This window comes from Tunturiibacter gelidiferens, from assembly GCF_013410115.1.
GTDB lineage: Bacteria > Acidobacteriota > Terriglobia > Terriglobales > Acidobacteriaceae > Edaphobacter > Edaphobacter gelidiferens.
The window spans coordinates 57,099-114,769 of the sequence record NZ_JACCCV010000002.1 but is presented as its reverse complement, the minus strand read 5'-3'; the positions used below and the strand labels follow the sequence as shown (position 1 = coordinate 114,769).

Here is a 57,671-nt window from a genome sequence, read left to right as displayed (position 1 = left end):
TTGCGGGACGGTGACGTGGGATTCGTCGATGAAGAGGAGATAGTCCTGGGGGAAGTAGTCGAGGAGCGTGGGTGGCGGCTCGCCGGGGAGACGGGCGGAGAAGTGGCGGGAGTAGTTCTCGATGCCGTGGCAGAAGCCGACGGATTTGATCATCTCGAGATCGAAGCGGGTGCGCTGGTGGATGCGCTGGGATTCGACCAAGCGGCCTTGATTCTCCAATTCTTTTTCCCACCACTCCATCTCTTCGATGATGGAGTTGACGGCGGTGGTCTTGCGCTCGGGTTGAACGACGTAGTGGGACTTGGGATAGATGGGGAGGCGGGAGTATTTTTGTTTGACGGTGCCGAAGAGGGGATCGATCTGGGAGAGTGAATCGATTTCGTCGCCGAAGAGCTCTATACGGTATGCGTTTTCGTCATAGGTTGGGTAGACCTCGATGATGTCGCCGCGGACGCGGAAGGTGCCTCGGCGGAAGTCTACGTCGTTGCGCTCGTAGAGGATTTCGACGAGGCGGCGGGTGATGTCTTCGCGTTTTATCTTCTGGCCCTTTTCGAGGAGCATCAACATGCCGTAGTAGGCCTCCGGCGAGCCGAGGCCGTAGATGCAGGAGACGGAGGAGACGATGATGGCGTCGCGGCGTTCGAAGAGGCTGCGGGTGGCAGCGAGACGAAGTTTATCCAACTCTTCATTGATGGTTGATTCTTTTTCAATGAAGAGATCGCCGGCGGGGATGTAGGCTTCGGGTTGGTAGTAGTCGTAGTAGGAGACGAAGTATTCGACGGCGTTGTTGGGGAAGAAGGTTTTGAACTCATGGTAGAGCTGGGCGGCGAGGGTTTTGTTGTGTGCAAGGATGAGGGCTGGGCGCTGCAGCTCTTCGATGACCTTGGCCATGGTGAAGGTTTTGCCGGAGCCGGTGACGCCGAGAAGGACTTGATCTTTTTCACCGGCGTGGATGCCGGAGATGAGCTCGGCGATGGCGCGGGGCTGGTCGCCCTGGGGCTTGTAGGTGGTCGAGAGCTGGAAGTCCATCTCTATAGGATAGTTTATTTAGAACGGAGGATGCGATGAGTGTGGGAACTGAATTGTGGCTGGTGCGGCATGGCGAGACGGAGTGGAGTTTGAGTGGGGCGCATACGAGCCGGACGGATATTCCGTTGACCGACCATGGACGCAAGCGGGCAGAGGAGCTGCGGGATTATTTGAAGGGTACAAAATTTGACGCGGTGTTTGAGAGCCCGATGCAGCGCGCGAAGGAGACCTGCGCGATTGCCGGGTTTGGCGACCAGGCTGTGGTGGAGAACGGTTTGAAGGAGTGGGACTACGGCGTGTACGAAGGGAAGACGACCAAGGAGATTCAGGCGGAGATTCCTGGGTGGTCGGTGTGGAAGAACGAGATTATCGGCGGCGAGACGGTAGGGCATGTTGGGGAGCGTGCGGATGGAGTGATTGCTCGAGCGCTGGCGGCTGCTCCGCAGGGCGGAAAGGTGGCGCTGTTTGCGCATGCTCATATCCTGCGGATTCTGGCGGCGCGGTGGATCGGATTGCCTGCCACGGGCGGGAGTTTGCTGGCGCTGGGGACAGGCAGTGTGAGTGTGATGGGGTGGGAGCGGGAGACGCGTGTGATTTCGAGCTGGAATCGTGGGTTCGAGTAGAGCTAGAAGTTTTTGATGTGCTGGGGTTGTAGTCCCACTCCAACGAAGCGGGCTGGGAGATTTTGGAAGCCGGGGATGCTGGTGAGGATGCGGAGCGCGAGAGGTGGGTGGATGGGTCCGGGGTTGCGGAGGACTCGGTTGAGTATGCGGTGAGCGAAGACTTGCACGCGCTGAGTGTTGCGAACTGCGTTTGCGCGATAGTGCTGCACCTGGGCCAGATTGTGCGGGCTGAGGGTGTTGGAGAGTAGAGCTTCGGTGAGGAGGTTGGCTGCGGCGACGGCGTCCTGGATGGCGATGTTGATGCCGATGCCTCCGACGGGAGACATGGCGTGAGCCGCGTCACCGATGCAGAGGAGGCCGGGGGAGGACCACTCGAGGAGGCGGTTGACCTGGATGGTAAGCAGCTTGACCTTGTCCCAGGAGTCGATCTCGGCGGTGCGGCCGGCGAGGAAGGGCACGATGCGTTCGATGCTTTGTTGGAAGGCGGGTAGACCTTCCTGCTGGATGGCGGGGAAGGTGCCTTTGGCGATGATGTAGCCGACCTGGAAGTAGTCGTTGCGGTTGATGAGGATGATCAGTCGGCCGTAGTTGATGTAACCGAGTGCGTTTTCGGGGTCGGAGGGTTGGCGTGCGATCTTGAGCCAGAGGACGTCGACTGGGACGCCGACATCCTGGAGCTGCAGCTGGCCGGCATCGCGGGAGATGGCGTGGCGGCCGTCGCAGCCGACGGTGAGCGTGGCTGGAATTTCGGCTGGGCCGTCGGGTGTGTTGGCGTGGACACCGATGGTGGCGCCGTTTTGCTGGATGAGGCCGGTGGCTTCCCAGCCCATGCGCAGAGTGAAGGCGGGAAGGTGGCTGGCTTGACTTGCGAGGAAGTCGAGAAAGTCCCACTGCGGCATAAGGGCGATGAACTTGCAGTGCGTGGGGACGTGAGAGAAGTCGGCTATTGGAAAGCGCTGGCCGCCGATGGTGGCGGAGAGCGCTGCGACCTGTGAGTGTGGGATGGTCAGGAACTTTTCGAGCAGGCCGAGTTCGTGTAGAAGGTCGAGCGTGGAGGGGTGGATGGTGTCTCCGCGGAAGTCGCGGAAGAAGTCCTTGTGTTTTTCGAGGACTGTGACCTGCACGCCGGCGCGGGCTAGGAGAAAGCCCAGCATGATGCCTGCGGGACCACCGCCGATGATGCAGCAGGTGGTGGCGAGCGGGTTGGGCGTAGCGGCCATGCGTGGTGTTGAGGGTAGCAAGCCGCGGGGAGGGCGTCAAAAGGTTTGCTAAGAATTTGCGAGGACGAAGGAGAGCCAGTCGGCGGGGGCGTGCGCGAGGTGATCGGGCGGGGCATCTTCGAGGGAGTGGGGCTTGAGGCCGAAGGTGCAGCCGATGCTGCGGGCGCCACAGTTGCGGGCGGTGAGGACGTCGATGTCGGTGTCGCCGACCATGATGGTTTCGGCGGGGGTGATGGTGTGGCCGGAGAGGGTGGAGGCTTCGGAGATGAGGGCTTCGAGGCCGTGGGGGTCGGGCTTCTTGGTGTGGAAGCTGTTGCCGCCGTAGTTCTGGAAGAAGAAGCGGGAGAGGCCGAAGTGATCGCAGATGTCGCGGGAGGGATGGACGGGTTTGTTAGTGAGGACAGCCATGAGGATTTCGGGGTGTGTGGCGCGTATGGCTTCGAGGGCTTCGCGGACGCCGGGGTAGACGTAGGTGTAGTCGAGTTTGTGGATGCGGTAGTAGTCGAGGAAGAATGTTAGCGCTTTGGTTACATATTGGTCGTCGGTAATGTCGCCTTCGGGGTCGCCGATGGCGCGGCGAACGAGCATTGAGGCTCCGTCGCCGATGTAGCCGGAGATGACGGCCTCGGGGAGGGTGGGCTTGCCGAGGTGGGCCAGGGTGGCGTTGACGGAGTTGCAAAGATCGACGCGGGAGTCGATGAGGGTGCCGTCGAGATCGAAGACGATGAGGCGGGGAGGGGCTGCGAGAGGCATGGTTAAGGGTAAACGATGGCACGACTGCTTTAAATGAGAAGACGGCGGCTGCGATTTTTGTTCGCGCCGCCGTCTTATGCTTTTTGGGGAGGACTACTTGATCTGAATGTCGCCGGAGCCGGTGCCGATGCGGAGTGTCGGGCCACCGCCGCCTACGACCGCGCTGACGTGGTGGCGGTTGAGGCTGCCCTGCATCGTCATAGGCTGAGCGACGCTGATGTTTCCGGAGCCGGTGTCGGCGTCGAGGTTGAAGTGGGCGTTGCCGACGGTGAGATGGACGTTGCCGCTGCCGGTGGAGAGCTTCCAGTCGCTGGTGGGCTGGCCTTCGGCGGTGATGTCGCCGGAGCCGGTGCTGGCTTTGAGTGCTCCGGAGAGGCCGTGGAGCTGGATGTTGCCAGAGCCGGTCTCGGCCTTGACGTCGCCGGGGCCGGTCTGTTGAAGTTCGATGTCGCCGGAGCCGGTGCCGAGAGTGGTCATGCCCTGAACGCCGTGGACGTGGACGTTGCCGGAGCCGCTTTGTGCTTTGACGGAGGCTCCCACGTCCTGAATATCGACATCGCCGGATCCGGTGGTGGAGTTGATGGTGGAGGCGCGCGGGAGGGTGATGTCGTAGTCGATGGAGATGTTACGGAAGAGGTCGTTGTTGTGGCGCTCGCCGATGGTGATGTCGTTGCCGCTTTGGACGATAGGCGGGTTGCTGATGATCTGCTGAATGCGGCTGTCGGTGTCGGAACCTCCGCTCATCCAGCCGTGGCTGGAGTGGAGATGGGCGACGATGTGGACCTGATCTCCAGAGCCGGGATGGAGACGGATCTGGCCGGAGCCAGTGGAGACTGAGACGTTGGGAGAGCTGCCGGCGCTGAGGGTACGCTCGAAGTTGCCGTCGGCGGCGAATGCGGTCGCTGCGGCGAGAGTGAGCATTGCGGCGGTGGAGGCGAAGACTGTGATCTTCATGGCGTTCCTTTTTTCGACTTTTCGACTCTGGGTAACTGCGGTTTAGATGTTAGCTCGTCGGGTTGCGATCTTTGTGCGCTCGATCTGGCGGACTTTATTGTTGCCACTGGCCTAGCAGGTTATTGCTGAAGGATGACGGTGTCGCCGGGGTTGAGGCCGGCGAGGATCTCGGTTTTGGTGCCGTTGGAGATGCCGGCCTTGATGTCGATCTTTCTGCGGCCGGTCTTCTGTTTGGGGTCAGGGACTTCGACGGAGGCGTTGCGGTCTTTGTCGTAGAGAACGGCCTGCTCGGGTACAGTGAGGACGTTTTTGTGCTCTTCGAGGAGGATCTCGGCGTTCGCAGTCATGTTGGCTTTGAGTTCGCCGCCGGGGTTGTCGATGGAGACGCGGACCTCGAAGGTAGTGACGTTATCTTTTTCGACGCCGAGGGGCGCGATCTTGGTGACTTTGCCTAGAAAGGTCTTGTCTTTGAAGGACTCGACTTTGATGCGGGCCGCCTGACCCATGTAGACCTTGCCGATGTCGGACTCGTCGACCTTGCCCTGGACGTAGACCTGGTTGGTGTCGCCGATGGTCATGACGAGAGTGGCGGTAGAACCGAGAACGAGGATGGAGCTTACGGCATCGCCGATCTCGACGTCGCGGGAGAGGATGGTGCCGTCCATCGGAGAGATAACGGTGGTGTAGCCGAGTTGCTCTTCGAGTTGCTTGAGAGACGCTTTGTTCTGGGCCACCTGTGCTTCTGCCTGACGGAGTTTTGAGGCATCTACTGTGATTTGAGAGACGGCCTTGTCGCGGGTGTTGGCTGCAGAGAGGTACTTCTGCTGGGCGTCGTCGAGAGCCTGCTGGGAGACCACGCCTTCCTTGGACATCTGCAGGTTGCGATCGTAGGTGTGCTTGTACATGGGGAGGTCGGGCGCTTCGGCGTTGACCTTGTCGTACTGGATGGAGGCTTCGGCGGCACGGGCGTTTGATTCCGCTGCGGCGAGCTGGGCTTTTTGGGCGGCTACCTGGTCGAGAATCTCCTGCTGGTCGAGTTGGGCGAGGACCTGGCCCTGGTGGACGTGGGCGTTGATATCGGTGTCGAGGCGAGTGACGATGCCTGAGGCTTTAGATTTGACCTCGACTTTGGTGATGGGTTGGACCTTGCCGGTGGCTACGACGGACCGGGCAATGTCTCCGCGCTCTGCTTTGGCTAGTTGCGAGGGCTCGAACTTGGTGGTGTTGCCGCGGGCAGCTGCGACAACTCCGAGAACGACGGCTAGGACGAGGACGCTGAGGCCAGCCCAAAGCCATGTTTTCCGTTTGTTTTTACGCTGCGTAGCCAATTGCTTGCTCCCGTTAGTGCTGCGGATATGAGTCTTCGGAAGGTGGTTACGCAGGAATACGCTGCGCGGTTCCGTCGACTGCGAAAAAGTTTACGTGAAGGTGCGGCGATGTTGCAGAGTCGACGTTTAGACGGGGGGAGTTGGGAGGGAGGAAGCAGTGAGGCAGGAGCGAGTCTGTGAATTTATGCGTACTTTCGGAGTACGCCGAGAACCTTGCCCTGGATGCTGACATTCGCGGCCGGGGCGTAGATGGGAGACATCTCGGTATTGGAGGGTTGGAGGCGGATCATGCTGCCTTCCCGGTAGAAGCGCTTGAGGGTTGCGTCGGAGCCGTCGATGAGAGCGACGATGATCTCGCCCTCGCGTGCGGTGCGGGTGCGCTCGACGAGAACATAGTCGCCGGAGACGATGTGCTCATCGCGCATGGAGTCGCCTCGTACCTCGAGGGCGAAGACTTCGCGATTGCCAATGATGTCCGAGAGGGAGATGCTCTCTGCGCTCTCGATTGCTTCGACGGGCTTGCCGGCGGCGATGCGGCCGAGCAGAGGCAGACGGTCTGAGCCCTTTCTGCCGCTTCGAACGGGGAGCACGTCAATGGAGCGGCTGCGGTTGTGTGCGCGCTGGAGGAGGCCTTTGTTCTGGAGATTGGTGATGTGTTTGTGGACGGTGGCGAGAGAGCTGAGACCCAGGCCGCTGGCGATCTCCTCGTAGGAGGGCGAGTAGCCATTCTTCTGAGTGAAGCTGGAGAGGAAGTCGATGACCTCTTTTTGTCGCCGTGTAATTGCCATGCCGATGATTGTAGCGAATAAAAAGCGAATTGCAAGGTGGTTTAGAGATTTATTTCCGGGAGGTATTCGAAGCGGTCGCACGCGGCTTGGGGCAAGAGCGAGAGATATGCTGATTTCATGAAGATTAAGGAAGGTTGGATTCGGATCTTTGGGTTGGCGATGGTGTGGGCGCTGATGGTCTCGGTGGGGCGGGCGCAGGAGCGTGCGCAGAAGATCGCGGAGCTGGGTAGTTGTCCTTTGGAGAGCGGGAAGGTGGTGCTGGATTGCCAGGTTGGGTACCGCACCTTCGGTGCGATGAATGCTGATGGGTCAAATGTCGTGGTGATGCCGTCCTGGCTGAATGGACGAAGTGAAGATCTGATTCCTTACTTCGGCGGGAAAAACACAGGACATCGGCTGGTGGATACGTCGCGATTCTTTGGGGTGGCGTTCGATGCTTTCGGGGATGGGGTTTCTTCGTCGCCGTCCAATAGCAAGAGACAGCATGGGACGGAGTTTCCGGTCTTCACGATGGAGGATATGGCGCGGGCGCAGTATCGCGTGTTGACGGAGGTGCTGCATGTGCATCATGTGCACGCCGCAGTTGGGCTATCGATGGGCGGAGAGCAGGTGTTTGCGTGGGCGGTTCTGTTTCCTAAGTTTATTGATCGTGCAGTGCCGATTGTGGGGACGCCGCAGGTGACGAGTTTTGATCTGCTGTCGAAGCAGATTGTGATCGACGCCATTGAGGCGGACCCGGAGTATATGCATGGGCGGTATGTGACGGAGCCACAGTTGAAGCTTGCTAACGCGATTGGGACACTGATGGTGAGCGCACCGCAGTATAGAAATGCCGAGGTGCCGAGGGGGCGGTTTGCTGAGTGGATAAAGATGGTGGAGTCGCCGCAACGACAAGATGCGAATGACAGGGTGTGGCAGGCGAAGGCGATTATGCATCATGATGTGCTGCATGGAAGAACGATCGACGAGGTTGCGCGGGGAGTGCCGGTCAAGTTTCTGGTGATTGTGGCGGCGGAGGATCGAATGGTCACTCCGCAGCCTGCGCTGGAGTGGGCGAAGGCTGTTGGGGCGGAGACGTATATTTCGGCGGGAAGCTGCGCGCACTTGATCATGAACTGTGACGCTGAAGCTGTGTCGTTACGGGTGGAGCGGTTTTTGGCGCAGTGACGCGGCTATTCCCATTTTGAAATCGGTCACAGAAAACTTCGCGAAGAAGTCTTGTCAGGACAGGTCGGATGCACCAGTGTAATAACACGCAACCGAAACGGTAATGTGATTTCGGTTGAGTGTGATGACCTGAAGATCTTGATTGTGCCTTGGGAGACACGAAATGCGAGTTTTGATTGTGGAAGATGACGCAGCACTGGGATTGTTCCTCCAGAAGGGTCTGAAGTTGGAGGGACACCAGGTGGATTGGGTGGGAGATGGCGAGGCCGGGTTGCGGCACGCGGAGGAACATCGTCCGGACTTGATCGTGCTGGACCTGAGTCTTCCACGAAAAGATGGGACCGAAGTGCTGGAGGAGATGCGCGGGCGCTTCGATGAGACCTCGGTGCTGGTGCTGACTGGCCGCAGCTCGGTGGAAGAGCGGATCAAATGTTTGAACCTTGGCGCGGATGATTGCTTGTTAAAGCCCTTCAGCTTTCATGAACTGACGGCGCGGTGCCGGGCGCTGCTGCGGCGGAGGGAGCAGTTTGCCGATCCGGTGTTGCGGCATGGCGACGTCGAGCTGAACCGGATGGAGCGCAAGGTGATGCGGAATGGACAGCTGGTGGATCTTACGGTGAAGGAGTTCAGCCTGCTGGAGTTTTTGCTGATGCGGCGTGGGCAGTGCTGCAGCCGGAGCGAGCTGCTGCGGGATGTGTGGCAGATGTCTCCCGATGCCGGGACCAATGTGGTGGATGTTTACATTAACTATCTGCGGCGCAAGCTGGCGGCGGCTAGTGTGGATGGCGACCTGGGGTACTCGGTCATCGAGACGGTGCGGGGAGAGGGTTATCGGATGAGTAGCGGGCGCAAGAGTGTGGGCCGGGTTGGCGTGCTTCCGGTGAGTGCGGCGTATGCCGGTGCGTGAGCTGGTGCAAGAGGCAGGTCGCGCAGAGTTTGTGGAGCGCCTTGATGTCGCGTTGCACGGTCTTTGCCAGCCGTTGACGGTGTTGCAGTGCAGGCTGGCGATGGGCGAGATGATCGGAGAGCCGGATGCGATGCTGGAGGCAATTCGAGAGGCTTTGAAAGAGTGTGTGCGGTTGAACCAGACGGTTGGAACGATGAGGACGATGTTGCAGCAGGTGAAGGCGGATACGAACGACGAGAGGATAGGGTGACGGAGATGGGCATGGGACGGGAGTCGGTGTTGAACTCATTGTCAAATATGGATGCAGCCGAGGCGGCTGCTACGCGGACGGTGGTGTTGGCGAGTGCGGATGCGGGGTTGCGGCAACGGCTGCGTGCTTCTCTAACGGGGCTGCGGTGGCAGGTTCGCGAGGCCAGTGGAGGGGCGGAGGCGATGGCGCAGCTTGAGGACGCACGTTCAGAGGCGCTGCTGGTCGATAGCTGGCTGCCGGATCTTGAGGTGGGGGAGTTCGCGAGCGTGATCCGGATGATGTATCCAGCGATGGAGCTGCTTCGGGTGGATGGCGGTGTGGATGGCGGAGCGCGGAGTCCACGGCGTAATGAGTTGCTGCATGCGTTACGAGAGGCTCAGAACGCTCCGGTGAACGATACGGCGGCTTGGGCGGCGGCTCCGGTCTCGGTGCCTTCGCCGGCTCCGGCAGCCTCTGCCTCTGGTGTGGGAGCGAAGGCGCCGATTCGGATGCCGTCTCCGGTACGAAAAGATGTTGGACAGGATGAAGCTCGGGAGAGAGAAGAGCAGGTTCGGCTGGAGTCGACGCGGCAGGCGCTTGCGGTTCTGCTGGGGCGGGAGGAGGCAACGCGGCCTGTAGCGAAGAACGAGGCGATGTTGCCTGAGATGATTGGTGCGAGCGAACCGATGCGCGAACTGACGCGGTTGATTCGGCTGGTGGCTCCTCGGTCAACGACTGTGCTGATCGAAGGAGAGACGGGAACCGGGAAGGAAGTTGTGGCGCGGGCGTTACATCGCCTGAGCGAGCGCGCTGGGAAGCCGTTTGCTGTGTTGAACTGCGCCGCGATTCCTGAAGCTCTGCTGGAGGCTGAACTGTTTGGACATACGCGCGGAGCCTTTACTGGGGCGGTGCAGTCGCGAACCGGACGGATTGAAGCGGCACATGGGGGAACGCTCTTTCTGGATGAGATTGGTGAGATGCCGATGGCGCTGCAGGCGAAGATGCTGCGGTTCCTGGAGTGTGGCGAGTTGCAGCGGGTTGGCGATAACGAGACGATGCGCGTGGATGTGAGGGTGATCGCGGCGACGCATCAACCGTTGGAGAAGCTGGCTACGAGCACTGGCGCGGAGAGAACGTTTCGGCTGGACCTCTACCATCGGCTGGCTGTCTTCCCGGTGGAGGTGCCAGCGTTGCGGGATCGGATGGAGGATCTTGGGTTGCTCGCAGAGCACATTCTGGAGCAGATGGGTCAGGAGATGCCGCGTAAGCGGCTGACAACCGGGGCGGAGGCGAAGCTGTATGAGCATAACTGGCCAGGTAATGTGCGGGAGTTGATGCATGTGCTCGAGCGTGGCGCGATTCTGGCAGGTGACAAGATGGAGATTGGGGAGGAGGAGATTCGTTTCCGGCGAGCTACTCGAAGCTAGGTCCAGAGATTTGAAGTTAGAACGCGCAGCTCGGAGTTGAGGCTGGTTGCGCTGGATCGCTACGGTAAGGTGAATATTTCCTTCGTGGATGAGGACCTTGCTTTTGTGGGGTTTCTGGGAAAATTTAGGTTTTCGTCGTGAAGTTTTGGTGGTGAAGACGTGGTGAGGTGCGTGGTAAACGTGGTGTTTTAGCAGTCACTTTTTGCGCGGCAGAAGATGCGCCACGATTTCGAGCTTTATTTTTAGACCGTCGGATTGCGCTTCGTTTCCAGGCAGCAGTCTTGAGCTGAAAGACAATTCGGAGTTGGAGATTGATAAGAGCGCTCTCATTTGAGAGCGCTTTTGTTTGGTCGTACGACTGCATATGTCATGGCGTGGAGGTGCAGGACATATGCAGACGACGACAGCGATGGGCGACGCGTTGGGACGATATCTGGATCTGACCAGTCAGCAGATGCAGGGGACTGCCAGGAATATGGCGAATGTGGATACGCCTGGGTTCAAGACCCAGGGCTTCGATTTCGAAGAGGTGTTTGCGCAGCAGTTGAACGATGGCGCGGGCGCGGCGGGTCTTGAGGGCGTGCAGGCTCCGATGCAGGATGTCGATGGACTGGTGGCACGGCCGGATGGAAATAACGTGTCGATGGACCGCGAGGGCTTGCAGCTTGCTAAGGCGCAGATGCAGTTCAAGCTGGGGACGCAGCTTTTGAAGGGCGAGTTTGCGACGGTGATGAGCGCAATTCATATGGATTCGAAATAAGCCATGAATATCTTCGGAGTGATGGATGTGAGTGGTTCGGCGTTGAAGGCCGAGCGGGTACGGGCTGAGGTGGTGGCTTCGAATATGGCCAACGCCGAGACGACACGGACGCCTGAGGGCGGGCCGTATCAGCGGCACCATGTGGTGTTTGAAGCCCAGGGTGGCGGGACGTTTCAGGAGTCGATGGCAAACCAGTTGGGCGGTGGCTCGAGCGTTGGTGCTGGGAGTGGCTTCAAAAATATCTACACCGGTGGAATCAGCGGTGGTTTGAGTGGTGATCTGACGGCTGCCAATCCGACGCCGGGCGGAGTTGAAGTGACTGGTGTGATCGCAGATGCAAGTAAGCCGCTCGAACGGTATGACCCCTCGCATCCGGATGCGGGGGCGGATGGATTTGTAGCGTATCCGGATATCAACCCGCTGACCGAGATGGTGGATCTGATGGGGGCGACGCGGTCGTATGGGATGAATGCCTCGGCGATTACGGCGGAGAAGAGCATCTTCAACTCTTCGCTTGATCTATTGAAGTAAAGAGCCAGTGTAGGTGAAGTAAGGCGATCGTGCAGGGCGTGAAGACAGAGAAGAGATAAGAAGGAGAGGGAGGGATTGTGGTCGGATTACCTGTTGGTTCCGGAGTGATGAGCGGAGTGGGGATGGGGGGCCTCGATGATGGCTTTCTGAGTGACGCCGGGGTTGCGGCGTCGAACGCAGGGGGCGCGGGCAGCGTGCCGTTTGCGGGGGTGTTGCAGTCGATGGTGAAGGAGACGACGAAGCTCGACCAGAAGGCGTCGGAGGCCGTGACCGGATTGTTGAATGGCTCGGGTGTTGAGGTTCACGACGCAATGATTGCGACGCAGAAGGCGAATATGGCGTTTGAACTGGCACTGCAGGTGCGAAACAAGGCAGTAGGCGCTTATCAGCAGATGATGGGCATGCAGTTTTAGGAACTTAGAGTTCAGAGAGACGCTGGGGCGAGATGGCTGAGACAGAACAGGTTGGCGGGGCGGGGATTCAACGAGCGGGACAAGCCGGCGCTGGTGTGGCTGGCGGTACACCGCTCGAGAAGACGCAGGCGATGGTTTCGGCGATGCGTGAGCGGCTGATGGCGATGCCTGCGGCGAAGAGAACGTGGCTGATTGCGGCTGGAGTCTTTCTAGCGGCTGTGTGCGCTGGGATGGTCTGGTTGGCGGGGCGTCCGGATTGGCGCGTGCTGTTCAACGGTCTCGATGGGAAGGACGTGCAACAGGTCTCGCAGGAGCTTGCGGCGGCGGGGATTCCGTACGAGACGACGGCGGATGGTGCTGGGGTCCAGGTGCCGGCGGATATGTTGGATAAGGCTCGGATGGAGGTTGCTGCGAAAGGAATGCCGCAGAGCGGGCGACTTGGCTTTGAGTTGTTTGACAAGCCGAACTGGGTGGGTAGTGAGTTCGATGAGCGGGTGAACTATCAGCGTGCTTTGGAAGGCGAGCTCGAACACACGATTGGAACGCTGGGAGTGGTGAAGTCGGCGCGTGTGCACCTTGTGCTGCCGCAGCCATCCTTGTTTACAGCGGAAGAGAAGGTGGCGAAGGCGTCGGTAGTGTTGAAGCTGAAGCGGGCGGCGCTTGATCCGGAGCAGGCCGATGCGATCCGCAGTTTGGTGGCGGGGTCGGTGGAGAATCTGAGTGCGGACCAGGTGACGCTGGTGGATGCGGATGGGCGCGTGAACTTCAAGCCGCGTTCGAGCAATGCGGCAGAAGCTGATGCGGAGCAGGCGATGGAGGCGAAGCTGGTCGCGATGCTGGAGCCGCTGGCTGGACGCGACAATGTGCGGGCAACGGTGAATGTGAGTTACGACGAAGGCAGCGAGGAGCGGACCGACGAGGTTTACGACCCGACTGAAGTGGCGACGTTGAGTATGCAGAAGAGCGAACAGGTATCGACTGGGCGGGGAGGGCCCTCGGGTATTCCTGGGACGGCAAGTAATTCGCCTGGCGCGTCGCCTGAGGGTGCGGTGGCGGGATCGCAGGTGGCGGCTGCGCCGGGTACTCCACCGCTGCTGCAGAAGCAGACCCAGGCGTTGCCGGTGTATCCGCAGCAGAATGGAGCTCAAGGGCAGAGCATCCATCAGGAGAATGGAACCTATGGAGTTACAAAACATCTGGTGCATACGGAGCAGGGGCCGGGGCGGGTGCGGCGTGTGTCGGCTGCGGTCGTGGTGAATGATCGGAGCATGACCGAAGGCGCGGGGAAGCTGGAGCATGTGGTTTGGAAGCCGCGCAGCGCGGAGGAGATGCATCGGCTGGAGGAGCTGGCACAGGCCGCGGTTGGATACGACGCGCGCCGCGGCGACCAGGTGGTGATGCAGAACGTGAGCTTCAGCACGAACGCGCCTGAGGTGAAGCCGCCAACGATGGACAGGCTGATGGAAGAGGTGCGCGGGTTGCTGCATACGCAGCCAGGACTAATGCGAACGGCGGTAATTGGGCTTTGCGGCGTGTTGCTGGTGCTGTTTGTATTGCGTCCCGTGGCGACCCAGATGACAGCGACCTTGCGTGAACCGATGCTGCTGCCAGCCGATACCGGACACGTTGGGATGAACAACGACGAGGAGCAACTATTGGCCTCGAGTGAAGCTCCGGACGAGATGCTGCCGCGAGCCAGGAACAAGACTTACCAGTTGCAGCAGGGAATCTTTGAGCAGGTGTCGGAGCACATTCGGCGGGAGCCGGGGCAGAGCACGCGGTTGATCGAGGCATGGATTGGGACGTCTGAGGAGAGGTCGTAATGGGGACAGCGATGCAGTTTTCAGGAGCAGAGACGATGCGGCAGAATCCACTGCTGTTGACACCGGAGTCGGGGTTTGTGCCGGCGGATATTCCAGGACTGCGGAAGGCCGCGATCCTTATGGTCGCGATCGGGGATGAACTGGCGAAGACGCTCTTTCTGAGTCTTTCGGAGACGGATGTGCGCCGGGTGACCGAGGAGATTACGCGGCTGGGAGATGTTCCGGCTGCGCAGTTGACGCAGGTGCTGACGGAGTTTTACGGACTGCTGGAGACGCAGCAGTACATGGTTCGCGGCGGCCCGGACTACGCGCTCAAGTTGCTGACGGAGGCATTTGGGGCGACCAGGGCAGAGGAGCTGCTGCAACAGGTAAAGAAGATTCGCGAACGTACGAACGGCGACATGGCGATGTTGCAGAATATGGACGCACAACACCTGAGTAAATTTCTAGAGAACGAACACTCGCAGACGGTGGCGCTGGTGCTGGCGCACCTGGATGCCAAGCGAGGCTCGACGGTGTTGATGAATCTGCAGGGAGCGATGCGGGTGGATGTGGTGCGACGTTTGGCGGAGATGCGGCAGTTCTCGCCGGAGATGGCGCAGACGGTTGCGATGGCTTTGCACAAGCGAATGGAGAAGATGGGGTCGAGCGGGCGGAAATCCTATTCGGGTTTCAAGGCAGTCGCGGAGCTGTTGAACCGGTTGGACCAGGGCGAGAGTCGCGGAATTTTGGAAGAGATCGAACAGAATGAGCCGAAGGTGGCGATTGGAATACGGGAGCTGATGTTTGTCTTCGAAGACCTCTGCACGGTGCCGGCGGAGAGTATTCGCGAGTTCGTAAGTTCTGCCGACAAGAAGGTGCTTGCGATGGCGCTGAAGGGTGGTAAGGACAATGTGAAGGCTCATCTGTTCAAGGCGATGAGTTCGCGCGCGGTCGATATGTTGAAGGAGGACATGGAGGTGATGGGGCCGGTACGGATGCGAGACGTCAACGCAGCGCAGCAGGAGCTGTTGGCATTGGCAAGGCAGCTCGAGAGCGAGGGCAGGATGATCTTGAAGATGGAGGTGGATGATGATCTCGCCGTCTGAGAACGCCGGGACAGATGCAGTCCGCAGCGCTGCAATGCGGTTGCCGGAGAGGTTGGTGAAGCCAAGTGCCAGGAGCGTTTCGCGGCTTGAGTTTTATCCGGTGGATCGGCAGGAGCCCGCTGCAGAGATCGTGACAGAGGACAAGATTGTTGATGTGGAGACTTTGCTGAAGGAAGAAGAGGCACTGGACGGACGGTTGCGGTCGCAGGCGGAGCAGATGTCGGCACAGGTTGGAACAGCGCGGAGTGAGGCGGTGGTTGAGGCTCGTCTTTTGTGGGAGGCCGAGCTTGAGGAGAGGATTGCGAAGGAGCGCTCGCAACTGCAAAAAGTTGAAGAGGAGTTTTTCCAGGAACGGACGAGGTATTTTGCCGGAGTGGAGGGTGAGGTCGTTAAGTTGGCATTGGCAATCGCTGCACGGGTACTCCATCGTGAGGCGAAGCTTGATCCACTTCTGTTGACAGGCGTGGTAAGAGTAGCGCTCGAGAAGGTTGCAAAGGATAGTGCGGTAGTGCTGCGCGTGCCTGCCGGCGAGGTCGAGATGTGGCAGGGGGTATTTGCTGCGAATCAGGAGTCTGCTCTGAAGTTGGTGGGAGATGAGCGGCTGGTGGCTGGTGAATGTGTGCTCGAAACCAACGTTGGCAGAGTGGAGCTGGGCGTGAGTGCGCAGTTGGAGGAGATTGAACGAGGCTTCTTCGATCTGATGCAGCAGAGGCCGGCATGAGCAACGACGCACAGCGCACGGTGGATGTGAATTCTATCGGTCTGGGCACCTATATGACCCAGCTGGCACATCGGCCGGCCTGGCGGTGGAGTGGTCGAGTGGTGGAGGCGAATGGGCAGACAGTGGAGGCTGAGGGTCCACTGTGTTCGGTGGGGGAGTGCTGCGAGATTGTTGATAGCGAGGGGCAGAGGCATAGAGCCGAGGTGATCGGATTTCGCGGACGGCATGTGCTGGCGATGCCTTTGAAGGAGACACAAGGAATTCGATACGGGGATGCGGTGCTGGCGATGGGAGTGACACCGCAGATCGCCGTAGGGACGGAGATGGAAGGACGGATCGTCGATGCTTTGGGGGCTCCGCTTGATGGGCTGCCGACGCCGAGGGCGGTAGAGATGTGGCCTCTCGATGGTACTGTGCCGCATCCGATGGAGCGTGAGCCGATTCGAGAGCCGTTGCAGACGGGCCTCCGCGTGTTGGATGGGATGTTGACGGTTGGGCGCGGGCAGCGAGTGGGGATCTTTGGCGGTTCGGGTGTGGGCAAGAGCACGTTGATCGGGATGATGACGCGGAACACGGCGGCTGACCTTACGGTGGTCGGGCTGGTGGGGGAACGCGGGCGCGAGGTGCGGGAGTTTGTGGAGGATTCGCTGGGGGAGGAAGGGCGTAAGCGATCGGTCGTGCTGGTTTCGACGTCGGATCAGAGTCCTTTGCTACGGATGCGGGCGGCGATGGCGGCGACCTCTGTGGCCGAGTTCTATGCGGCGCGCGGGAAGCATGTTCTGCTTGTGTTGGATTCGTTGACGCGGTATGCGATGGCGGCGCGAGAGCTGGGACTTGCGGCGGGAGAGCCTCCGGCTAGTAAGGGGTATACGCCATCGGTGTTTGCAAAGCTGGCGAAGCTGGTCGAGCGCGCGGGCAACTTCCGCAACGGGAGTATTACGGCGTTTTATACGGTGTTGATGGAGGGTGACGACCAGCAGGATCCGGTGGTGGATGCGGTGCGATCGCTGCTGGATGGACATGTGGTGTTGTCGCGGTCGATGGCAGCGAGTGGATGGTATCCGCCCGTAAACGTGCTGGATTCGCTAAGCCGGTTGATGCCTGCGGTGACTATGCCGGAGCATCGTGCGCAGGCTTCGAAGGTGCGAAGACTGCTCGCGGCACATGCGCGGTCGGAGGATTTGATCCGCATTGGAGCTTACAAGGCAGGGACCGATGAGGACCTGGATCGGGCGGTTCGGGCGATGCCGGCCTTGCGTGCATTTCTTGAACAGGGAAGCGACGAGCGCGTGACGATGCAGGAGAGTGTGGCACGGCTGAACGCGATGGAGCTATAGAGAATGTCGACACGTTTAGAGACCCTACAGCGATTGATGAACCTGTACGCCGCAGTCGAACAGATGCACTCGACCGAGTTGCAAAGGTTGACAACAGCTGTTCGCGAGGCACAGCAGGCGATTTCGGTAGAGCAAAGTGTGGCGCAGACGGCTCGTATCGATGGGCGTGAAGCATTGACCGTGGGTGATCGTGTGGGTTGGATGATGTCCGAAACCCAACAGGAGACCGCGGGGTGGAGGCGGCAGAAGCTGGAACATATTCGTGTGGAGCGCCAGGAGCTGAGTGATGCAGCGAGAGAACAGTATGTCGCGAGCCGATTGAAGAAAGAACAGATGAAACGTGTCTTTGAAGAGATGGAGGCGCGGGCGGCGATCGAAGAGGGCAGAAGGGTGCAATCCTCCTCCGATGATCTATTTCTGTCGCGACGGCGATGGACCGACGCGAAGGAGAAGGCAGAAGAGGGTGAGCAGATGAAGGCCTCCTAATCATTTCGCGGCGAGTTTGGAACGTGGATTGCATTTGCACCAGTCGCAGGAGATGGGCGAGGACCGAGATGATGAGTACGGCGATTCTGATGGCTATGGGTGCAGAGCAGAGCAGTAAGCAGACGGTTGCTCACGACATAGAGCAGCTCGAAGGGCCGACGTTCGCGCAGACCCTCGATGCTCGCGTAGAGATCGCTCCTGGAATTTTGGCGAAAGACTCCATGGTTGCGACGCCAACCGATACGTCGAATGGAAAGATGGAATCAACCGCGAAGAACCTGATCGACATGCCCGACTTGGCGAACGTTGCTAAGGCAAGGGCGGGCGGCGGCCAGGAGATACGAGCCCTGGTTGAGAACAAAGACATCCATGAAGGAAAGACTGTGCCATTGCATACTGCGACCGCGGCGGGGACGCAGGTTCAGACGAAGACAAAAGATACAGAGACGCAGGTTGCCGAACTTCCCGTGAACACGGAAGAGAACGAGGCTGAGACCCCAGCGGCTCCTTACGTTGCCTCGACCGATCCCTTGCAGGCGGACGAAGCGATACCACTGGAGCATCAAGCGGGCAAGAGTCAGATTCAGATGTCTAATGTTCAGGCACCAGTGGCTCAGAGAGAGACCCTGGTATCGGGCAAGACCCAGGAAGTTGCTCCGGTGAAGAAGACAGCAACGAAGACGCAGGAGGGAGAGCCTTCTCAGACTGCTGCGGCTGCGAAGAGCGGTGCCGCAACAGTGCCTCCGATAGCCAACGATACGAAATCGACGCATGTAGTTGTTGTCCCGTCGTCCAATCCGACCGCAGGCCATAATACGGCTGTGCCTGTTGTGATGGGTGTGCCTGTCGCGCCCGTTGCGACTTCGAATATCACACTCAAACCTGAGGGCGACAAGAGCGGATTAGGCTCTGGCAGCGCTCCTATGACAAGCAGATCCTTCGGGGTTACGCCTTTGTCTGCGCCTACCAACGAGTCGGCCAGCGAGAATTCTGTGCATGACACGAAGACCTCCGTTTCGGATCGTGAGACAACGGTGGCAGCTCCAGGCGACTCGATTGCACCGGCGAAACCCGATGCGAAAGGAGAGAGATTGCAGGTGGTAGCGGCGAGTGCGGGAGGTGACAGTGATACGAAGACACGGTTGACTGGCGAGCCTTCTGTGGCAACGGTTCATGCACCGGCGCCGGGAGCTGATGCTACGGCAGGAGCGGCAACGTCGTTTGTCACGGGATTAGCGAAGCTGCCCGGCGGAGGAGGCAGCACCTCTACAACGAGCTTGTCGAATGGATTGAGAGAGCAGGATGGCTTGGGTAGTGTCGCACGATCCACAGAGCCGATGCCGCGAACCTTGTCTGCGACTCCAACGGCGCTTGAGGTTGGTATCCCGGATGGAACACATGGGTGGTTGAAGGTTCGGGCAGAGATTACGGACGGCGGGGTGGTGAACGCATCGGTGTCGGCGCCGTCGGCGGCGAGTCAGGAGATGCTGCATCGGGAGCTTCCATCGCTGACGGCTTATCTTCAGTCGGAGAAGGTTGCGGTGAACACGGTTGTCGTTCATCCAACGGCGAGCGCGGGGGCGGAGTCTCGCGGTACCCCTGTTGGACCAGCGAGTGGAGGGAGCGGGCAGACGCCGCGGCAGAGCAATGAAGGAGCACAACAACAGGGCTCTGTGAAGGCGGCTGCGGGGGGTGCGAAAGACGTTACGAGTTATCAGGGTTTGCACGGAGTTGATGAGGATGGGACGTTACCGCTGGCGACGTATGGGAGCGGTGGAAGCTGGTTAAGCGTTAGGGCATAACCGAGGGAATTAGTTTCAGCAACATAAGACACGAGGAGAGGAACAATGGATTGGTCTTTGGGAAATTTGATTGCAGGATCAGGGAGTTCAGCAGCGGGAACAGTGGCTTCGGCTCTGGCTCCGCGAAGCGCGGCGGTAAAGGCGACGCCAAAAGATTCAAGCAGTAGTCCGAGTAGTGCGAGCAGTTCCTCGGCTGGTTCGTCCGATATTACGTCGCAGGACTTTCTTACTCTGCTAGTCAGCGAGTTGAAAAATCAGGATCCTACCCAGCCGACGGATCCAAACCAATACATTACGCAGTTGGCACAGGTGAATAGCCTTGAACAGCTGATTTCGATTAATCAAGGGATTGGGACACTGGATGGTGCAGTGTCACCTTCTTCCGGTTCTGGCTCTGGCTCCGGATCGGGCTCGAACGCGGCTGCCGCAGTTGCGAGTGCGAATGCTGCATCGGGTCTGCAGACGATTCCGGGACAGAACGCGATATGGGGCGGCTCTACCGCGAGCTAAGACAAACATTGACAGTCCGTAGCGTTCCTTGAGAGCGGACCGCTATCAGCAGAACGACAAACAGAAAGACCAAGGAGAAGACGATGGGAAATTTTTCGATTGCACTGTCAGGATTGGAAGCTGATTCGACGGCGCTGAACACGATTGGAAACAATCTGGCGAACCTTAACACAGTTGCCTATAAAGGGCAGACCACCTCGTTTGAAGATCTGTTCCACCAACAGCTCGGAGAGTCGGGAGCGGGCGATCCGATTCAGGTTGGATCGGGAACCAAGGTCGGCTCGACGAGTACTGACTTCAGTGAGGGAACGCTTCTGCCGGATGCCAATGGGAATACGAGCGATATGGCTTTGGATGGGAATGGCTTTTTCATCGTGGAGCAGAACGGTCAGCAGTCACTGACCAGGGCGGGTAACTTCACGGTGGCCAATAACGGAAGTTTGACTACTCAGGACGGTCAGTTTGTTCTGGGCTATCCGGCGACGGCTGGCGTGGTAAACACCAACACCAATCCGCAGCCGATTACGCTTCCGGTGGGTGCCACCGAAGGAGCGCAGGCAACACAGAATATTTCAGTGACAGCTAACTTGAACTCTGGAGCAACGGTTGGCACAACGTTTACGACGCCGGTAGAGATCTTTGACTCGCTCGGTCAGAGCCATCAGGCAACGATTACCTATGACAAAACCGCTACGAACACCTGGAGCTACTCTGTGACACTGCCTGCGGGCGATGCAGCCGGATCGGCGAACGCGACGGGGACTCTAAGCTTCGACACGTCGGGGAATCTGATTCCTCCGCAGACGCCGACGACGCCAACGTGGCCGACTTCTACTGCGGTGACCGTCGGAAGCACTGTCGTTGATTCGAACGGCAATCTGGAGAAGGTGACCTCGATTTCAGGCACCGGCACTACCGGGGGCGCGGCCCCGGTCTGGGGCGCGGCACCAGGATCAACTACAACCGATAACGCGGGAGCCAATCAGGTTGTCTGGACGAACCTTGGTCCAGTGAGTACGGTTCCGGGTCCGATTACGTTTACGGGATTGGCAGATGGAGCGAGCAATCTCAGCTTCAACTGGAACCTGGATGGCGCCGGCACAACCCCGCTGATTAGCCAGTTGGCGTCTGCGAACAGCAACGGGGCGACTCCTCAGGATGGGTTTGCGAGCGGCAACTATACGGGATTCACCGTAGACCCCAGTGGCGTGATTCAAGCTAAGTTCAGCAACGGCAACTCGGAGACGATCGGCCAGGTTGCGGTGGCGAATGTTGCCAACGTGCAGGGATTGGTGTCGGTCGGGGGGAATAACTTCCAGACGACTGGGGCCTCGGGGCAGGCGGTTGCAGGTGTGGCCGGAACTGGCGGGCGCGGTGCCGTGGATGACAGTACACTCGAGCAGTCCAACGTCAATATCTCGACAGAGTTCTCTAATCTGATTGTTGCGCAGAGAGCGTTCGAGGCCAACTCGAAGACGGTGACGACCTTCGATACGATCTCGCAGGATGTGATCGCGATGGTTCGGTAGCATTTTCCTGAAGCAGGTTGAGGCGGCTTAGCGGGTGCGGGACCCGGAAGAGGGGTTCTACCGGCTGGCCGCCTCGACTGTTCTTTCTCCTTGGCATGGATCGAGGGCTGCGGGATGAGCCTTGCGGCGACGATCCTGAAGAATCGCTAATGTTAGCGAACGCTGGACTGGCCACCCGCTTGCAATCTCTCCAGGCATCATGGCTACTTCACCTACAGTTCTTGCTGGCGCCTCTTCTACGGTTCCTCCGGATTCCTCTTCCACTTCGGTGGCGGCTCCGGTGGCAGCTAAGTTTCCCCTTATTCCCTTGTTGATCGCTGTGGTGGTGGGAGTTCTCGTTGCTACGTTGGGTGTTGGGGGCGTTGTGTATTACCTGGCGCGGACAGGCCGGCTGCCGGGGCGAGAAAGCTCGGCTCGTAAGGCGGAGGTCGCGGCACCAGCCACGACACACGCCATGGTGCTGGAACCGCTACTGGTGAACCTGGCGGATGCAGGTGGCAGCTCTTACCTGCGGGTGGCGATGACCCTACGTGTGGTTGACGCCGCGGAAGGCAAAGAGGCCAAGCCCAAGGAAGAGAAGCCCAAAGATAAGGAGACCAGTGATGCGGTGGCGTCGGTGCGAGACACGATGCTGACGGTGCTGGGGAGACAGACTGCGGATCGCTTGCTGGCTGTCGATGGAAAGGAACAACTGAAGGCCGAGTTGAAAGGTGCGTTGGCCGAACACAACACTGATTTGAAGGTGATGGATGTGTTCTTCACCGATTTTCTGGTTCAGCGCTGACACGATATCTGGCTTGCTGCAGAGAAGAAGAGGGGGGAGAGATGATGACAGGGACGGAGCTGGCGGTGCTCAGTGCAGAGGGTGCGGGGAAGACAAGTCTGGATCTAGTCAGGACGCCGCCGGACGCACCATGGATGACACGGATTGAGGCACATCCCTCGTGGGAGACTCTGTCGCAGCTACGGATCACGATGCGGGTTGGAGTGGCTCTGAACCGATTCAGGGTCCGGGACCTGTTGACGTTGAAGGTAGGGCAGGTCTTTGAAAGCGTCTCGCCTGAAACCGAGGACGTGCCGCTGATGGTTGGCCAGGTGCAACTGGGTTGGAGTGAGTTTGAGGTAGTGGACCAACGAATGGGACTTAGGGTGACGCGGCTGGGCTAGGGACCGAGTGGACAGCGGCGGGCTACTAGTAGGGACGATCAGACGAAGTTACAAATAGGACAAAGTGTTGAGACGGAGAGTTGAGATGCGGCTTTTGCGGGGTGTGAGACCGAATTTGGACGAAGCGTCGGCATACGAGGTAGAGGGCCTGGCCGGATGGGTACTTGGCTTAGTGCGAGGTTGGCGCGGGCAACGAGTTTCTCAAGAGAAGAAGCTTCAGCTGGTGGAGACGTTGCCTCTTGGCGGGAGACGTCAACTGATGCTGGTGACCTGTGCAGGGGAGAGCTTTCTGGTTGGAGGCAGCTTCGAAAGTGTCGATACGATTGTGCGGTTGAAGGCTGAGGCAACGCTCGATTTCGCTGCGGATAGGTGGGACGAGTCATGCCGATGATGCTGGGATTGGCCTTGGCAGGGTTAGCAATGGCTTTGCCTGCGAACCATGCTCGGGCAGAGAGCTCGATGATGGTTGCCGCCGTTATGGCGCCGGAGTCGTTCTGGGTCAAGAAGTCCGCAGGAAGCTCTGTAGGGGAGCATGAACAGGCGGCTTTAAAGACTGGCAAAGCAGGCGTGAAGGTGCGTGGTTTAGGCGCGAGCGCGGGGCCAACTTCGGGAGCGAAGAAAAACGATTCGATCGCATCGGAGCTTGCGGGAACCAAGAGCGTTCCGTGGTCGATCGTGGTCGGGTTGACGCTGTTGACTCTGCTGCCGGCGCTGCTGTTGTCGATGACGCCGATGGTGCGGCTGCTGGTGGTGTTTCACTTTTTGCGGCAGGCGCTGGGGACGCAGACTGCTCCGTCGAACCAGATTTTGATGGGGCTGGCGTTGATGATGACCTGGTTCCTGATGCAGCCGGTTCTGCTTGAGGTCGAGCAGACTGCGGTTGCTCCTTACAGCGCGGGGACAATCACCGGGGAACAGGCGCTGGACCTGGGCGTGGCTCCGGTAAAGCGCTACATGCTGCGTTATGCCCGGGAGAAAGACCTGGCTGTGTTTGCGTCTGCAGGAATGGCTGCGCGGCCGAATAAAAGAGAGGACCTGCCGATTCAGGTGGTGGTTCCGGCTTACATTCTGAGCGAGTTGAAGGCTGGATTTCAGATTGGCGCGATCTTGTTTTTGCCGTTCCTCTTAGTGGACCTGGTGGTGGCGAGCATTACGACTTCGATCGGCATGATGCAACTGCCGCCGGTTGTGATCTCGACTCCGCTGAAGATTCTGCTCTTCGTGATGATCGACGGTTGGAGTCTGCTGGCGGATCAGTTGATCAAGAGTTTTTAGGGAAGCGCGCACGTGGCGATGGGAGCAGGGATGGGACCGGATCAGACAGTGGAGATTATGCGGCGGGTGTTGATTGAGGCGATGCTTTTGAGCGCGCCGCTGCTGGTGACGGCGGCCCTGGTGAGTCTCGCGGTGAGTTTGCTGCAGACCCTGACGAGCGTGCAGGAGCAGACGCTGACGGCAGTGCCTAGGTTGGTGGTGGTCTTTGTCATCACGGTGGCGGTGCTTCCGTGGATGGTGCACCGGTTAGTGGGCTTCACGGTTCGGCTGTTCACTGACTTTCACAGATACCTGGGATAGAGGCCGCTATGAATCGTGAAGTGAGTGGATTGATGGCGGATTGGCCGCAGTATTTGTCGGCAGCTGTTCTGGTGATGGTGCGGCTGAGCGGGCTGATGGTATTCGCTCCGGTGTTCTCCTCCTCGGCAATTGCGCCGCGGATCAAGGCTGGGTTTGTGTTTGCGATGACGATTCTGCTAGCGCCCGCGGTGGCGACGGTTCCGGGAGCGCGCGCCGTGCTTGATGGGAGGGCGCTGCTGGGCGAGTTGAGTGTGGGGCTGCTCTTTGGGCTTTCGCTGATGTTGTTGAATGAGGCGCTGACCTTTGCGGGAACGCTGCTGGGGCTGCAGTTTAGCTTTTCGCTGGTGAACCTGCTGGATCCGAACTCGATGATCGAGACGGCGGTACTGGGGCAAATGCTCAGCTGGTTGGGAGTGCTCGTGATCATCGGCTCGGGGCTGGATCGGAGCTTGTTGGCGGCAGTGGTGAGGAGTTTTTCTGCTGTCCCGGTGGGACAGGCAGTAATGCAAGCAAAGACCGGGGTGGCATTGGCCATGATGGCGAGTGGGATCTTTCTGGCGGGGGTGCAGCTTGCTGCTCCTGTGATGGCTGCCGCGCTGGCAGTAGAGGTGACGATTGCGTTAGTGGCAAGACTGTCGCCGCAGCTGCCTTCGATCGTGATTAGTGTCCCGATCAAGACGATGGTGTCGTATGTGGTCTTGATCGCGAGCCTTGCGGTGTGGCCTGGATGGATTGAGCGGCACTTCACGGCTCTGCTGGATGCTGCGGCAAAGATGCTGGTGCGGGCATGAGCGTCGTGATGGTGAGTGAGAAGAGAGTGGCGTACTGCATGAGAGGGAACCCTCATGGCAGATAAGGGTACAGAGCAGGCTACACCACTACGAAAGAAGAAGGCGAAGGAGAAGGGCGACAGTGTTCATAGCCGTGAGTTGTTGTCGGCGATGGCGATGCTGGGCGGCGTGGTGATGCTTGGTGCGATGTCGAATGGGTTTGTTGCTAGCTGGGGCAAGGTGTATCAGGAGAGCCTGCGCTCTGCTACGACGAACGCGAGCGGGTTGAACGGAGAGCAGCTCTTCAATGTTGCGGTGCGACGAATCCTGGTGCCGTCGCTGCTGCCGGTGGGGTTGGTGATGGCGGCAAGCTTTACCGGGGCCCTGGTGTCTGGCGTGGCGCAGAGCGGTGGGGTGCAGATCTACCCGAGCGCGGTGGAGTTGAAGTTTTCTAAGTTGAATCCGGTTACGAATCTGGGAAACCTGTTCAGCTTACGGTCGGCGACAAGACTAGTGAAGTCGCTGGTGCCGGCTTCGGTCATGGTCGTGTTGGGTTGGGGAGCTCTGAAGGCGTTGATGATTCCTATGCCAGTGATGAGTCTGCTGCGACTGCCGGCGACTTTTTCTGCAGCGTATGGATTGGCGCTCGATGCGGCCTGGGTGACGCTGGCGTGGTCCGCGCTGGACTACGCGATCGAGTGGAGGAGTTGGAATCAGCGGCTGAAGATGAGCAAGCAGGAGATGCGCGAAGAAGTGCGCGATGCAATGGGCAATCCGCAGATCAGAGCGAAGATCCGGCAGATTCAGCGGGCGATGCGTAAGCGCAAGGTGAAGGCGGATATGTCGCGGGCGAGTGTGGTGATCACCAATCCCACGCACTATGCGGTGGCGCTGGAGTTCAGCTTCGAGACGATGTCGGCTCCGACGGTACTGGCCAAGGGGCGTGATCTGCTGGCCGCGGAGATTCGCGAAGAGGCACGATGGGCGGGGGTTCCGATCATCGAGAATCCGCCGCTGGCGCGGAGTTTATACAAGATGGTCGAACCGGGGCAGTCGATTCCATTCGATCTGTATGCGGCGGTAGCTGGAATTCTGGCCTTTCTGTATCGGCAGAAGGTTGAAGAACGAGTGCGCCAGGATCGCCAGGAGAAAGAGAGAGAGCAGAAGGCGCAGATTGCCGGACGGCTGCTCGATGGGAGAGGCAATGTGGGTACGACTGGGATGGTTGGAATGCGTGGCTTTGGAGGTGGGATGTGAGTGAAGCAGCGATAAAGAAGAGTAGTGGCTTTCAGATGGCGAAGCTACAGACGTTGATGCTGCCGGTGGCTGCTATCAGCATGGTGTTCGTCATGATTATCCCAGTGCCGAGTGTGGTGTTGGATATCTTGCTGGCCGCGTCCATTACGGCTTCGGTGATTGTGTTTCTGACAGCAGTGCAGGTACGGAGAGCGGTGGACTTCTCCGTGTTTCCTACGTTGCTTTTGCTGCTGACACTGTTTCGGCTCTCGTTGAATCTAGCTTCGAGCCGCAGGATCCTGCTGCATGGACAAGAGGGAACACACGCAGCCGGCGCAGTAATTGAAGCGTTTGGGCAGTTTGTGGTGGGCGGGAATTATGTGGTCGGGCTGGTGTTGTTTCTTGCGTTGATCGCGATTCAGTTTCTTGTGGTGAGCCACGGTGCGGTGAGAACTGCGGAGGTTACGGCGCGGTTCACTCTGGATGCTCTGCCGGGTAAGCAGATGGCGATCGATGCGGATATGAACGCGGGTCTGATCGATGAGCAGGGGGCGAGGAAGCGGAGACAGGCCATCGCGCGGGAAGCTGAGTTCTATGGCGCTATGGACGGTGCTGCGAAGTTCAACCAGCGGGACTCGCTGGCGACGATCTTGATTACGGCGATCAACATTGTGGCTGGATTGCTGATTGGTGTGCTGCAGCATGGTACGGATCTCGCGACGGCCGTGAAGACTTACACCATTCTGACGGTGGGCGATGGCCTGGTGACGATGATCCCCAGTCTACTCGTCTCGATTGCGGGCGGCATGGTGTTGACGCGGGCTTCGTCGGCGGGATCGCTCGATGAGGAGTTGGGAACGCAGCTTCTGAAGGGGCGCAACACGCTGTGGATTGCTTGTGGAGTGCTGCTTGGACTGGCTCTGATTCCTGGACTGCCGAAGCTGTCGTTTGTGTTGCTTGCGGTTGGGGTTGGGTTGATTGCGCGGCGACTGCCTGCGGCAAAGGACGCCTCTCTGTTGTTGGCGGAGGAGGCGGCTGAAGCGAATGTGAAGGGGGATAAGGCGAAGGCGGGAGATGCGGCGAAGGGCGAGAACCTCGCTTCGTTGCTGAAGATGGATGAACTGACTCTGGAGATCGGATTCCAGCTGATCCCGATGGTGGATGAGAAGCAGGGCGGGCAGATGCTCAACCGCGTTCGCGCGCTGCGGAGGCATCTGGCGACTGAGCTTGGTTTTATTGTTCCGCCGATTCATATCACGGACAATCTGCGGCTGAAGCCTCGGGAGTATGTGGTGAGTCTTCGCGGGATTGAGATTGCGCGGTGGCAGACGGAGCAGAACTGGTTGCTGGCTGTGAACTCGGATCCGAAGGCGCGGGTGCTGCCTGGTGTGGAGACGAAGGAGCCGGCGTTTGGCGTGCAGGCACGGTGGATTCAGCCGGGTCTGGAAGAGCAGGCTTTGGCTGCCGGCTACTCGGTGGTGGACCAGACGACTGTGATTGGAACGCACCTTGGCGAGTTGATTCGCCGACATGCGCATGAGCTGCTGGGTCGACAGGAGGTAAAGCGTCTCCTCGACAGCCTCAACGAGAGTCATCCGAAGCTGGTGGAAGAGCTGGTGCCGAAACTGATGACGTTGGGCGAAGTGCAGAGGGTGTTGCAACAACTGCTTCGAGAGCAGGTTTCGATTCGCGACCTGGGGGCGATCCTCGAGATTCTGGTGGAGGCGGCGCAGCAGTCGAAGAACGTGGTGCACCTGGTGGAGAGTGTGCGGCAGTCTTTGGGAAGAGGGCTGGTGCATTCGCTGCTGGATAACGAGGGCGGCTTGAAGGTGCTGGTGCTGGATCCGGAGCTGGAGAGCGAGTTGCAGCAGACCTTCGATCCCCAGGGAGCCGGGTTGCTGCTGGGGGATGGTGCGCGTCCAGCGGGGATGCGGTCGGACTTTTTGAAGCGGCTGGTCGAATCTGTGAAACGCCTAACCGGAGGAGCCTCGACCTCGGCACTCCCCGTGCTTCTATGTCCGAGTCCAGCCCGATATCACGTGCGGCGTTGGCTGGAGCCGTTTCTGCCCAAGGTGACGGTGCTGGCGCCAGGAGAGATTCCTCCGGAGATTCGGGTACGGAGCATCGGCACGGTTGGGTAGAGACGGTATGTAGGACGGCTGTAAGGAGTAGCGGCAGATGAGGAATGGAGGAAGTATGAACACAGGGAGTTCGATTCCGGTACAGGTTGGGCAGAAGTTGCCGAAGGGAAAGCTGACGGGCGAGCAGTGGACGTCGCTGGAGGCTGCACGGTTTGACGAGGTGACGGGTATTGCGGAGGCGGGGATATTCACTCCGTTTACCGGAGAGGGACTGGCAGCATCAGGGGATGGCAGTGCCACGGAGCGGGACCTGCTTTTGATGGAGCATCTGCCGACGGTGCGTTACCTGGCACGACGCATCCACGAACGACTGCCTCAGCATGTGGAGTTGGACGACCTGGTCTCGGCCGGTGTCGTTGGGTTGATCGATGCCTTCTCGAAGTTTGACCACAAGAAGAAGGTGCAGTTCAAGAGCTATGCGCAGTTCAGAATTCGCGGGGCGATTCTTGACTCGTTGCGGACCCTGGACTGGAGCCCAAGGGAGCTGCGACGGAAGGGCAGGGCCGTCGAAGAGGCGATCCGTGCGGTGACGCAGCGGGTCGGACGAGCGCCGTCGGAGCAGGAGATTGCGCGGGAGATGGCGCTGACGCTGGCGGAGTATCAGGCGCTGCTGGGCGATCTGAAGGGGCTCGAGATTGGAAGCCTGCACATGGAGCGCTCGGAGGACTCCGGTGACGAGGAACTCGCCTATGTTCCTGGTGCGCCTGAGGACGATCCGCTGTTTCGCTGCTTGAAGGGGGAGATGAAGCAGAGGCTTGCGGATGCGATCGACGAGCTTCCGGAGAAGGAGCGCATGGTGTTGACGCTTTACTACTACGAAGAGCTGACGATGAAAGAGATTGGACTGACGTTGGGCGTGGTGGAGTCGAGGGTCTCGCAGATCCACTCTTCGGCGGTGGTGAGATTGAGGGCGTCGCTTGCGAGTCTGCGGCCAGGGGACTCTGCCGGGATTGTGAAGGCCAAGGCTTCGAAGCGCAAGACTGGAACACGTTGACGCTCTGATCGAGTCGTTGTGAAAGATCTCTAACCAAAGAAAGGAATGCATGGGAAAGCAGCTTGGGCAGGGAGATATCGATGCACTGTTCGCGGCAGCCGGGGCGAATGCTTCAACGCAACCGGAGGGTGCCGAAACCGAGGCGCCGCTGGAGCAGTATGACTTCAGCAGCGCGGGGCAGATCAGCAACGATCAGATGCGAGCGATCAGTTCGGTGAACGATCTGTTTGCGAGGAACCTGATGCACACCCTGGGGGCGTGGTTGAGGACTCCGTTCAAGATGAAGCTGGTTGCGGGGGAGCAGCTTCCTTTCAGTGAATTTCTGGAGCGACTCTCTTCTCCGAACTACATCTGTTCGATTCGGCTTGAGCCACTGGGAGCGGTTGGGTTGCTGGAGCTGGAGCTTGCGCTGGCATCGCCTATCGTAGATGTTCTGCTGGGTGGGGTAGGGCGTGCGTGGCCGGCGCGGGAGCTAACGGATATTGAAGACGCGATTCTGACATCGGTCGTGCAGATGACGGTGCAGGAGCTGAACCTGGCTTGGCAGTCGGTCGGGCTGGAGTTCGTCTTTGAGAAGCGAGAGTCAGAGGCGGCGGTGGCCCGGATGTTGACCTCCGGAGAAAAGACGCTGTGCGTAAGCTTCGAGGCGCGCATGCCTGAGGCTCAGGGGGCGATGAACATATGTCTGCCGGCGGTTGTCTTGAATGCGATTCTACGGCGCTTAATCTCCGAGGGGGATCGGCCAAAGAGGCGATCGAAGGAGGCGCAGGCGAGGATGCGGGAGCTAGTGGGTGGGGTAAAGTTCGGCGCTGCGTTGCAGTTTCCGTCGATGCGGCTTAAAGCGAGTGAATTGGCGGCTCTGGAGCCGGGGATGGTTTTGCGTCTCCCGTTAGCGAGACACTCTATCTCGGAGTTACGGGTTGGTGGTTTGCAGTTTGGGAGAGCGCACCCGGTAAGAACTGGGGAGCATCGCGGAGCCCAGCTGGAGGGCGGTATCGATAGCGATAGCGGGATTGGTGCTCTGGAGACTCAGAGCGCGGTCGAGACGATGAGTGTGAACTAGGAAAGGAAGGGGACATGGAGAAGGTGATGGGTTCTGGTGAGGTTGCTGGGGTTGAGCCGGGGATGGGATTGTTGAGTGACATCGAGCTGGATGCGACGCTGCAGTTCGGTTCGCGCGATATGTCGTTGAGGGAGGTGCTGGAGCTGGGACCAGGGGATGTGGTGGAGTTGGACCGTCATGTGTCCGAGCCGGTGGACCTCGTAGTGGGTGACAGGATTGTGGCTCGGGGCGAGGTGGTGGTTGTCAGCGGCAACTTCGCTCTGCGCATTACCGAGGTGGCGACGCCGCAACTGAGACTGGAGAGCATTCGATGCCTTTTCTAACGAAGAAGACGGGAGCGATGAAGGTAAGCGCACTGATGCCGAGTGCCTTGAGGGTAGGGAATGGAGTGGCCTGGCAGGAGGATGAGTACAGGCCGTCGCACGAGCTTGCGGGGCTTCAGGGGTATGGTCTTCCGGCTGCTGTCGGGAAGTCCTCGCAGCGGAGGGTGTGCGGGAACTCCGAGTGTGAAAGCGGTTGGACGATGCCCTGGAGAAATCGGCGCAGACCGATCTTCGAGGGGCAATGGGGGTGCAGCGGACGTTGTGTGCTGGCGATGGTGCGCGCGGCAGTGCGTCGCGAACTGGGTGATGGGGGAACTTCTGCGGTTCTGTCTCCGCACCGGCACAGAGTTCCTCTTGGCCTGCTGATGCTGGCTCAGGGATGGATTACTCACCCCCAACTTCAGAAGGCGTTGGCGGCACAGCGAGAGAACGGGACTGGGAAGATTGGCGAATGGTTGTTGAGTGAATGTGGCGTGGAGGCGGAGCAGATCACCCGCGGATTGAGCATGCAGTGGGGATGTCCTGTGCTTACGACTGAGGGATTCTCTCCAGAGTTGATGGCCCTGGTGATGCCTAAAGTATTCGTTGAGAGATTCGGGCTGCTGCCGCTGAGGGTGGCGGGCTCACGAATTCTATACATAGGCTTTATGGATAATCTGGATGCGTCCTCCGCGCTGGCGATCGAACAGATGACGGAGTTGAAGGTTGAGAGTGGAGTTGTGGAGGGGGCTCCGTTTGAGGCCGCTCGAAGCAAGCTTCTTGCATGTGACGGAGTGGAGACGAAGTTGGAGACAGCGGAAGATAGGGATTCGATGGCGGCACGGATCACCGCGATTCTAGAACAGAAACAGCCGGTCGCAGCTCGTTTGGTTCGACTTCACCAGGACTATTGGTTAAGGATGTGGCTAGAGAGCGGCACGGTGGGAAGAGCGGGTAGTTTGCCGGTGTCGCACGAGGATGTTAAAGATCACGTCTTTACCATCAGGGTCCAGTAACAACGAAGTATGTAGGGTTGTTGAAGAGAAAAGAGGGCCGGCTGGCCCTCTTTCTTGCGTAAAAAAGCTTCTATCGTTGCAGGAAACTTGAGGCCGGGGATGCCGCGGGAGCGGCCAGTGCGGAAGTACCGGTGCTCATTTTGGAATCCTGCTCGGGGCCGAGCCCCAGCTTGATGATGGCTCTGGAGTCGGGGATCAACTTTGTCTGCCAACCGTTATCTTCCTGAAACTTCTGCATCGCCGCTTGGGTCTCGGAGTCCCAGTGGCCTGACGCCTCGCCGGAGAGATAGCCTGACTTGATGAGCGACGACTGGATCTGGGTCGCTCGCGCATCATCGATGGTTCGCTGTCCTGCTGGCTTTGCGGCGGATTTTGAGTGCTTATTCGACACCCTGGGCGATGTGGGACCACGACGCGAGTGAGTCAATGCCAGGCATGGCATCGCGGTTACCAAAAGCAGCGTCGAGGTTAGAAGTGATCTGACAAACTGCATAGTTAGACATCACCTTAGGATAAATATCGGTCAATGGATACCGAGACTGTCGTTGATGTTGAGAGTAGAGTATCCCGATAGTAACGTGCGTTGCAACAAAAAGGTTGACTAATGGGAATACATCTTTTGGGTTGGGTGTTTGAGTAATCCGTTGAACGCTTGGGGAAGGAGTGATGCTGAGATTGATCAGGATCACTCCTTCTTCGGTTCGGTTGGGCTGCCTCTACGGGAGTGTGCCACCCACATAGGAGTTAAGGTTTTTCTGGGTAGGAGACTGAATGACGAAGACAACGTCATCCTTCGATTTCAGGTTGGAGACGATGGCTCGATAACTGGCCTCATCTGTTACGGGTTTGCGATTGATTGCTGTGATGATCGTGCCTTTGCCCAGGCCGATCTCGTCTGCGAAGGAGCCGGGGCGAACGGTGGTGACGATGACGCCACCCTTGATCCCGACCTTGGCTGAAATGGAGGCCGGGATTGCCGAGACGGTAATGCCGAGCTTGCCCTCTCCTGCGTCAGACTCCTGCGGGGTGGAGGTGTCGTCCGGCTGGCCGGTGATATCTGCGTATGTCTTGGCTCGGTCTCCGATGATTACGTTGGCGCTACTTTGCTTGCCGTCGCGGAGATAGCCGAGCTTGACAGTCGAGCCGACATGACGGGCTGAGATGTCGTTGACCAGATCGTCGCCATCTTTGATGTTGCGGCCATCGATCGAGACGATGACGTCGCCTGCTTGAATGCCGGCCTTTGCAGCGCCACCGTTCGGTGTGACAACGCCGACGATGACGCCGCTCGAGAAGCCATACACCCGGTTGACAGCAGAGGATTGCGCGACCTGAAACTGAATGCCGATGGAGCCGCGAACGACCTTATGTTCCGGTCCGATGAGCATGTTGTAGACAGTTGCGATGATGTTGGCGGGCATGGCGAATCCGACGCCCTGGGAGCCCATGGATTGGGTATAGATGGCGGTGTTCATGCCTACTACCTGACCGGCCATATCGACGAGCGGGCCGCCGGAGTTACCAGGATTGATGGCGGCGTCGGTCTGAATGAAGCGCTGGAACTGGGTTTGGGAGACGCCGTTGGGGCTGGGTTCGTCGATGCTGCGGTTTTTGGCGGAGATGATCCCTGCGGTTACCGTCTTCGAAAGGGCGAAGGGGCTGCCGATGGCCAGGACCCAGTCGCCGACCTGTGCGCCGTCGGAGTTGCCGAGCTTGACGGTGGGGAGGGGCTCTTTGCTGTCGATCTTGATGACGGCGATGTCGGTGTCTTTGTCGACGCCGATTACAGTTGCGGGACGGCCTTCATCACCAGGTCCGCCGTCCGGGTCGGTGGAGAGCTTCACGTAGATCTTGTCGGCTTTGTCGACGACGTGATTGTTGGTGATGATGTAACCGCGAGGATCGACGATGAAGCCGGAGCCGAGCGCGCGGCGTTCGCCGGCGGCGCCACCTTCGTTATCGTCGCCACCTTGCCCACCGAAGAAGCGGTTGAAGAAGTCCTGCATGTCGCCTGGGGACTGCTGGCTGTCGTCGTCACCGTTTGGGTCGTTTGGCTGGGGTGTTCTCTGCGTGCCGCGTTTGCCACGTCTGTTGGCCGACGGCTTTGGCAGCTCTTCCGTATTGATGTTGACTACGGCTGGGCCGACTTGTTTGACGATCTGGGAAAAGCCATTGGAGAGCGCGACTGGAGATGGAATGACGAGAGGTTTTGCGTCGGTGGAGTTGACCTCGGACTGCTCTTTGCCGCTGACATTGCGCGTGAGAATGGAACCGGCAAGTATGCCGACCGACAGCGTCGCAAGGAGGGTGAACGTCGTCGTCAGGCGATGTGTGCGGATGCGCTCGAGCAGAGTGGAGGAAGTGTTCTTCGGTGTGTCCATTAGTAGGTCTTGACCTCGGTGTTGTGTGTTGCGGTGCGCCGGAGTGTGTACGCGGCATGAACTTTAAGTATAGTCGCTGCGCCACATTGTGGTTTGGGCTGAGGTGAGGTCGGTTTCACAATGTGATTAGACGCAAAAAGAAGACGAAAGTCTTCGTGAAGCTTAGGCGGGATACGTGGGGATCGGAGCTTCTGAAGGGAAAAGCTCGATGAATGCTATCCCGGTGAGGATGAGAACGGCTCCAAGAAGAGAACGGCGGCCTAGATGTTCGTGCAAAACGAGGAATGAGGTAAGGCAAGCGAAGACGGGCTCCAGTGTGAGCAGAATGGCGGTATGGGTAGGGGGAATATGCTGCTGGGCCCAACTCTGGATGGTGAAGGCTGCGGCGGTGGCCAGGAGGCTGGTTATCGCTAGAGCGGTGACCAACCTAGGGGTAAGGGTGAGGTGAAGTGTTCCGCCTAAAGGCAGAGTAACGGCCATGAGAAGCGCCGCTGTCCCAATCTGCAACGTGGCGAGTTGGGCTGTTGGGACGGTCCTGGAGGTGTGAGCCAACGACAGGAGATGGGCGGCGAAGGCGATTGCGCAGGCGAGTGTAAGGAGGTCCCCCAGGCCGATGCTGCTGAGGAGATTCTTCCAAGATGTTCCTGCGGGCGTTGTCAGCAGGAGAAGGCCGGAGAATGCGAGGAGTGCTCCGACGGCGGTAGTCCAGCGGGGAGGCAGCGTTCCTGAGGGGCGAATCGCGGGTATGAGGGTGAGGAGAGGGACGAAGACAACCACGAGGCCAGTAATCAGTGCCGATTTCGCGGCGGTTGTGCGGGCGAGTCCGGTGGTTTGAAACTGGTATCCGGTGGCGAGAAAGAGGCCCACGGCAATGCCCGAGACTATGCTTTTGCGGTTGGTGCTGCGCAGTTGACGGTGGTTGACGATAACAAGAGCGACGAAGGCCAGAGCCATTCTGAGCAGGTTGAAGACAAAGGGTGAGGCGTCTTGGAGAGCATCTTTTACTAAAACGAAGGTGGCTCCCCATATGAAGACGACCGCGAGGAGCAGGAGATGGGCCAGGCTGGTGGGGCTCAGTCGGCGGGGCAACTAGTTGTTCGCTCCGGCCTTGGGCTTTGGTGACTGCGCGTTCGGTGATTGTGAGTAGACGGTTTCACCGTTCACGATGGTGCTGAGGACCTTGGTGCGGAGAAGTTGTTGGGGCGTTGCGGCAGTGATGTCACGGTCGAGAACGACAAGGTCGGCGAGGTAGCCGGGTTCAAGGCGACCCTTCTGATGTTCGCGGAACTCGGCGAAGGCGGAGGATTGGGTGTAGGCGTAGATCGCTTCGTTGAAGGAGATCTTCTCCTGGGGTTGGAAGGTCTGGGCGCCTGATTCGTTCTGGCGAGTGATGGCGGAGTAGAGGCCGCGGAAGGGATTAATGGACTCCACCGGGTAGTCGGTGCCGAAGGCGAGGGTGACGTTGTGATCGAGGAAGCTCTTCCAGGCGTAGGCGTACTTCGCGCGGTCGGGGCCGAGGCGGTCCGTGGCCCACTTCATGTCGGTGAGTAGGTGGGAGGGTTGCATGGAGGCGATGACGCCCTCGCTGGCGTAGCGATCAAAGTCTTCGGGTAGAAGGACCTGGGCGTGTTCTACGCGGAATCGGAGGGCGGCCGGGGCGGGATCGGGTGGGGGTGGGGTGGTGACGATGTGGGCGTCGGTGGTGTTGGGGCTGGCGGATGGGGGGGCGAGGGTGGCTACCTGATCGGCGGCTCCGAAGGCATTGAGGGCCATCGCGTTGGCACGGTCGCCGATGGCGTGGAAGCCCAGCTGGAAGCCTGCGGCTGCGCGCTCGGAGGCCATCTGGGTTAGCTTGTCCTGGTCATAGCGGGGAAGGCCGGAGTTGTCGGGGTCGTCGGAGTAGGGTGCGTCGAGGACTGCGGTGCGGGAGCCGAGCGAGCCGTCCATGAAGCCCTTCAGCATGGTGAGGTGGAGGAGCGGGTCGTCGGTGGGGTGGCTGGCGCGGCGCTCCTTGAGGACCTCGAGGGGCTTGTCGAAGGGGAGCCACTCGGCGAATCGGAGATGGAGTGCGTGGGCGTCCTCGAGTTCTTCGAGGGCGAGGAAGTCTTCCCAGTCGGAGTTGTCCTGGACGCTGGTGACGCCGTGGGCGAGGGCGTCTTTGATGGCCAGGTTGAGGGCTTTGGTGCGTTCCTCGGGGCCGGGTGATGGGATCTTGCTGAAGACCAGGTTGGTGGCGGCGGTTTCGCGGAGGATTCCGGTGGGGTTGCCGGAGGAGTCGCGGTCGATTTTGGCGCCGGCGGGGTCGGGGGTCTCGGTTGTAATGCTGGCGGCGGCGAGGGCGGCGGAGTTGGCGAGGGCGATGTGGCCGTCTACCCGCTCGAGGATGCAGGGGTGACCTTGGGTGATCGGGTCGATGTCCTCACGGGTGGGGAGTTTGGCTCCGGGCCAGAGGGTGTGGTCCCAGCCTCCGCCTTCGAGCCAGATGCCGGGTTGGGCTTTGGCGGCGTAGGTGCGGATGCGTTGCTGCATCTCGGCCAGGGATTTGACTCCGTCGAGGTTGATCGAGAGCTGCTGGCGGCCTGCAGGGCCCATGTGGGTGTGGGCGTCGTTGAACCCGGGCATTGCGAAGGCGTGGTGGAGGTCGATGATGCGGGTCTGCGGGGCTTTGAGTTTGAGGATCTCGGCGTCGGTGCCGGCGGCCAGGATCTTTCCGTTGGCAATGGCGATGGCCTGGACCCTTGCAGGGGTGGGCGAGGGGTCGTTGGGGCGGAGGTGGGTGCCGGTGAGGATGTTTCCGTGGAGATAGATGGTGTCAGGCGGGGTCTTCTGGGCCTGAGTGAGGGTGGTGAGGAGAAGAATCGCAGTGAGAGTGAAGGGTTTCACGAGTGGAGTGTATCGCGGAGCGCGATGGAGCGGCGGCGGAAAGTGTTGAAGGACGCAGGCGCTTTGATTCCAGCTGTCCTCCCCCTCCCCCGGTAGGGTATCTTGTAGGGAAGTTGCTTTGATTCAGGGGTTTACAGACAGTAGGCGTCGCTAAAATATGGAAGATAAATAAGTTACGTACAAAATACTTGTTTTGTGCGGGTTGAGGGGGATACCTCGTCCAAAACTGCAAGTTTTGACCCCGCGGTCTCGGTGAGCGCTCCGGATTTGCTGGTTAGTTTAATTATAGCGGGCGGGGGATAACTAATACGCCACGTGAAAGTCCGCGGCTGGCGCGGGTTTGGTGCGATCAGGGGCTTGACAGATTCAACAACCCCTCAACTCCGAGAGTGCATCCGTAGAAGTGGGAATGGAGGTAACGCATGAAGACGATGACGTGCAAATCGCTAGGTGGACCCTGTGAACAGAAGCTGTCGGCCGGATCATGGGACGAAATGGTTCAGACCATGACGAAACATGTGATGGAAAAGCATCCTGAGACCGCAAAGGCGATGGAAAAGATGCATAACGAAGACCCAAAGAGATGGGGCAGAGAGACGAAGCCTAAGTGGGAGGCGACACCGGAGACATAGCGCTCAGAAAGTCGAGATGACGATTCACCTGGGTACGATGGGGTGAACCCATGACAGGTGCCTGATGGGAGCTGCGGTTCGGGTTCTAAGCGCTTGAATTTTTGAGCTGGGGCTTCAGAGTTTCCGGTTTGGGTTGAGGGTGGAGTTTCCGAGTGCTACGAGTTGCGACTCGCGCTAACCAGAAGGCCCACATCTCAGAATAAAGATGTGGGCCTTCGGATAGCTGCTCGTGAGTGGGACTTAGTAGTTGGGGTAGTAGCCGTACGGCGGGGGATAGGGGTAGCCGTAGGGTGGCGGGGGAGGATAGCCGTAGACCACGTGTGGGCGAACTACGACGGGAGCCGGTTGCTGGACGATGGTTGGAGCGGGCGCCTGAGCCTGGACTACGACCACGGGCGGGGCCTGCTGGGGGTAGTAGGGCTGTTGCGGCGGTGCGTAGGACTGCTGGACCGGCTGGGGGTAGGCCTGTTGAACGGGGGCGGGCTGCCGTTCCACGGGGGCAGGTGTGGGATCGGCGTAGTTGAAGCGGGAGATCATCTCCGGCTGATGCTGGACCTCGGACTTGGTGGGGATGCCGACGTCGTCGAGGAGTTTGACGGTGAGGCGGGTCTCGGGTTTCAGCACCGGGTAGGGTCCGCGGCGGGGAAGGTTGATGAGATCGATCGGCCAGAGAACCGGGATGAGCCACTCGATGGTGTCGCGGGTTGCGTGTCCGGTCCCGAGGATGCGGCCATTGGCGTCGACCCGGTTTTTACCTGAATCTGCGATGACGCGGGTCGAGATGGGGATGACGGTGTCGTTCCCTACGACGATGCGATCGAACTTGAGCTCCATCCAGCCTTTGCCGACGAAGTGTCCGGGATCTTTGTAGTCTTCAAAGCGGCCGACGAGGTAGCTTCCGTAGGGGAAGACGGAGCGGCCGTACATCTCGACGCGGCTGAGCTGGCAGAGGATGGGGTCGCCGAGGTGGAGGGTCTTGGAAGAGATTTTGTCGGAGACCATGCACTGCATGACCGAGCCGGCTGGAATCAACTGTTCTGCACCTGCCGTGAGGGAGACGGGCAGAAGTAGCAGCAACGAGGCAATAATGCGTTTCATGGGGGACCTCCTCAACACACGAGGACTGGATGCCGTGTGCCTTACACCTTCGGTTCGCCGGATCGCGGGGGTTGATCTCGAGACGTGCCAGAATGTAGAGCGAGTTTTCTTGCCGAAGATATTAGCTTAATTTGGGCATAGGTCAACATAGATTTGTGTTGGGGTATTTATCGACTGAAAGTTCAGCGGGATTAGTCGTCTAGTCAGTGGGTTTTCCACAGGATCGAAGGTGGCGATTCTCGACGGATGATTCTTGCCTCTTATTTTGTGACGGGATATCCCTGCCACAGATACTCCAAGGCTTCGGGCAGGGTTTGTTGCTTCACGGCGTGGTCGACGTGGCCGGCGTCTTTGGCGAAGACAAATTGATAGTGATAGTCCTTGGCCGCGAGTACCTTGGCCATGCGCTCGTTTGCGAGAACCCAGTCGTGCATGTCGTCGCGCATGAAGTTGGGGTTGAAGAGGTCGCGGTCGCCTACCTCCATCCAGATTCTGATGGGTTTGGCTGGAGTGGCCGGGATGAGGTGTTCGTGGAACTCCCATGCTCCGTGAGGGGTTTCCGGGTTGTAGGGCCATCGCTGATTGATGTAGGTGCCGGAGTAGGTGAGGACGCGGTGGTAGAGCTCCGGGTGATACCAGGCCATGATGAGAGCGCATGAGCCTCCGGAGCTGCCGCCCATGGTGGCGCGTCCGTCAGGGTCTTTGGTGAGTTTGACGTGATATTGCTTCTCGACGAGAGGGAGGACTTCGGTTTCAACGAACTCGGCGTAGTGGCCAGACATGGTGTCGTATTCGAGGCCGCGTTCGCTGCCTTGGGCGTCGCCGCTGCCGTTGCCGATGGAGATGGCGATCATGATGGGAACACGGTGGTTTGCGATGAGGTAATCAAGAGCCCTGAAGAGGTCGTAGTCGGGGCCGTCGGCGCTGATGATAAACGGTGCGGCGGTGCCGGGTACGTACTGTTGCGGGACGTAGACGGCCACGTGTCGGGTGTAGGGCGCGGGGTGGCTGGTGGTGACGACGAGTTTTGCCGGGTCCTTGGGATCGGGGGTGCCGAAGGTGTCCGGCTCTCGTGCGATCCCTGGATAGAGTTTGCTGTCGGAGGAGTTCATGGCGAACTTGTAGATGTTTCCCAGGGGGACGGCCGAGTGGAGAGACATTTCGGGGGCGATGGGGTGGGTGGGGCCGAGTATAAAGTTGCCGTCCTGTTGCGGCGAGGGGATGGCGCCGTCGGGTAGCTCTTTTGCTGCGACGTAACCGGCGGTGTGGGGGTCGCGCGTGGGCGGGGTTGGGCGCGGTGCAGGAGTGGGTGTTGTCGGAGTCTGGGCGATGGCCGCGATGATGTTGAGTGTCAGGGAGAGTGCGAGTGCCGTTGTTGGAGCGACGATACGACGGCTGGAGTGGCTTTGAAGTAGAGTCTTCACGTTGATGCTCCTGAAGAGATATTGGTGAGTCAATGTGTGGGGTTGGCGGTGGTTTGGGTGGTGTCGAGGAGGGTGAGGAGGATGCGACGGAGGGCGGTTTCGCGGGCGGTGGGGTCGTACCACTCCTGTAGGGTGTGGATGCCGCCGCCGATGCCGCCGCTGCCGAGAGCCAGGGCGGGGATTCCGCGGGAGAGTGGGATGTTGGCGTCGGTGGAGCCGAGGCGAAGTTCGGTGCGGAGGGAGAGGTGGCGGTCGACGGCACGGAGGGTGTGGAGGAGGGGGGAGTCGTCGGGGAGGGTGGCGGCGGGACGGTTTCCTATGGTCTCGATGTGGAGTTTTAGTGGTGTGTTGGTGGTGGATTGCGCGGTGACGATGCCGTCGAAGATCTGGTGGACGGTGGTGGCGGTGGAGATGAGTTGGGTGGGGTCGGTGGAGCGGAGGTCGAGGAGGGCGGAGGCGGACTCGGGGATGGAGTTGATGGAGGTGCCGCCGGAGATGTGACCGACGTTGAAGGTGGTGAGGGGGTCGGTGGGGAGTTCGAGGGCGGCGATTTCAGTGAGTGCTTTGCTCAAGAGGAGAATTGGGTTTGGGGTCCCGGCGTCGGCCCAGGAGTGGCCGCCGGGGCCGGTGATGGTGACGCGGAAGCGCAGGCTGCCGAGGGCTCGGTGGATGGCGGCGGCGGTGCCTCCGCCTTCGAGGATGAGGGCTGAGGCGATGCGGGTTCGGTAGGGGCCGCGCTCGAAGAGATGACGCATGCCGCGGAGGTCGCCTTCTCCTTCTTCGCCTACGTTGGCGGCGAAGAGGATGGGGATGGGTGGGGTGATGTTGGCGAAGCGCAGGGCAGCGGCGATAGCGAGCAGGGCGGTGAGGCCAGCGGCGTTGTCGCAGATGCCGGGTGCGTGGATGCGGGGGGAGTCTTTTTCTTCGGTGGGGTCGATGGGGGTGTCTGCGGGGAAGACGGTGTCGAGATGGGCGGAGAGGAGGATGCAGGGAGGGGCTGCGTTGATTTGGCCTCTGTCTGGCGAGGCGAGGGCAGGTTGAGCGAGATGCGGGGGGTCTCGACGGATACCGCAGCGTGAATCGGTCCGCTGCAACTGAGGACTTTGGCTGAAATCCACTGCGCGGCGGACGGTGAGACTGTCCGCCGCTTCGGTCGAGATGACGTTTTCTATGGAAGCTCCAGAAGAGGGAATAGGAGAGGAGCTGGAGGGCGCATCTGGGGCTAGTTCGGCGAGGGCGTTGCCGGCGTCGTCGAGGTGGGTGTTGGTGAGGCCGAGATCTTGAAAGCGACTAAGGAACCAGGCGGCGCGGGCTGATTCGCCGAAGGGTGGAGCGGGGATACGGACGAGCTCGAGCTGCCACTGGCGGAGTTGAGGTTGGTGGAGGTGTAGCCAGTGAAAGGCGCGGTGGACTGCGGTGAGGGTGGCGAGGCGAGAGATGCGGCGCTGGGCGGAGGCGGTGGCGGGCATCAGTGCTTGACCTCGGCTTCTGCGTGGGTGATCTCGGCTTCGGTGTATAAGACCTCGACGAGGAAGAGGCCGCGGGCGGGGGCAGTGGGGCCGGCGGCGGAGCGGTTGCGGGCGGCGAGGATTTTGGGGATGTCGTCGGGGTGTAGACGGTTGGCGGCTATCTCTACGAAGGTGCCTACGAGGTTGCGGACCATGTGGTGGAGGAAGCCGGAGCCGGTGACTCGGTAGATGAGGATGTCTTCCTGCTGGTGCCAGAAGGAGTGGAAGATGGTGCGGGTGTTGTCGGTGGGGATAAGTTTGTTTTGCGGAGCGACGATCTGGGCGGTCGCGGGATTGGTGGGTGTGCTGGCAAAATGCGGGGGTCTCTCCACTGCGCTGCTCACGATGAGACTGTGAACAGCTTCGGTCGAGATGACGGGGTTTGGGGGGTAAGAACTGTCCTGGGCGTTGCCGACGGTAGTGGAGCGGGTGGTGAGGTCGGGATCGACGGCGGCGAAGGAGGTGAAGTCGTGGGTGCCGAGGATGTGGGCTGCGGCTTGCTGCAGAGAGGCGAATTCGAGTGGGAGGCGGCAGGCCCAGACGTAGGGGGCGAGCATGGGGGAGCAGATTCGGTCTTTGTCGTCGCACCCGGGGAGGATTCGGTACTCGTAGGTTTTGCGGCGGGCGCTGTGGCGGGCGTGAAAGTCTTCGGGGACGGGTGTGACGGAGAGGACGCGGATGCTGGGTGGGAGGGCGCGGTTGAGGGCGCGATGGAGATTTGCGGCGGGGATGGGTACGGTGAGTGAGAAGGTGGCGACCTGGGCGAGGGCGTGAACGCCGGTGTCGGTGCGGCCGGAGCCCTGGGGGAGGACGGTTTCTCCGGTGACGCGGTGGATGGCCTGGGCGAGCGTGCCCTGAACGGTGGGGAGAGAGGGTTGGATCTGCCAGCCGTTGTAGGGGGTTCCGTCGTAGGTCAGGATTGTCTTCCAGTGAGGCATGGGCTGCTTTGGACGGTATCACGGTTGCGTGGGAGAGGTTGGGAAAGTCTTGGGTAAGGGCAAGGGGTTGATATACTTACCGCATCGTATCCGGGAATGAACTTTTACTGAAGATGTTGGGAACGAAGCGAGCGATGAGTGCGTATCTGTGCTCAGCCTGGACGTTGCCTTTGAAGAAGGCGATGTTGGGGTTAGCAGGATTTTCCTAGTGTCATCGTGTGTCTGTGGCTGTCTTTTAAGAGTCGTTGGGAAGGTGCTGCGCGTCTGAGTAAGAATTGCAAAATCTGGTTGTGAGGCTGGCCCTCGCGTGGTCGTGCGGGGTTGGGAGAGCTTTGAGTCCGGCGTGTCCGGTGAAGGTGTCCATGCCGGTGTTGGGCGTTGCCGGTAAAGCGTCGAGAGGCTTCAGGAAAGAGTTGGAGAGCGAATCGTGAGATTAAAGGATATGCAGGGGGCGGCGAGCATTTCACTGCTGCTGATGAGTCTGTGCACACAGCCGGGATTGGCGCAGCAGCAGACGCAGTCGAGTCCGACCACACCAGCGGCGCCGCAGCAGGTGGTGAATGATACGACGGGAACACCTGGGTTGCCGCAGGCTCCGCAGCCGAAGGCGACCGAGCCGTTGTTTATGCGCCCTACCAGCCGGGACTACACGAAGCCGAAGAGCCATATCTGGAATCCTATTGCTCCATATACGGCGATCCAGGTTCCTACTTTCCAGATGGGGAACACGACGCTGGGCAGTTTGCTGAGGGACGGGAAGATCTATCTGAGCCTGGCGGATGCGGTGACGCTGACGCTGCAGAATAACTACGATATTGCGATCGCTCGGGTCAATCTGGATATTGCGGATACGGATCTGCTGCGGGCGAGGGCGGGATCTGCGCTTCGCGGCGTGTCGACCGGCCTGTTGACGAATACCATTGGCGGAACTACGACGACGATTACTACGGGCGGCGGACCAGGTGCGACCTCTCAGGGTGTGGGGGGCGGCGGTACGGGTGTGGGCGGAATCGTTGTGAGCACCAACGGCGGCGGACCGGTGCCGGAGAATCTGGATCCGGTGCTGACGGGACAGCTGGAGTATGAGGCTTCGACGGCGCCGCAGTTGAATACGCTGTTCAGCGGCGGGTTGAATGTGTTGACTACGGATACGGCGACCTACAACTTCAATTATGCTCAGGGATTTCTGACCGGCACGCAGTTGACTGTGGGCTTCAACAATACTCGCGTGACGACGGACAATCCTTTTAGCAACTTCAGCCCTTCGTTGACGACGAGCTTTCGCGCTACGGCGACGCAGCATCTGTTGCAGGGGTTCGGTTGGGGCGTGAATGGACGTTTTATTCTGCAGGCCAAGAATGACCGGCGGATTACAGACTCGGCATTTCGGCAGCAGGTGCTGTATACGATCAACCAGGTGGAGAATATCTACTGGGCACTGGTGAGTGCGTATGAAGATGAGCAGGCGAAGGAACGTCAGCTGGCGCAGTCGTCGCAGCTGACCTCGGACAACCGGAAGCAGCTGGAGATCGGCACACTGGCGCCGCTCGATGTGGTGAACTCGGATAGCGCGGTGGCGAGTGACAAACAGGCGCTGGTGGCTTCGAAGACAAACCTCGAGTACCAGCAGTTGTTGATGAAGCAGGCGATTGTGCGAAACCTGAACGATCCGCAACTGTCGCAGGCGCCTGTGATTCCGACCGACCGGGTGGCCCTGGACAGATTGCCGGAAGAGGACGTGCAGGTTGAGGACCTGGTGAAGGTGGCGTACGCCAACAACCCGCAGATTGAGCAGGCGGTGTTGAACATGAAGAACAACGAGATCACGATCAAGGCATTCAAGAACGGATTGCTGCCGACTGTGGATGCGTATGCCTTCTACGGTGGAAGTGCGCTGGGTGGTGCTCAGAATCCGAGTGCGATCGATTTCAATACTAATAAGCCTTATCCGCCGGGAACGTTTCCTTCGGTCGGGTACGGGACTGTCTTTCAGAACACGTTCAACAACAACGCTCCAGATAAAGGTGTTGGCGTGAACATGACGATTCCGATACGGAACCGAACGGCACAGGCTGACCAGGCGCGGTCGCAGATGGAGTATCGGCAGTCGCAGATGCGGTTGCAGCAGCTCTACACGTTGATTCGCATCCAGGTGACGAACCAGCAGTACGCGTTGACCAACGACCGGGCGCAGGTGCAGGCGGCTCAGGCGGCGAGAGACTTTGCTGCGCAGAGCCTGGACGCTGAGCAGAAGAAGTACAGGCTGGGAGCATCGACCACTGCGAATGTATTGCAGCAGGGGAGGAACCTGGCGACGGGGGAGAATAATCTGATCTCGGCGACGGCGGCGTATGCGAGAGACCGGGCGCAGCTGTTCCAGCTTCTGGCGAATACTCTGGACCGATATGGAATCAGCATTGAAGCTACAGCGCAGGCGGTTGGAGGAGGCGCGGGAATGCAGACGCCTGTGATTCCGGGGTTGACGGCTCCTAAGGCTCCTGAGGCGCCGAAGCCGATCGATGTGAACCCGGCTGCTCCGCCACCGCAACAGTAGATTGGCAGGTAGAAGAGAGGGCTCGGGCTGCGGCTCGGGCCCTCTTTGTTTTTTGTGCGGCGTTTTTAAGTCTTGTTGAGATACAAAGGCAGAGACTAAATACGGATCTCTCCACTGCGCTGTTCACGGTGAGGCTGTGAACAGCTTCGTTCGAGATGACAAGTTTTGGGGTGGTGACGAGATTTTGTCGAAGGCCAGATTTTATTTTTTTATTGAACCGGATTGCAAAGGCGGTTGCAATGATGGCGGTAAGAGAAAACTAAAGAGTGGTGCGGTGAACGTGGCGTTAAAGGTCGGGAAGAGGCGTTTGAACTAGACTGGAAGTCTATGAGCAGCGATCCAGCGGCGAGTCAGGAAGTGGCGGGAAGTCACGAGCAGGCTAGTGAACATTTGAACTCTTTAGCGAATGCGGCTTCGGCTTATCTACGGTCTGCGATGCATCAACCGGTGGAGTGGCAGGAGTGGGGCGAGGCGGCGTTTGAGAAGGCGAAGGTGGAGGATAAGCCGATCCTGCTGGATATCGGCGCGGTGTGGTGCCACTGGTGTCATGTGATGGATCGGGAGTCGTATGAAAATTCGCTGACGGCGAAGATCATCAACGATCACTTTGTTGCAGTGAAGGTTGATCGAGATGAACGGCCGGATGTGGATACGCGGTATCAGGCGGCGGTGTCTGCGATCAGTGGGCAGGGTGGCTGGCCGCTGACTGCGTTTTTGACTCCGGAGGGGAAGCCTTACTTTGGGGGGACTTATTTCCCTCCGGCGGATCAGCATGGACGGCCGGGATTTCAGCGAGTGCTGCTGACGATGGCGGAGGCGTTTCAGAACCGTCGCGATGAGGTGAATGAGTCGGCCGGAAGCGTGATGGCGGCGATTGAGCATAACGAATCGTTTATGGGGAGGGCAGGGAATCCCGGGCCGGAGCTGGTGGCGAAGCTGGTGTCGTCGGCGTTGAAGCAGTTTGACGCGAGGTCGGGTGGGTTTGGATCGCAGCCGAAGTTTCCTCACTCGGGGGCGATCGATCTGCTGCTGGATGTGGCGTCGCGGGTGTCGGCTGGTGGGATGGAGGATGTGAGCGAGTCGGCGAAGACTGCGGCGATGGTGACGCTGCAGAAGATGTCGAAGGGTGGGATCTATGACCATCTGGCGGGGGGATTTCATCGCTACTCGGTGGATGAGCGATGGGTGGTGCCGCACTTCGAGAAGATGTCGTATGACAATAGCGAGTTGCTGAAGAACTATGTTCACGCGTTCCAGACTTTTGTGGAGCCGGAGGCGGCGCGGGTGGCGCGGGAGATGATTCAGTGGATCGACGAGTGGTTGAGCGACCGGGAGCGCGGTGGGTTTTATGCTTCGCAGGATGCGGACTTTTCGCTGGACGATGATGGCGACTACTTTACCTGGACTCGCGATGAGGCGACGGAGGTTTTGACTGCGGAAGAGCTTGCGGTGGCGAGTGCTTACTACGACATCGGCGAGATCGGCGATATGCATCACAACCCGGCGAAGAATGTTTTGCATGTGAGGGGGACGCTGGAGGGAGTGGCGAAGGCGAATGCGATCACGATGGAGGTGGCGAGGGAGCGGCTGGCTGTGGCGAAGGCGAAGTTGTATACGGCTCGGTTGAAGCGGCCCACTCCGTATGTGGATAAGACGATCTATGTGGGTTGGAATGGGATGATGATCTCGGCCTACGTGGAGGCGGGTCGGGTGCTGGATATGCCGGAGGTGCGGGCGTTCGCGTTGAAGTCTCTGGACCGGGTGCTGGAAGAGGCCTGGGACGCTAAGGCTGGGCTGGCTCATGTCGTCGCGTATGGGGAGCAGGGTGGAAGTGGCGCGCGGGTGGCTGGGGTGCTCGAAGACTATGTGTTTTTGGGGCATGCGGCGCTGGATGCGTGGGAGATGACCGGAGAGATGCGGTACTACACGGCGTCTGAGGCGATTATGGAGAGTGCGCTGGTGAAGTTTTATGACCCGGTGGGGTGCGCGTTCTTCGATACGGAGAGTGTCGCAGAGGGTGAGACCAGGCTGGGAGCGCTGGTGACGCGGAGGAAGCCGTTGCAGGACTCGCCTACGCCGGCGGGGAACTCTGTTGGAGCTGCGTTGCTGCTGCGGTTGGAGGCGCTGAATGGGCGGGAGGACTATGCGGTAAAGGCTCTGGAGACGCTGGAGACCTTTGCGGGGGTAGTCGAGCACTTTGGGCTTTATGCCGCGAGCTATGGGCTGGCGTTGCAGAGGATGGTGTTGCGGGCGGTGGAGATCTGCGTGATTGGGGACGATGCCGCGGCGAGGAGGCTTGAGGCAGTGGCGCTGGCTCGGTATGCGGTGAATAAGAGCGTGATCCGGTTAAGGAGGGATCAGCTGGGTGCGCTGCCTCCGGCGCTGGCGGAGACGCTGCCGCACCTGCCAGGGCTTGGGAGTGAGGGGAGCTTCGCCGTAGTTTGCAGCGGGAAGGGATGTCTGCCGCCGGTGTCGGGTGTGGATGAGTTGATTGAGGCTATGAATAAGGCTTTGTGAGGTGGGCTCGTTTTCTGCTGGGCTTATGTTGTCCTGCCGGACGGGCCCGCTGCGCGCGGGGCGGTCACTTCGTGACTTGTATACCCTGGGTCCATTGGCCTCCCGTTGGTCGGTTGGGTTTGCTAGCTGCCTATGAGTGGCTGCTGGGCGGGTGGGGCGGTTGGGTTGGGGGCGCGGAGGATGAGCATGTTGGCGGGATCGTTGCCGAGGGGGATGCCGTCTTTTTCGAAGGCGAGGATGATGCGGCGACGCAGTTCGCGGAGGACGCGGTCACGCTGGTTGACCCGGACGCGGATCTGGATGGGGTAAGTGACGGCGCGACCGTCGATCTTGTCGACGCCGAGGACGACGGGGTCAGCGACTGTGATGTCCTTGAAGGCGGCGTCTTCGCGGATGTCACCGGCGATCTTTGTGAGCAGGGCGATGACTTTGTCGGGGTTGGCGCTGGCATCGACGCTGACGTTGAGGGCAGCGACGGCGTAGTCGCGGGAGAGGTTGGAGACGGTGGCGATCTGGCTGTTGGGGATGATGTAGAGGGTGCCGTCGCTGTCGCGCAGGCTGGTGCGGCGAAGGGAGAGGTCTTCGACGGTGCCTTTGAGACCGGCGAGGACGACGATCTCGCCGACGTTGTACTGGTCTTCGACGAGGATGAAGATGCCGTTGATCATGTCCTTGAAGATGGACTGTGCGCCGAGGCCGATGCCTACGCCGACGATTCCGGCGGAGGCGAGGATGGGCTGGTAGGGGATGTCGAAGATGTTGAGGATCTGCAGGAAGGCTATGAAGCCGAGCACACCGATGGAGGTGGCGCGAAGGATGGAGGCCATGGTGCGGAGCTGGGCGGCGCGGTGGAAGTTGCCGACCTGGTGATCGGCACGGGAGCGCATCTTTTTGACGAAGAAGAGAACGATGCGCTGGAGGATGAAGATGACCAGGAGGACGACGAAGATCTTGGGTAGTTTGTTCTGCAGGAATAGCAGGATGTCACTGTGCCATTTGTCTTCGATGGTCTGAAGGATGGGTTCGTCTTGCGGGGCCATGGCCAGAAGGAGCATGATTACAGCGTCTCGCTTTCGGGAAAGAGTGCTGTGAACAGAATGCGTCAGCTGTTTGTAAGATGCAATTCAGACTGGAAATAAGCGGCGGCGGGATGGACGGAGGATGCCATGAGAGTGCTGCGACTGGGAGTGATTGGGGCTGTGTTGATGGTGGGCGTATCTGGACGGGTGAGTGGGGGACAACTACAGCAGATTCAGCAGGGGCAGCATTTTCCCGGGCAGGTGCGTGAACCGGACGATGTGAACCCTAATATTGACCAGCATCGGCTGGAGCAGCAGGAGAGCATACGGAGCACCGAGCGACAGAAGCGGCTGGTGGCGGATACGGATAAGCTACTGGCCCTGGCTACGGATCTGAAGCAGCAGGTAGACAAGACGAACAAGAATATTCTGTCAGTGGATGTGATCAAGAAGGCAGATGAGATTGAGAAGCTGGCTCATAGCGTAAAGGAACGGATGAAGGGCTAGCCTTAGACAGTAGATGTAAAAACATTTATCGCGATGCCCACTATGCTTTATGGCTACCCCGTACGGCAGATTCCTCCCCCGTATGTTCTGGGTGCGGAATGACAGACGAAAAAGGAAGATCAAGCTCTAGACCAATGCGCATTCTGCTCTAGTCGCAATGACCGCTGCTGCGGCTACGGGGTGGGCTGGGAGATAGCTGCGGCTGCGTTGACTAGAGGGATGGAGACGCCGGGGAGGGTGACGGCTGAGTTGCGCATTGCGGCGACTACAGCTGCGGCGCTCCAGTCCGGGTGAGCGGCTCGGACAAGGGCGGCGACTCCGGCGGCGAGCGGGGCGGAGGCGCTGGTGCCCATGGCCTGAACGTAGGTGGTGTGGCCGAGGTTGAAGCATCCGTAGCTGTGGGCGGAGTCGGCGGGGAGGCCGTCGATAGTGTTGGGAAGACCGGAGCTGCAGGCGCCTTCGATCCATCCGCTGACGCCGGTGTCGGGGCCGTCGGGGTAGCTGCCGCCGGGGGCGGCGAGGGCGTTGAGCGGAGCTCCATAGTTGGTGTAGTAGGCGAGGGAGACGGGGCCGGGGGTGCAGGTGGCGCCTGGGGTGGTGTTCTGGGCGCAGACGGGGTTGGTGGAGGCGGCGATGGCGAGGACGCTGCGGGACTGAGCGGGGAGCTCGACGTAACGGGGGTTGGAGAGGTCGATGCCGTCGTTGCCTGCAGAGGCGACGAGGACGATGTTGGCCTGGGCTGCGGCGTAGGTGATCTGGTTGAAGGCGGCGAGGAGGCCGGCTCCGTCTCCGGTGGTGAGGTCGGCGGTGGCGCCGACGGAGAGGGAGATGACGTCGGCGCGGTTGGTGACGGCGTCTTCGATACCTTTCATGACCCAGCTGAGAAGGCCGCTGGCCTCGCCGGCTTCGCACTGATCGGCGGGGTTGGTGTCTCCGGTGATGGAGGCGGGCATGCGCTGGAGGACTTTGATGTTGAGGATGGTCGCGGCGGGGGCAACGCCGATGATCTTGCCGGTTCCGGGACCGATGGCTCCGGCGGCGAGGGAGGCGGTCCAGGTGCCGTGGCCCTGCTGGTCCTGCGGGGTGCCGTCGTCGCAGGCGCTGGGATAGGCGGTCTGGTCGACTTCCGTGAGGTTGAGGGCGAGGTTGGGGGAGAGGTCGGGGTGGGTTTTATCGATGCCGCTGTCGATGATGGCGATGCGAATGCCCTTGCCCATGGTGGTGTCCCAGGGGCCGCGCGCGGGGCCGCCGGGGACGTTGTTTCCGTATCCCCCGACCTGCTGGACGGCCCATCCCTGTGGGGTGGAGGTGTAGTAGGTGTCGTAGGAAGGAGGCGGTGGAGGGGGTGGCGGCGGTGGGGTTGGGAGGGATGGGGGAGCGGTCGTGATGGGACCGTGGGTGGGGAGTCGGCCTATGGTGGTGGTTGGCGTGAGAGGTTGCGCTCCGTTGTTGACGCGCGAGGTGATGGCGAGAGGCCGGAGACGGAGACGCAATGCGGAGACGATTCGGTCGTGGAGGACGTAGCTTACGTTGGGTTGGGCGGAGAGGAGGCGGAGACTGGTTGCGTCGTCTTGTGATGCGGGGGATTGCACGGCTGCGATGCCGAGGTGCTCGTTGCGTTGCGTGAGGCGGGTGCCGGTGGCGAGGAGGTGGGCCTCAGCGTCGCCGGGGATGCTTGCGTTGCGGTAGACGACGAGGTAGCGATGGGGAGCGACGCTGGAGGTATCGATTTGCGCTACGGCGGCTGGGGGAAGGAGAGGGAGACAGAGCGCTGCGAGAAGCGAGATACTTCGGCAGAACAGACGGGTGCGGGCCGCTTGGAGATCTGGCTTTGGGGAAGCGAATTCGTTGAGCACGGACACGGGGCACCTCATTGTTGCGCTGAGGTATGAATCGGCACCGCGAGAATTTGCATTAGTGCCAGAACAGTTGTGTGCTATTACTTTGGTCTGTCGATCGAGCGAAATCTGACTGATCCTGCTCGATTAACGGACGCATTGACCCTGTTTGATCGCGCGTGCTCTAATTGCCGCCTTTGTGAAGCTGAGAGAAAGTTTGCGTTCTAAGGAGACCCTTGCATGGTTGGAGTAAGTTTTTTGGCGATGGCCGTTCAGCAGGTTCCCTTGACCCCTGCGGTTGTCGACGGTGGCGATGGACGGATTTATCTGTGGGTGGCTCTGGGGGTTGGTGTGCTGGCTCTGGTTGCGGCGCTGATGCTGGCGCGGGCGGTGATTGCATCCGATACGGGGACGCCGGAGATGCGGGCGATCTCGGATGCGATTCGGGAGGGTGCAGAGGCATTTTTGCGGCGGCAGTACAAGACGATTGGGTCGATTGCGCTGGTACTGGCGGTGGTGGTGTTTGTGGGGTATCGGCTGTCGCCGAGGACTTCGCCGTATGCGCTGAAGACGGTGGTGAGCTTTCTGGTGGGCGCGGTGTGCTCTGGGCTGGCAGGATTCACGGGGATGTACTGCTCGATCCGGGCGAACATCCGGACGGCTTCGGCGGCGAGAACGAGTTTGAACAAGGCGTTACAGATGGCGCTGCGTGGAGGGGCGGTGACAGGGCTGGTGGTGGTTGCGCTGTCGCTGCTTGGTGTTGGGGTGCTGTTCCTGTTCTTTGGCGGCCTGGAGCATCCGCAGGCGGTTCCGTATCAGCTGGTGGGGTTTGGGTTCGGAGCGTCGCTGGTGGCGCTGTTCGCGCAGCTTGGCGGCGGGATCTATACGAAGGCTGCGGATGTGGGCGCGGACCTGGTGGGTAAGGTGGAGGCGGGGATTCCCGAGGATGATCCGCGAAACCCGGCTGTGATTGCGGACCTGGTGGGCGATAACGTGGGCGACTGCGCGGGTCGAGGTGCGGACTTGTTCGAGTCCACTGCGGCGGAGAATGTGGGTGCGATGATTCTTGGTGCGGCCCTTTATCCCGTGTTTGGAGTGAAGGGGATTTTGTTTCCGCTGATCGTGCATGCGATCAATTTAATTGCGAGCATCGTCGGCGTGTTTGTGGTGAAGACGCGTGAGGATGAGGATCCGATGCACGCGCTGAATAAGGGATTCTATGTGACCTCAGCGCTGGCGCTGGCCGGGTTTGCGGGTGCGGTTTATACGATGTTGAATGGGCCGCAGGTGCAGCCGCTTTGGTTGCTGGGGTGCGGTGTGATTGGGCTGGTGACGGCGTTTCTGTTTGTGTGGATTACGGAGTACTACACGGAGGCGATCTATCGCCCAGTGAAGTCGATCGTTGAAGCTTCGGTGACGGGGCCGGCGACGAACATCATCAGCGGGCTGGCGGTGGGGATGGAGACGCCGGCGATGCCTGTGGTGGTGATCTCGGCGGCGCTGCTGCTGAGCTACTACTTCGGCGTGCAGGGATTGGCGGGAGTGGCGGGGATCAGCGACTATGCCAAGGGGATCTACGGGACGGCGATTGCCACGATGGGGATGCTGAGCTGCGCGGCTTACATTCTTGCGATGGATACGTTTGGGCCGATTACGGATAATGCGGGCGGGATCATCGAGATGTCGAATCAGCCGCATGAGATTCGTGACCGGACGGACAAGCTGGACTCGGCGGGGAATACGACGAAGGCGCTGACGAAGGGATATGCGATCGGGTCGGCTTCGCTGGCGGCGTTTCTTTTGTTCTCTGCTTATCTGGAGGAGATTAAGACAATTGTAACCGATAAGGTTGCACTTGCCGGCGGGTATATGCCGGTGGGGTGGAGCTTTACGAATATCAACCTGGCGCAGGTGCCGGTGTTTGTGGGCGCGCTGCTGGGTGCGATGTTGACGTATCTGTTTAGCTCGCTGGCGATCAAGGCGGTGGGACGAACGGCGCAGATGGTGGTGAAGGATGTGCGGGATCAGTTCAAGGAGAATCCCGGGATTATGCTGGGGACCTCGAAGCCGAACTATGCGCGGTGCGTGAACATCGTGACTGGCGCGGCATTGAAGGAGATGGTGGTGCCTGGGTTACTGGCGGTTGGTTTGCCGGTGGCGGTGGGTTTGATCTTCAGGCACTTGAGCTCGAGCTATCAGGCCAGTTCTGCGTTGTATGCGCCGGGGGCGATTCTGCCGGTGCCTGCGATTGGCGGAGTGCCGGTGAATCTGGCTGGAGCTGAGGCTGTGGCTGGATTGCTGATGGTCGGAACGATCTCTGGCGTGCTGCTGGCGATGCTGATGAACAACGGCGGCGGTGCGTGGGATAACGCGAAGAAGTTTATCGAGACGGGACAGTATGGCGGCAAGAAGTCGGAGGCGCATAAGGCGGCGGTTGTGGGAGATACGGTGGGTGATCCTTTCAAGGACACGGCTGGGCCCAGCTTGCATGTGCTGATTAAGTTGCTGGCCACGATTACGCTGGTGCTTGCGCCGTTGTTTGTTTAGCGATGAGGATGCATGAAGATGGGTGGCCTTCGGGCTGCCCATTTTTGTGGATTGCCGGCTTGTCGCCGGGTAGCTGGAAAGCGCTGCGAAGGGGAGCCAAGAGCGACGGGTTCCCGGTACAATCTGTGACGGTAGTGATAATGAGCTGCGGCTTTTCGATGTAAAGGATGGGTGTATGGCAAGACAGTCTGGATCGGGTGTGCAGGAGAGCAAGAAGTCGGCGGGAAATGTGGCGGAGAGCTTGCTGACGCGCGAGCAGTTGGTGGAGTTTTATCGGTTGATGTATCTGTCGCGGCGTACCGATGATCGCGAGATTGTTTTGAAGCGACAGCAGAAGATTTTTTTTCAGATCTCCTGCGCGGGGCATGAGGCGTTGCTGGTTGCTGCAGGGATGGCGCTGAAGCCCGGGTATGACTGGTTCTTTCCCTACTATCGGGATCGGGCGATCTGCCTGGCGTTGGGCAATACGGTGGAGGAGCAGCTGCTGCAGGCGGTGGGTGCGGCGGACGATACGGCGAGCGGCGGAAGACAGATGCCTTCGCACTGGTCGAGCAGGAAGTTGAATATTGTTTCGCCGTCTTCGTCGACGGCTACGCAGTGCCTGCATGCGGTGGGTTGTGCGGAGGCGGGGAGATTCTTCACGAAGCATCCTGAGGCCGCGAAGAAGCATGACGGGGACTATCGCGAATTCAAGGATGTGACGTTTCATGGCGATGAAGTGGTTTATGTCTCGATCGGCGAGGGGTCGACGAGCCAGGGAGAGTTCTGGGAGTCGTTGAATACGGCTTCGAATGGGAAGCTGCCGGTGTTGTATGTGGTCGAGGACAATGGGTATGCGATCTCGACCCCGGTGGAGGTGAATACGCCGGGGGGGAATATCTCGAAGCTTGTGGCGAACTTTCCGAACTTCCACTTTGCGGAGATCGATGGGACCGATCCCATTGCGAGTTACAAGGCGATGGTGGAGGCGGTGGCTTATTGCCGTTCGGGCAAGGGGCCCGCGCTGGTGCATGGACATGTGATTCGGCCCTACTCACACTCGTTGAGTGATGATGAGAGGCTTTACCGGTCGGTGGAGGAGTTGGATGCGGATGCTGCGCGGGACCCGATCTCGAGGATGCAGATGTGGCTGCTGCGGGAGGGGATCCTGGATGCTGACGGGATCAACAAGCTGGAGCGGCAGGTAGATGAAGAGGTGCAGCGGGCGGCGGATCGCGCGGTGATGGCGACTCTGCCGACGGTGGCTTCGATTACGAAGCATGTTTACTCGGAGGATCTGAGTTCGCAGGATGCGCGGTTTGCGACCGAGCCAAAGCCGACCGCTGATGCGACGGAGCGGACGATGGCGGACTTGATCAATTGTTGCCTGAAGGACGAGATGCGGCGGGATGAGCGGGTGGTGGTGTTTGGCGAAGATGTGGCCGATGCTACTCGCGATGGGGCGCTGCGTGCGGGAAAGATCAAGGGCAAGGGTGGTGTGTTCAAGCTGACGGCAGGGCTGCAGACGGAGTTTGGCAGTGATCGGTGCTGGAACTCGCCGCTGGCTGAGGCGAATATCACGGGCCGCGCGATTGGGATGGCGGTGCGCGGGATGAAGCCGGTGGTGGAGATTCAGTTCTTCGACTACATCTGGCCGGCGATGCATCAGATGCGCAATGAACTATCGCTGGTGCGGTGGCGGTCAAATGGGGACTTCAACTGCCCGCTGGTGATGCGGGTGCCTATCGGTGGATATCTGACGGGTGGGTCGATCTATCATTCGCAGTCGGGCGAGAGCATTTTTACGCATACGCCGGGAGTGCGAGTGGTGATGCCGTCGAATGCGCTGGATGCGCTGGGGTTGTTGCGGACAGCGATTCGGTGCGACGATCCGGTGTTGTTTCTGGAGCACAAGCGGCTGTATCGCGAGACGTTTGGGCGGGCGGCTTATCCTGGGCCGGACTACTGCATTCCGTTTGGGAAGGCGAAGATTGTGCGGCCGGGGAAGGATCTGACGGTGCTGACGTATGGCGCGGTGGTGCCTCGTGCGCTGCAGGCGGCGCAGAAGCTGCATCGCGATAGTGGTGTGGATGTGGAGCTGATCGATCTGCGGAGTTTGACTCCTTACGACTGGGAGGCGATTGCGGAGAGCGTGAGGAAGACCAGCCGCGTGATTGTGGCGCATGAGGATATGTTGAGCTGGGGGTACGGGGCGGAGATCGCGGCGCGGATTGGGGATGAGCTGTTTCATGATCTCGATGCCCCGGTGAGACGTGTTGCGGCGATGGATACGTTTGTGGCGTATCAGCCGCTGCTGGAGGATGCGATTTTGCCGCAGCCGGAGGATTTATATCGCGCGATGGCGGAGTTGGCGGCGTTCTAAACGCGGCCGAAAAAGGACGTCCTGCCGGACGGACCCGCTACGCGCGGGGCGGTCACTTCGTGACGTGTCTACCGGTCGTGGCTGGAGGTGGTGCGTGGGTCTTCCCGTTGGTCAGAAGTAAGGCTTGGATGGGTGTGCGCGGATTTCGCAACTGATGCGCTGGTTTGGTGTCTCCTATTGCAGGTGTAAATCTGCGGTTGGTTGCGCTGTTTGTTTTTTCGGCGCTTAGTGAGGAGTGGCGATGCGATCTGGACAGAGAGCCGGAGTTCTTATCGGTGGGGTTAGGGTTTTAGTTTCGGGTGTTTTGTGTGTGTTGATGGTGGAGCAGCCGATGGTGGCGGCGGCTTTGACGAAGAAAGCGGTGGCGCCATCGGTGCAGCAGATTCAGAGTGATCAGCGGGTACTGCATGCGCTGAATCGGTTTACGTTTGGGCCACGGCCGGGGGATGTGGCGGCGGTGCGGGCGATTGGGGTGAAGGCGTGGTTTGAGCGGCAGCTGAATCCGCAGAGTATCGACGACTCGGCGCTGGAGGAGCGACTGAGTGCGTTTCCTGCGATGAGGATGGAGCAGGCGGAACTGATGCAGCGGTATCCGAGTCCTGCTGTGTTGCGGCAGATGATTGCGAAGAATGAGCCGCTGCCGGGTGATCCTGTGGAGCACGCGATCTATGCGGATCAGATTGCGTTTTATAAGGCGGCGAAGGCTAAGAAAGAGGCGGAGCAGGCTGCTGCCGCTAAGAACGGTGGGGGCGAGGATGGGATGGCCACGGCGAGTGATGGCTCGATGGCGAAGAGTGCGGAGGAGATGAAGAGCAGTGCGGCGCTGCCAGGGGATGGGGTTGATCCGGCGACACCGGCGATGGCTACGCATGAGGAGCAGTTTTACTCGGGGTTGGATGCGGTGCGGGTGATCAATCTGCCTCCGGACCAGAGGATGCAGCGAATTCTGTCGATGCCGCCGGAGGAGTTGGTGCGCTTTCGCAAAAGCCTGAGCAGGAGTGAGCTGCTTGCGGCGGCGGATGATCTGTCTCCGATGCAGCGGGAGACGCTGGCTGCGCTGCAGGGTTCGCCGAGGATGATTGGAGCCGAGCTGCTGGAATCGCGGATGCTGCGAGATATCTACAGCGAGCGGCAGCTGGAGGCGGTGATGACCGACTTCTGGCTGAATCACTTCAACGTGTATATCAAGAAAAATCAGAATGAACCGTTTTTGCTGCCGGCCTATGAGCGTGATGTGATTCGGCCGCATGCGCTGGGGAAGTTCGAAGACCTGCTGGTGGCGACGGCGAAGAGCCCGGCGATGCTGATGTATCTGGATAACTGGCAGAGCATCGGGCCGGATTCTGTGGCGGCGAGGAATGGCGGGAGGTTTGCGAAGTTTGCGCAAAATCCGCAGGTGAAGCAGGCGCTGAAGGATCGCGGGTTGAATGAGAACTATGCGCGGGAGTTGATGGAGCTGCACACGTTGGGAGTGCAGTGCGAGGTGAGCGCGGATCGTCCGGTGAGCATGCTGGACAAGGCGTGCGGGCGCGGGTATACGCAGCAGGACGTGACGCAGGTGGCGGAGGTGCTGACGGGATGGACGATCGATCAGCCAGCGCGGAGTGGTGCGTATCGGTTTGAGGAGCGGCGGCATGAGCCGGGTACGAAGACTGTTCTGGGGAAGAAGATCGGGGAGCATGGCGAGGCCGAGGGGCTGGAGGTGCTGCGTATGCTGGCGACCAGTCCGGCGACGGCACAGTTTATCTCGATGAAGCTGGCGGTGCGGTTTGTG

51 protein-coding genes (2 of these 51 cut by a window edge) are annotated in these 57,671 nt (G+C 59.8%); 35 read left to right on the top strand and 16 right to left on the bottom strand.

Features of this window, described 5'->3' with window-relative positions:
- Positions 1-1,029 carry the 5' portion of an excinuclease ABC subunit UvrB gene (gene uvrB / locus HDF12_RS12570; RefSeq protein ID WP_218892453.1) on the bottom strand. Its footprint begins 960 nt before the window's first position, so 1,029 of the gene's 1,989 nt are visible here — the first part of the coding sequence; the start codon lies at positions 1,027-1,029; the stop codon falls past the left edge of the window.
- Positions 1,030-1,064: 35 nt separating this feature from the next.
- Between uvrB and HDF12_RS12565 the strand changes: the two genes are divergently transcribed.
- The gene (locus tag HDF12_RS12565; RefSeq protein ID WP_179583891.1) at positions 1,065-1,652 is read left to right on the top strand and encodes a histidine phosphatase family protein; all 588 of its coding nucleotides are present in this window, start codon (positions 1,065-1,067) and stop codon (positions 1,650-1,652) included.
- Between the two features lie 2 nt (positions 1,653-1,654).
- Here HDF12_RS12565 and HDF12_RS12560 read toward each other — a convergent pair whose 3' ends face one another.
- From HDF12_RS12560 to lexA, 5 genes are all read right to left on the bottom strand, one after another.
- Positions 1,655-2,872: an FAD-dependent oxidoreductase gene (locus HDF12_RS12560; protein ID WP_179583889.1), complete on the bottom strand. Its 1,218-nt coding sequence runs from the start codon at positions 2,870-2,872 to the stop codon at positions 1,655-1,657.
- A gap of 48 nt (positions 2,873-2,920) precedes the next feature.
- Positions 2,921-3,625, bottom strand: coding sequence for an HAD family hydrolase (locus HDF12_RS12555; RefSeq protein ID WP_179583887.1), 705 nt, complete (start codon positions 3,623-3,625; stop codon positions 2,921-2,923).
- 93 nt (positions 3,626-3,718) lie between these two features.
- Entirely contained in the window at positions 3,719-4,579 is an 861-nt protein-coding gene (locus HDF12_RS12550; RefSeq protein ID WP_179583885.1) for a DUF4097 family beta strand repeat-containing protein, read from the bottom strand.
- A 119-nt stretch (positions 4,580-4,698) separates the two neighbouring features.
- On the bottom strand, positions 4,699-5,907 hold the full coding sequence (locus HDF12_RS12545) for an efflux RND transporter periplasmic adaptor subunit (RefSeq protein ID WP_179583883.1): 1,209 nt from the start codon (positions 5,905-5,907) through the stop codon (positions 4,699-4,701).
- 182 nt (positions 5,908-6,089) lie between these two features.
- Positions 6,090-6,695, bottom strand: a complete 606-nt coding sequence (lexA, locus tag HDF12_RS12540) for a transcriptional repressor LexA (RefSeq protein ID WP_179583881.1) — start codon at positions 6,693-6,695, stop codon at positions 6,090-6,092.
- A gap of 117 nt (positions 6,696-6,812) precedes the next feature.
- Between lexA and HDF12_RS12535 the strand changes: the two genes are divergently transcribed.
- From HDF12_RS12535 to HDF12_RS12405, 27 genes are all read left to right on the top strand, one after another.
- A complete protein-coding gene (locus HDF12_RS12535) occupies positions 6,813-7,862 on the top strand; it encodes an alpha/beta fold hydrolase (protein WP_179583879.1) in 1,050 nt (349 codons plus the stop codon).
- 163 nt (positions 7,863-8,025) lie between these two features.
- Positions 8,026-8,769, top strand: a complete 744-nt coding sequence (locus HDF12_RS12530) for a response regulator transcription factor (RefSeq protein ID WP_179583877.1) — start codon at positions 8,026-8,028, stop codon at positions 8,767-8,769.
- Complete coding sequence (locus HDF12_RS12525; protein ID WP_179583875.1) at positions 8,756-9,019, top strand: hypothetical protein; 264 nt, start codon at positions 8,756-8,758, stop codon at positions 9,017-9,019. Before HDF12_RS12530 ends, HDF12_RS12525 begins: the two co-directional genes overlap by 14 nt.
- Positions 9,020-9,024: 5 nt before the next feature.
- The gene (locus HDF12_RS12520; protein WP_257025645.1) at positions 9,025-10,425 is read left to right on the top strand and encodes a sigma-54-dependent transcriptional regulator; all 1,401 of its coding nucleotides are present in this window, start codon (positions 9,025-9,027) and stop codon (positions 10,423-10,425) included.
- 391 nt (positions 10,426-10,816) lie between these two features.
- The gene (flgB, locus tag HDF12_RS12515) at positions 10,817-11,185 is read left to right on the top strand and encodes a flagellar basal body rod protein FlgB (protein ID WP_179583873.1); all 369 of its coding nucleotides are present in this window, start codon (positions 10,817-10,819) and stop codon (positions 11,183-11,185) included.
- A gap of 3 nt (positions 11,186-11,188) precedes the next feature.
- Positions 11,189-11,716, top strand: a complete 528-nt coding sequence (flgC, locus tag HDF12_RS12510) for a flagellar basal body rod protein FlgC (protein ID WP_179583871.1) — start codon at positions 11,189-11,191, stop codon at positions 11,714-11,716.
- Between the two features lie 77 nt (positions 11,717-11,793).
- Complete coding sequence (fliE, locus tag HDF12_RS12505) at positions 11,794-12,129, top strand: flagellar hook-basal body complex protein FliE (RefSeq protein WP_348641529.1); 336 nt, start codon at positions 11,794-11,796, stop codon at positions 12,127-12,129.
- A 32-nt stretch (positions 12,130-12,161) separates the two neighbouring features.
- Positions 12,162-13,952: a flagellar basal-body MS-ring/collar protein FliF gene (fliF, locus tag HDF12_RS12500; RefSeq protein ID WP_179583869.1), complete on the top strand. Its 1,791-nt coding sequence runs from the start codon at positions 12,162-12,164 to the stop codon at positions 13,950-13,952.
- Entirely contained in the window at positions 13,952-15,040 is a 1,089-nt protein-coding gene (fliG, locus tag HDF12_RS12495) for a flagellar motor switch protein FliG (RefSeq protein ID WP_179583867.1), read from the top strand. The genes fliF and fliG overlap by 1 nt, the downstream gene beginning before the upstream one ends.
- Positions 15,021-15,761: a FliH/SctL family protein gene (locus HDF12_RS12490; RefSeq protein WP_179583865.1), complete on the top strand. Its 741-nt coding sequence runs from the start codon at positions 15,021-15,023 to the stop codon at positions 15,759-15,761. Before fliG ends, HDF12_RS12490 begins: the two co-directional genes overlap by 20 nt.
- Positions 15,758-17,098, top strand: a complete 1,341-nt coding sequence (locus HDF12_RS12485; RefSeq protein WP_373563924.1) for a FliI/YscN family ATPase — start codon at positions 15,758-15,760, stop codon at positions 17,096-17,098. The genes HDF12_RS12490 and HDF12_RS12485 overlap by 4 nt, the downstream gene beginning before the upstream one ends.
- A 3-nt stretch (positions 17,099-17,101) precedes the next feature.
- Complete coding sequence (locus HDF12_RS12480) at positions 17,102-17,584, top strand: hypothetical protein (protein WP_179583863.1); 483 nt, start codon at positions 17,102-17,104, stop codon at positions 17,582-17,584.
- Between the two features lie 68 nt (positions 17,585-17,652).
- Positions 17,653-19,386, top strand: coding sequence for a hypothetical protein (locus HDF12_RS12475; RefSeq protein WP_179583861.1), 1,734 nt, complete (start codon positions 17,653-17,655; stop codon positions 19,384-19,386).
- A gap of 45 nt (positions 19,387-19,431) precedes the next feature.
- Positions 19,432-19,896: a flagellar hook assembly protein FlgD gene (locus tag HDF12_RS12470; protein ID WP_179583859.1), complete on the top strand. Its 465-nt coding sequence runs from the start codon at positions 19,432-19,434 to the stop codon at positions 19,894-19,896.
- A gap of 83 nt (positions 19,897-19,979) precedes the next feature.
- Positions 19,980-21,425, top strand: a complete 1,446-nt coding sequence (locus HDF12_RS12465) for a flagellar hook protein FlgE (RefSeq protein WP_179583857.1) — start codon at positions 19,980-19,982, stop codon at positions 21,423-21,425.
- Positions 21,426-21,624: 199 nt separating this feature from the next.
- Positions 21,625-22,209 carry a flagellar basal body-associated FliL family protein gene (locus tag HDF12_RS12460; RefSeq protein ID WP_179583855.1) on the top strand — a complete coding sequence of 195 codons (585 nt, stop codon included), beginning with the start codon at positions 21,625-21,627 and terminating at the stop codon, positions 22,207-22,209.
- A gap of 41 nt (positions 22,210-22,250) precedes the next feature.
- Positions 22,251-22,592: a FliM/FliN family flagellar motor C-terminal domain-containing protein gene (locus HDF12_RS12455; RefSeq protein ID WP_179583853.1), complete on the top strand. Its 342-nt coding sequence runs from the start codon at positions 22,251-22,253 to the stop codon at positions 22,590-22,592.
- 85 nt (positions 22,593-22,677) lie between these two features.
- A complete protein-coding gene (locus HDF12_RS12450; RefSeq protein ID WP_179583851.1) occupies positions 22,678-22,983 on the top strand; it encodes a flagellar biosynthetic protein FliO in 306 nt (101 codons plus the stop codon).
- Positions 22,980-23,867 carry a flagellar type III secretion system pore protein FliP gene (gene fliP, locus HDF12_RS12445; RefSeq protein ID WP_257025638.1) on the top strand — a complete coding sequence of 296 codons (888 nt, stop codon included), beginning with the start codon at positions 22,980-22,982 and terminating at the stop codon, positions 23,865-23,867. The genes HDF12_RS12450 and fliP overlap by 4 nt, the downstream gene beginning before the upstream one ends.
- An 18-nt stretch (positions 23,868-23,885) precedes the next feature.
- Complete coding sequence (locus tag HDF12_RS12440; RefSeq protein ID WP_257025771.1) at positions 23,886-24,167, top strand: flagellar biosynthetic protein FliQ; 282 nt, start codon at positions 23,886-23,888, stop codon at positions 24,165-24,167.
- A gap of 8 nt (positions 24,168-24,175) precedes the next feature.
- Positions 24,176-24,958, top strand: a complete 783-nt coding sequence (locus HDF12_RS12435) for a flagellar biosynthetic protein FliR (protein WP_218892452.1) — start codon at positions 24,176-24,178, stop codon at positions 24,956-24,958.
- Between the two features lie 54 nt (positions 24,959-25,012).
- On the top strand, positions 25,013-26,194 hold the full coding sequence (locus tag HDF12_RS12430; protein WP_179583849.1) for an EscU/YscU/HrcU family type III secretion system export apparatus switch protein: 1,182 nt from the start codon (positions 25,013-25,015) through the stop codon (positions 26,192-26,194).
- Positions 26,195-26,229: 35 nt separating this feature from the next.
- Positions 26,230-28,314 carry a flagellar biosynthesis protein FlhA gene (flhA, locus tag HDF12_RS12425; protein WP_179586810.1) on the top strand — a complete coding sequence of 695 codons (2,085 nt, stop codon included), beginning with the start codon at positions 26,230-26,232 and terminating at the stop codon, positions 28,312-28,314.
- 55 nt (positions 28,315-28,369) lie between these two features.
- Positions 28,370-29,308: a sigma-70 family RNA polymerase sigma factor gene (locus HDF12_RS12420; RefSeq protein WP_246373434.1), complete on the top strand. Its 939-nt coding sequence runs from the start codon at positions 28,370-28,372 to the stop codon at positions 29,306-29,308.
- Positions 29,309-29,357: 49 nt separating this feature from the next.
- Positions 29,358-30,371 carry a flagellar motor switch protein FliM gene (locus HDF12_RS12415; protein WP_179583847.1) on the top strand — a complete coding sequence of 338 codons (1,014 nt, stop codon included), beginning with the start codon at positions 29,358-29,360 and terminating at the stop codon, positions 30,369-30,371.
- A 14-nt stretch (positions 30,372-30,385) separates the two neighbouring features.
- Complete coding sequence (locus tag HDF12_RS12410) at positions 30,386-30,694, top strand: FliM/FliN family flagellar motor switch protein (protein ID WP_179583845.1); 309 nt, start codon at positions 30,386-30,388, stop codon at positions 30,692-30,694.
- The gene (locus HDF12_RS12405) at positions 30,682-31,689 is read left to right on the top strand and encodes a hypothetical protein (protein ID WP_179583843.1); all 1,008 of its coding nucleotides are present in this window, start codon (positions 30,682-30,684) and stop codon (positions 31,687-31,689) included. The genes HDF12_RS12410 and HDF12_RS12405 overlap by 13 nt, the downstream gene beginning before the upstream one ends.
- 70 nt (positions 31,690-31,759) lie before the next feature.
- Here HDF12_RS12405 and HDF12_RS12400 read toward each other — a convergent pair whose 3' ends face one another.
- From HDF12_RS12400 to HDF12_RS12385, 4 genes are all read right to left on the bottom strand, one after another.
- Positions 31,760-32,080 carry a peptidoglycan-binding domain-containing protein gene (locus HDF12_RS12400; RefSeq protein ID WP_373563923.1) on the bottom strand — a complete coding sequence of 107 codons (321 nt, stop codon included), beginning with the start codon at positions 32,078-32,080 and terminating at the stop codon, positions 31,760-31,762.
- A 325-nt stretch (positions 32,081-32,405) separates the two neighbouring features.
- Positions 32,406-34,070, bottom strand: coding sequence for a trypsin-like peptidase domain-containing protein (locus HDF12_RS12395; protein WP_179583839.1), 1,665 nt, complete (start codon positions 34,068-34,070; stop codon positions 32,406-32,408).
- A 162-nt stretch (positions 34,071-34,232) separates the two neighbouring features.
- On the bottom strand, positions 34,233-35,159 hold the full coding sequence (locus tag HDF12_RS12390) for a DMT family transporter (protein ID WP_179583837.1): 927 nt from the start codon (positions 35,157-35,159) through the stop codon (positions 34,233-34,235).
- Positions 35,160-36,953, bottom strand: a complete 1,794-nt coding sequence (locus HDF12_RS12385) for an amidohydrolase (protein ID WP_179583836.1) — start codon at positions 36,951-36,953, stop codon at positions 35,160-35,162.
- A gap of 422 nt (positions 36,954-37,375) precedes the next feature.
- Between HDF12_RS12385 and HDF12_RS12380 the strand changes: the two genes are divergently transcribed.
- Complete coding sequence (locus HDF12_RS12380; protein WP_179583834.1) at positions 37,376-37,585, top strand: DUF1059 domain-containing protein; 210 nt, start codon at positions 37,376-37,378, stop codon at positions 37,583-37,585.
- A 240-nt stretch (positions 37,586-37,825) separates the two neighbouring features.
- Here the strand turns inward: HDF12_RS12380 and HDF12_RS12375 are convergent, their stop codons facing one another.
- From HDF12_RS12375 to HDF12_RS22350, 4 genes are all read right to left on the bottom strand, one after another.
- On the bottom strand, positions 37,826-38,683 hold the full coding sequence (locus HDF12_RS12375; RefSeq protein WP_179583832.1) for a hypothetical protein: 858 nt from the start codon (positions 38,681-38,683) through the stop codon (positions 37,826-37,828).
- A gap of 260 nt (positions 38,684-38,943) precedes the next feature.
- Positions 38,944-40,107 (bottom strand): alpha/beta hydrolase, encoded by a 1,164-nt coding sequence (locus HDF12_RS12370; RefSeq protein ID WP_373563922.1) that lies wholly within the window; start codon positions 40,105-40,107, stop codon positions 38,944-38,946.
- A gap of 29 nt (positions 40,108-40,136) precedes the next feature.
- The gene (locus HDF12_RS12365; RefSeq protein ID WP_257025636.1) at positions 40,137-41,576 is read right to left on the bottom strand and encodes a M20/M25/M40 family metallo-hydrolase; all 1,440 of its coding nucleotides are present in this window, start codon (positions 41,574-41,576) and stop codon (positions 40,137-40,139) included.
- Entirely contained in the window at positions 41,576-42,553 is a 978-nt protein-coding gene (locus HDF12_RS22350; protein ID WP_257025635.1) for a tRNA pseudouridine synthase A, read from the bottom strand. The genes HDF12_RS12365 and HDF12_RS22350 overlap by 1 nt, the downstream gene beginning before the upstream one ends.
- A gap of 427 nt (positions 42,554-42,980) precedes the next feature.
- Between HDF12_RS22350 and HDF12_RS12350 the strand changes: the two genes are divergently transcribed.
- Together HDF12_RS12350 and HDF12_RS12345 are read left to right on the top strand one after the other, a co-directional pair.
- Positions 42,981-45,107: a TolC family protein gene (locus tag HDF12_RS12350; protein WP_373563920.1), complete on the top strand. Its 2,127-nt coding sequence runs from the start codon at positions 42,981-42,983 to the stop codon at positions 45,105-45,107.
- A gap of 327 nt (positions 45,108-45,434) precedes the next feature.
- Positions 45,435-47,624, top strand: a complete 2,190-nt coding sequence (locus HDF12_RS12345) for a thioredoxin domain-containing protein (RefSeq protein WP_179583830.1) — start codon at positions 45,435-45,437, stop codon at positions 47,622-47,624.
- A gap of 122 nt (positions 47,625-47,746) precedes the next feature.
- Here HDF12_RS12345 and HDF12_RS12340 read toward each other — a convergent pair whose 3' ends face one another.
- Positions 47,747-48,679, bottom strand: a complete 933-nt coding sequence (locus HDF12_RS12340) for a mechanosensitive ion channel family protein (protein WP_179583828.1) — start codon at positions 48,677-48,679, stop codon at positions 47,747-47,749.
- Between the two features lie 111 nt (positions 48,680-48,790).
- Between HDF12_RS12340 and HDF12_RS12335 the strand changes: the two genes are divergently transcribed.
- Positions 48,791-49,150: a hypothetical protein gene (locus HDF12_RS12335; RefSeq protein WP_179583826.1), complete on the top strand. Its 360-nt coding sequence runs from the start codon at positions 48,791-48,793 to the stop codon at positions 49,148-49,150.
- Between the two features lie 173 nt (positions 49,151-49,323).
- Here HDF12_RS12335 and HDF12_RS22905 read toward each other — a convergent pair whose 3' ends face one another.
- Complete coding sequence (locus tag HDF12_RS22905) at positions 49,324-51,012, bottom strand: S8 family peptidase (RefSeq protein ID WP_179583824.1); 1,689 nt, start codon at positions 51,010-51,012, stop codon at positions 49,324-49,326.
- Positions 51,013-51,228: 216 nt separating this feature from the next.
- On the opposite strand from HDF12_RS22905, the gene HDF12_RS12325 reads away from it, so the two are divergent.
- The 3 genes from HDF12_RS12325 to HDF12_RS12315 all read left to right on the top strand — a co-directional run.
- Positions 51,229-53,535, top strand: coding sequence for a sodium-translocating pyrophosphatase (locus HDF12_RS12325; protein WP_257025634.1), 2,307 nt, complete (start codon positions 51,229-51,231; stop codon positions 53,533-53,535).
- Positions 53,536-53,710: 175 nt separating this feature from the next.
- Entirely contained in the window at positions 53,711-55,897 is a 2,187-nt protein-coding gene (locus tag HDF12_RS12320; RefSeq protein WP_179583822.1) for an alpha-ketoacid dehydrogenase subunit alpha/beta, read from the top strand.
- Between the two features lie 241 nt (positions 55,898-56,138).
- A protein-coding gene (locus tag HDF12_RS12315) for a DUF1800 domain-containing protein (RefSeq protein ID WP_257025633.1) crosses the window boundary here: on the top strand, positions 56,139-57,671 show its 5' portion. 699 nt of this gene lie beyond the right edge of the window; only the first 1,533 of its 2,232 coding nucleotides appear in the window; the start codon lies at positions 56,139-56,141; the stop codon falls past the right edge of the window.

Bases quoted from the DNA above. Each gene is read 5' to 3' on its own strand.
- HDF12_RS12480 (WP_179583863.1), top strand. From the start codon at position 17,102: ATGTCGACACGTTTAGAGACCCTACAGCGATTGATGAACCTGTACGCC.
- HDF12_RS12345 (WP_179583830.1), top strand. From the start codon at position 45,435: ATGAGCAGCGATCCAGCGGCGAGTCAGGAAGTGGCGGGAAGTCACGAG.
- HDF12_RS12435 (WP_218892452.1), top strand. From the start codon at position 24,176: ATGAATCGTGAAGTGAGTGGATTGATGGCGGATTGGCCGCAGTATTTG.
- HDF12_RS12535 (WP_179583879.1), top strand. From the start codon at position 6,813: ATGAAGATTAAGGAAGGTTGGATTCGGATCTTTGGGTTGGCGATGGTG.
- fliG (WP_179583867.1), top strand. From the start codon at position 13,952: ATGGGGACAGCGATGCAGTTTTCAGGAGCAGAGACGATGCGGCAGAAT.
- HDF12_RS12320 (WP_179583822.1), top strand. From the start codon at position 53,711: ATGGCAAGACAGTCTGGATCGGGTGTGCAGGAGAGCAAGAAGTCGGCG.
- HDF12_RS12375 (WP_179583832.1), bottom strand. From the start codon at position 38,683: ATGAAACGCATTATTGCCTCGTTGCTGCTACTTCTGCCCGTCTCCCTC.
- fliP (WP_257025638.1), top strand. From the start codon at position 22,980: ATGATGCTGGGATTGGCCTTGGCAGGGTTAGCAATGGCTTTGCCTGCG.
- HDF12_RS12550 (WP_179583885.1), bottom strand. From the start codon at position 4,579: ATGAAGATCACAGTCTTCGCCTCCACCGCCGCAATGCTCACTCTCGCC.
- HDF12_RS12430 (WP_179583849.1), top strand. From the start codon at position 25,013: ATGGCAGATAAGGGTACAGAGCAGGCTACACCACTACGAAAGAAGAAG.
- flgC (WP_179583871.1), top strand. From the start codon at position 11,189: ATGAATATCTTCGGAGTGATGGATGTGAGTGGTTCGGCGTTGAAGGCC.
- HDF12_RS12410 (WP_179583845.1), top strand. From the start codon at position 30,386: ATGGAGAAGGTGATGGGTTCTGGTGAGGTTGCTGGGGTTGAGCCGGGG.
- HDF12_RS12335 (WP_179583826.1), top strand. From the start codon at position 48,791: ATGAGAGTGCTGCGACTGGGAGTGATTGGGGCTGTGTTGATGGTGGGC.
- HDF12_RS12450 (WP_179583851.1), top strand. From the start codon at position 22,678: ATGCGGCTTTTGCGGGGTGTGAGACCGAATTTGGACGAAGCGTCGGCA.
- HDF12_RS12420 (WP_246373434.1), top strand. From the start codon at position 28,370: ATGAACACAGGGAGTTCGATTCCGGTACAGGTTGGGCAGAAGTTGCCG.
- HDF12_RS12490 (WP_179583865.1), top strand. From the start codon at position 15,021: ATGATGATCTCGCCGTCTGAGAACGCCGGGACAGATGCAGTCCGCAGC.
- flgB (WP_179583873.1), top strand. From the start codon at position 10,817: ATGCAGACGACGACAGCGATGGGCGACGCGTTGGGACGATATCTGGAT.
- HDF12_RS12525 (WP_179583875.1), top strand. From the start codon at position 8,756: ATGCCGGTGCGTGAGCTGGTGCAAGAGGCAGGTCGCGCAGAGTTTGTG.
- HDF12_RS12565 (WP_179583891.1), top strand. From the start codon at position 1,065: ATGAGTGTGGGAACTGAATTGTGGCTGGTGCGGCATGGCGAGACGGAG.
- fliF (WP_179583869.1), top strand. From the start codon at position 12,162: ATGGCTGAGACAGAACAGGTTGGCGGGGCGGGGATTCAACGAGCGGGA.
- HDF12_RS12520 (WP_257025645.1), top strand. From the start codon at position 9,025: ATGGGCATGGGACGGGAGTCGGTGTTGAACTCATTGTCAAATATGGAT.
- lexA (WP_179583881.1), bottom strand. From the start codon at position 6,695: ATGGCAATTACACGGCGACAAAAAGAGGTCATCGACTTCCTCTCCAGC.
- HDF12_RS12340 (WP_179583828.1), bottom strand. From the start codon at position 48,679: ATGCTCCTTCTGGCCATGGCCCCGCAAGACGAACCCATCCTTCAGACC.
- HDF12_RS22350 (WP_257025635.1), bottom strand. From the start codon at position 42,553: ATGCCTCACTGGAAGACAATCCTGACCTACGACGGAACCCCCTACAAC.
- HDF12_RS12395 (WP_179583839.1), bottom strand. From the start codon at position 34,070: ATGGACACACCGAAGAACACTTCCTCCACTCTGCTCGAGCGCATCCGC.
- HDF12_RS12475 (WP_179583861.1), top strand. From the start codon at position 17,653: ATGATGAGTACGGCGATTCTGATGGCTATGGGTGCAGAGCAGAGCAGT.
- HDF12_RS12530 (WP_179583877.1), top strand. From the start codon at position 8,026: ATGCGAGTTTTGATTGTGGAAGATGACGCAGCACTGGGATTGTTCCTC.
- HDF12_RS12380 (WP_179583834.1), top strand. From the start codon at position 37,376: ATGAAGACGATGACGTGCAAATCGCTAGGTGGACCCTGTGAACAGAAG.
- HDF12_RS12560 (WP_179583889.1), bottom strand. From the start codon at position 2,872: ATGGCCGCTACGCCCAACCCGCTCGCCACCACCTGCTGCATCATCGGC.
- HDF12_RS12455 (WP_179583853.1), top strand. From the start codon at position 22,251: ATGATGACAGGGACGGAGCTGGCGGTGCTCAGTGCAGAGGGTGCGGGG.
- HDF12_RS12485 (WP_373563924.1), top strand. From the start codon at position 15,758: ATGAGCAACGACGCACAGCGCACGGTGGATGTGAATTCTATCGGTCTG.
- HDF12_RS12470 (WP_179583859.1), top strand. From the start codon at position 19,432: ATGGATTGGTCTTTGGGAAATTTGATTGCAGGATCAGGGAGTTCAGCA.
- HDF12_RS12325 (WP_257025634.1), top strand. From the start codon at position 51,229: ATGGTTGGAGTAAGTTTTTTGGCGATGGCCGTTCAGCAGGTTCCCTTG.
- HDF12_RS12555 (WP_179583887.1), bottom strand. From the start codon at position 3,625: ATGCCTCTCGCAGCCCCTCCCCGCCTCATCGTCTTCGATCTCGACGGC.
- HDF12_RS12440 (WP_257025771.1), top strand. From the start codon at position 23,886: ATGGGAGCAGGGATGGGACCGGATCAGACAGTGGAGATTATGCGGCGG.
- HDF12_RS12460 (WP_179583855.1), top strand. From the start codon at position 21,625: ATGGCTACTTCACCTACAGTTCTTGCTGGCGCCTCTTCTACGGTTCCT.
- flhA (WP_179586810.1), top strand. From the start codon at position 26,230: ATGGCGAAGCTACAGACGTTGATGCTGCCGGTGGCTGCTATCAGCATG.
- HDF12_RS12415 (WP_179583847.1), top strand. From the start codon at position 29,358: ATGGGAAAGCAGCTTGGGCAGGGAGATATCGATGCACTGTTCGCGGCA.
- HDF12_RS12465 (WP_179583857.1), top strand. From the start codon at position 19,980: ATGGGAAATTTTTCGATTGCACTGTCAGGATTGGAAGCTGATTCGACG.
- HDF12_RS12365 (WP_257025636.1), bottom strand. From the start codon at position 41,576: ATGCCCGCCACCGCCTCCGCCCAGCGCCGCATCTCTCGCCTCGCCACC.
- HDF12_RS12405 (WP_179583843.1), top strand. From the start codon at position 30,682: ATGCCTTTTCTAACGAAGAAGACGGGAGCGATGAAGGTAAGCGCACTG.